Source organism: Rhodobacter aestuarii (assembly GCF_900156655.1).
In the GTDB taxonomy this organism is placed as follows: domain Bacteria; phylum Pseudomonadota; class Alphaproteobacteria; order Rhodobacterales; family Rhodobacteraceae; genus Rhodobacter; species Rhodobacter aestuarii.
Genome location: NZ_FTOG01000001.1, coordinates 620,381 through 676,991 on the forward strand (window position 1 = coordinate 620,381; position 56,611 = coordinate 676,991).

Annotated in this window: 52 protein-coding genes; 19 read left to right on the forward strand and 33 right to left on the reverse strand. The window is 60.0% G+C overall.

Annotated elements, in window-relative coordinates; translation table 11 throughout:
* Positions 1 to 26: 26 nt before the first annotated feature.
* The 12 genes from BW967_RS02880 to BW967_RS02935 form a co-directional block, all read right to left on the reverse strand.
* Positions 27 to 776, reverse strand: coding sequence for a LuxR family transcriptional regulator (locus BW967_RS02880; RefSeq protein WP_076483493.1), 750 nt, complete (start codon positions 774 to 776; stop codon positions 27 to 29).
* Between the two features lie 180 nt (positions 777 to 956).
* A complete protein-coding gene (locus BW967_RS02885; protein WP_076483494.1) occupies positions 957 to 1,397 on the reverse strand; it encodes a TIGR01244 family sulfur transferase in 441 nt (146 codons plus the stop codon).
* Positions 1,398 to 1,458: 61 nt separating this feature from the next.
* A complete protein-coding gene (locus tag BW967_RS02890) occupies positions 1,459 to 2,142 on the reverse strand; it encodes an HAD family hydrolase (RefSeq protein WP_076483495.1) in 684 nt (227 codons plus the stop codon).
* Positions 2,133 to 2,792 carry a phosphoglycolate phosphatase gene (gene gph, locus BW967_RS02895; RefSeq protein WP_076483496.1) on the reverse strand — a complete coding sequence of 220 codons (660 nt, stop codon included), beginning with the start codon at positions 2,790 to 2,792 and terminating at the stop codon, positions 2,133 to 2,135. The genes BW967_RS02890 and gph overlap by 10 nt, the downstream gene beginning before the upstream one ends.
* Positions 2,792 to 3,343, reverse strand: a complete 552-nt coding sequence (locus tag BW967_RS02900) for a thioredoxin family protein (protein ID WP_076483497.1) — start codon at positions 3,341 to 3,343, stop codon at positions 2,792 to 2,794. Before BW967_RS02900 ends, gph begins: the two co-directional genes overlap by 1 nt.
* Before the next feature lie 15 nt (positions 3,344 to 3,358).
* Positions 3,359 to 4,045, reverse strand: a complete 687-nt coding sequence (rpe, locus tag BW967_RS02905) for a ribulose-phosphate 3-epimerase (protein ID WP_076483498.1) — start codon at positions 4,043 to 4,045, stop codon at positions 3,359 to 3,361.
* A 57-nt stretch (positions 4,046 to 4,102) separates the two neighbouring features.
* Positions 4,103 to 5,479: a ribulose-bisphosphate carboxylase gene (locus BW967_RS02910; RefSeq protein WP_076483499.1), complete on the reverse strand. Its 1,377-nt coding sequence runs from the start codon at positions 5,477 to 5,479 to the stop codon at positions 4,103 to 4,105.
* A gap of 17 nt (positions 5,480 to 5,496) precedes the next feature.
* Positions 5,497 to 6,561, reverse strand: coding sequence for a class II fructose-bisphosphate aldolase (fba, locus tag BW967_RS02915; RefSeq protein WP_076483500.1), 1,065 nt, complete (start codon positions 6,559 to 6,561; stop codon positions 5,497 to 5,499).
* An 81-nt stretch (positions 6,562 to 6,642) separates the two neighbouring features.
* Positions 6,643 to 7,644: a type I glyceraldehyde-3-phosphate dehydrogenase gene (gene gap, locus BW967_RS02920; RefSeq protein ID WP_076483501.1), complete on the reverse strand. Its 1,002-nt coding sequence runs from the start codon at positions 7,642 to 7,644 to the stop codon at positions 6,643 to 6,645.
* A gap of 9 nt (positions 7,645 to 7,653) precedes the next feature.
* The gene (tkt, locus tag BW967_RS02925) at positions 7,654 to 9,627 is read right to left on the reverse strand and encodes a transketolase (protein WP_076483502.1); all 1,974 of its coding nucleotides are present in this window, start codon (positions 9,625 to 9,627) and stop codon (positions 7,654 to 7,656) included.
* 82 nt (positions 9,628 to 9,709) lie between these two features.
* Positions 9,710 to 10,588: a phosphoribulokinase gene (locus BW967_RS02930; protein ID WP_076483503.1), complete on the reverse strand. Its 879-nt coding sequence runs from the start codon at positions 10,586 to 10,588 to the stop codon at positions 9,710 to 9,712.
* 5 nt (positions 10,589 to 10,593) lie between these two features.
* Positions 10,594 to 11,589 (reverse strand): class 1 fructose-bisphosphatase, encoded by a 996-nt coding sequence (locus BW967_RS02935; protein WP_076483504.1) that lies wholly within the window; start codon positions 11,587 to 11,589, stop codon positions 10,594 to 10,596.
* A gap of 93 nt (positions 11,590 to 11,682) precedes the next feature.
* Here BW967_RS02935 and cbbR point away from each other — a divergent pair, with 93 nt between their 5' ends.
* The 3 genes from cbbR to BW967_RS02950 are packed head-to-tail and all read left to right on the forward strand — an operon-like array spanning position 11,683 to position 14,037.
* Entirely contained in the window at positions 11,683 to 12,615 is a 933-nt protein-coding gene (gene cbbR / locus BW967_RS02940; RefSeq protein ID WP_076483505.1) for a LysR family regulator CbbR, read from the forward strand.
* A 45-nt stretch (positions 12,616 to 12,660) separates the two neighbouring features.
* A complete protein-coding gene (locus BW967_RS02945; RefSeq protein ID WP_076483506.1) occupies positions 12,661 to 13,065 on the forward strand; it encodes a carboxymuconolactone decarboxylase family protein in 405 nt (134 codons plus the stop codon).
* Entirely contained in the window at positions 13,066 to 14,037 is a 972-nt protein-coding gene (locus BW967_RS02950; RefSeq protein WP_076483507.1) for a quinone oxidoreductase family protein, read from the forward strand.
* Positions 14,038 to 14,337: 300 nt separating this feature from the next.
* Here the strand turns inward: BW967_RS02950 and BW967_RS02955 are convergent, their stop codons facing one another.
* Genes BW967_RS02955 through BW967_RS02980 form a run of 6 tightly spaced genes read right to left on the reverse strand, consistent with a single transcriptional unit; the run spans position 14,338 to position 25,303 of the window.
* Complete coding sequence (locus tag BW967_RS02955) at positions 14,338 to 15,963, reverse strand: alpha-D-glucose phosphate-specific phosphoglucomutase (RefSeq protein ID WP_076483508.1); 1,626 nt, start codon at positions 15,961 to 15,963, stop codon at positions 14,338 to 14,340.
* Positions 15,964 to 15,973: 10 nt separating this feature from the next.
* Positions 15,974 to 17,983, reverse strand: a complete 2,010-nt coding sequence (glgX, locus tag BW967_RS02960; protein WP_076483509.1) for a glycogen debranching protein GlgX — start codon at positions 17,981 to 17,983, stop codon at positions 15,974 to 15,976.
* Complete coding sequence (glgA, locus tag BW967_RS02965) at positions 17,980 to 19,413, reverse strand: glycogen synthase GlgA (RefSeq protein WP_076483510.1); 1,434 nt, start codon at positions 19,411 to 19,413, stop codon at positions 17,980 to 17,982. The genes glgX and glgA overlap by 4 nt, the downstream gene beginning before the upstream one ends.
* 22 nt (positions 19,414 to 19,435) lie before the next feature.
* Positions 19,436 to 20,707, reverse strand: a complete 1,272-nt coding sequence (gene glgC, locus BW967_RS02970) for a glucose-1-phosphate adenylyltransferase (RefSeq protein WP_076483511.1) — start codon at positions 20,705 to 20,707, stop codon at positions 19,436 to 19,438.
* A 10-nt stretch (positions 20,708 to 20,717) separates the two neighbouring features.
* On the reverse strand, positions 20,718 to 22,898 hold the full coding sequence (glgB, locus tag BW967_RS02975; protein ID WP_076483512.1) for a 1,4-alpha-glucan branching protein GlgB: 2,181 nt from the start codon (positions 22,896 to 22,898) through the stop codon (positions 20,718 to 20,720).
* Positions 22,899 to 22,906: 8 nt separating this feature from the next.
* Positions 22,907 to 25,303, reverse strand: a complete 2,397-nt coding sequence (locus BW967_RS02980) for a glycogen/starch/alpha-glucan phosphorylase (protein WP_373455180.1) — start codon at positions 25,301 to 25,303, stop codon at positions 22,907 to 22,909.
* Positions 25,304 to 25,450: 147 nt separating this feature from the next.
* On the opposite strand from BW967_RS02980, the gene BW967_RS02985 reads away from it, so the two are divergent.
* Positions 25,451 to 27,037 carry an alpha-amylase family glycosyl hydrolase gene (locus BW967_RS02985; RefSeq protein ID WP_076483611.1) on the forward strand — a complete coding sequence of 529 codons (1,587 nt, stop codon included), beginning with the start codon at positions 25,451 to 25,453 and terminating at the stop codon, positions 27,035 to 27,037.
* A gap of 77 nt (positions 27,038 to 27,114) precedes the next feature.
* On the opposite strand, the gene BW967_RS02990 is transcribed toward BW967_RS02985, so the two are convergent.
* On the reverse strand, positions 27,115 to 28,161 hold the full coding sequence (locus BW967_RS02990; protein WP_076483513.1) for a sensor histidine kinase: 1,047 nt from the start codon (positions 28,159 to 28,161) through the stop codon (positions 27,115 to 27,117).
* A 166-nt stretch (positions 28,162 to 28,327) separates the two neighbouring features.
* On the opposite strand from BW967_RS02990, the gene BW967_RS02995 reads away from it, so the two are divergent.
* Positions 28,328 to 28,723, forward strand: a complete 396-nt coding sequence (locus BW967_RS02995) for a hypothetical protein (RefSeq protein WP_076483514.1) — start codon at positions 28,328 to 28,330, stop codon at positions 28,721 to 28,723.
* On the opposite strand, the gene BW967_RS03000 is transcribed toward BW967_RS02995, so the two are convergent.
* From BW967_RS03000 to BW967_RS03010, 3 genes are read right to left on the reverse strand one after another with little or no spacing between them, the layout of a single operon-like run.
* The gene (locus BW967_RS03000) at positions 28,724 to 29,245 is read right to left on the reverse strand and encodes a gamma carbonic anhydrase family protein (RefSeq protein ID WP_076483515.1); all 522 of its coding nucleotides are present in this window, start codon (positions 29,243 to 29,245) and stop codon (positions 28,724 to 28,726) included.
* The gene (gmk, locus tag BW967_RS03005; RefSeq protein WP_076483612.1) at positions 29,242 to 29,877 is read right to left on the reverse strand and encodes a guanylate kinase; all 636 of its coding nucleotides are present in this window, start codon (positions 29,875 to 29,877) and stop codon (positions 29,242 to 29,244) included. The genes BW967_RS03000 and gmk overlap by 4 nt, the downstream gene beginning before the upstream one ends.
* Before the next feature lie 12 nt (positions 29,878 to 29,889).
* Entirely contained in the window at positions 29,890 to 30,768 is an 879-nt protein-coding gene (locus BW967_RS03010) for a YicC/YloC family endoribonuclease (protein ID WP_076483516.1), read from the reverse strand.
* Positions 30,769 to 30,921: 153 nt separating this feature from the next.
* On the opposite strand from BW967_RS03010, the gene BW967_RS03015 reads away from it, so the two are divergent.
* A complete protein-coding gene (locus tag BW967_RS03015; protein ID WP_245826411.1) occupies positions 30,922 to 31,728 on the forward strand; it encodes a PAS domain-containing protein in 807 nt (268 codons plus the stop codon).
* Positions 31,729 to 31,812: 84 nt separating this feature from the next.
* On the opposite strand, the gene BW967_RS03020 is transcribed toward BW967_RS03015, so the two are convergent.
* Complete coding sequence (locus tag BW967_RS03020; protein WP_076483517.1) at positions 31,813 to 33,189, reverse strand: class II 3-deoxy-7-phosphoheptulonate synthase; 1,377 nt, start codon at positions 33,187 to 33,189, stop codon at positions 31,813 to 31,815.
* Between the two features lie 203 nt (positions 33,190 to 33,392).
* Between BW967_RS03020 and BW967_RS03025 the strand changes: the two genes are divergently transcribed.
* The 7 genes from BW967_RS03025 (at position 33,393) to BW967_RS03055 (ending at position 40,276) form a co-directional block, all read left to right on the forward strand.
* Complete coding sequence (locus tag BW967_RS03025) at positions 33,393 to 34,499, forward strand: GlxA family transcriptional regulator (RefSeq protein WP_076483518.1); 1,107 nt, start codon at positions 33,393 to 33,395, stop codon at positions 34,497 to 34,499.
* 156 nt (positions 34,500 to 34,655) lie between these two features.
* On the forward strand, positions 34,656 to 35,840 hold the full coding sequence (locus BW967_RS03030) for an ABC transporter substrate-binding protein (RefSeq protein WP_076483614.1): 1,185 nt from the start codon (positions 34,656 to 34,658) through the stop codon (positions 35,838 to 35,840).
* 105 nt (positions 35,841 to 35,945) lie between these two features.
* Positions 35,946 to 36,734: an ABC transporter ATP-binding protein gene (locus tag BW967_RS03035; protein ID WP_076483519.1), complete on the forward strand. Its 789-nt coding sequence runs from the start codon at positions 35,946 to 35,948 to the stop codon at positions 36,732 to 36,734.
* A 52-nt stretch (positions 36,735 to 36,786) separates the two neighbouring features.
* Positions 36,787 to 37,491 carry an ABC transporter ATP-binding protein gene (locus BW967_RS03040; protein WP_076483520.1) on the forward strand — a complete coding sequence of 235 codons (705 nt, stop codon included), beginning with the start codon at positions 36,787 to 36,789 and terminating at the stop codon, positions 37,489 to 37,491.
* Positions 37,492 to 37,494: 3 nt separating this feature from the next.
* Positions 37,495 to 37,923: a hypothetical protein gene (locus BW967_RS03045; protein WP_076483521.1), complete on the forward strand. Its 429-nt coding sequence runs from the start codon at positions 37,495 to 37,497 to the stop codon at positions 37,921 to 37,923.
* Entirely contained in the window at positions 37,923 to 38,930 is a 1,008-nt protein-coding gene (locus BW967_RS03050; protein ID WP_076483522.1) for a branched-chain amino acid ABC transporter permease, read from the forward strand. Before BW967_RS03045 ends, BW967_RS03050 begins: the two co-directional genes overlap by 1 nt.
* On the forward strand, positions 38,927 to 40,276 hold the full coding sequence (locus BW967_RS03055) for a branched-chain amino acid ABC transporter permease (protein WP_076483523.1): 1,350 nt from the start codon (positions 38,927 to 38,929) through the stop codon (positions 40,274 to 40,276). The genes BW967_RS03050 and BW967_RS03055 overlap by 4 nt, the downstream gene beginning before the upstream one ends.
* Before the next feature lie 102 nt (positions 40,277 to 40,378).
* Here BW967_RS03055 and BW967_RS18470 read toward each other — a convergent pair whose 3' ends face one another.
* The gene (locus BW967_RS18470) at positions 40,379 to 40,633 is read right to left on the reverse strand and encodes a hypothetical protein (RefSeq protein WP_139327782.1); all 255 of its coding nucleotides are present in this window, start codon (positions 40,631 to 40,633) and stop codon (positions 40,379 to 40,381) included.
* 183 nt (positions 40,634 to 40,816) lie between these two features.
* On the opposite strand from BW967_RS18470, the gene guaA reads away from it, so the two are divergent.
* The 3 genes from guaA (at position 40,817) to BW967_RS03070 (ending at position 44,343) form a co-directional block, all read left to right on the forward strand.
* Positions 40,817 to 42,373, forward strand: coding sequence for a glutamine-hydrolyzing GMP synthase (gene guaA, locus BW967_RS03060; RefSeq protein WP_076483524.1), 1,557 nt, complete (start codon positions 40,817 to 40,819; stop codon positions 42,371 to 42,373).
* A gap of 299 nt (positions 42,374 to 42,672) precedes the next feature.
* Entirely contained in the window at positions 42,673 to 43,455 is a 783-nt protein-coding gene (locus BW967_RS03065) for a sulfotransferase family 2 domain-containing protein (protein ID WP_076483525.1), read from the forward strand.
* 123 nt (positions 43,456 to 43,578) lie between these two features.
* Positions 43,579 to 44,343 carry a GNAT family N-acetyltransferase gene (locus BW967_RS03070; protein ID WP_108188547.1) on the forward strand — a complete coding sequence of 255 codons (765 nt, stop codon included), beginning with the start codon at positions 43,579 to 43,581 and terminating at the stop codon, positions 44,341 to 44,343.
* Between the two features lie 13 nt (positions 44,344 to 44,356).
* On the opposite strand, the gene BW967_RS03075 is transcribed toward BW967_RS03070, so the two are convergent.
* From BW967_RS03075 to BW967_RS03090, 4 genes are all read right to left on the reverse strand, one after another.
* Complete coding sequence (locus BW967_RS03075) at positions 44,357 to 45,376, reverse strand: NAD-dependent epimerase/dehydratase family protein (RefSeq protein WP_076483526.1); 1,020 nt, start codon at positions 45,374 to 45,376, stop codon at positions 44,357 to 44,359.
* Positions 45,373 to 46,326, reverse strand: a complete 954-nt coding sequence (gene lipA / locus BW967_RS03080) for a lipoyl synthase (RefSeq protein ID WP_076483527.1) — start codon at positions 46,324 to 46,326, stop codon at positions 45,373 to 45,375. The genes BW967_RS03075 and lipA overlap by 4 nt, the downstream gene beginning before the upstream one ends.
* 81 nt (positions 46,327 to 46,407) lie before the next feature.
* Positions 46,408 to 47,034 carry a hypothetical protein gene (locus BW967_RS03085; RefSeq protein WP_076483528.1) on the reverse strand — a complete coding sequence of 209 codons (627 nt, stop codon included), beginning with the start codon at positions 47,032 to 47,034 and terminating at the stop codon, positions 46,408 to 46,410.
* A gap of 86 nt (positions 47,035 to 47,120) precedes the next feature.
* Positions 47,121 to 48,236, reverse strand: coding sequence for a DUF6456 domain-containing protein (locus BW967_RS03090; protein ID WP_076483529.1), 1,116 nt, complete (start codon positions 48,234 to 48,236; stop codon positions 47,121 to 47,123).
* A 211-nt stretch (positions 48,237 to 48,447) separates the two neighbouring features.
* Between BW967_RS03090 and BW967_RS03095 the strand changes: the two genes are divergently transcribed.
* Complete coding sequence (locus tag BW967_RS03095) at positions 48,448 to 48,756, forward strand: DUF6477 family protein (RefSeq protein WP_076483530.1); 309 nt, start codon at positions 48,448 to 48,450, stop codon at positions 48,754 to 48,756.
* On the opposite strand, the gene BW967_RS03100 is transcribed toward BW967_RS03095, so the two are convergent.
* Positions 48,743 to 50,320, reverse strand: coding sequence for a helicase HerA-like domain-containing protein (locus tag BW967_RS03100; protein ID WP_076483531.1), 1,578 nt, complete (start codon positions 50,318 to 50,320; stop codon positions 48,743 to 48,745). The genes BW967_RS03095 and BW967_RS03100 overlap by 14 nt on opposite strands.
* Positions 50,321 to 50,756: 436 nt before the next feature.
* On the opposite strand from BW967_RS03100, the gene BW967_RS03105 reads away from it, so the two are divergent.
* The gene (locus BW967_RS03105) at positions 50,757 to 51,353 is read left to right on the forward strand and encodes an invasion associated locus B family protein (protein WP_076483532.1); all 597 of its coding nucleotides are present in this window, start codon (positions 50,757 to 50,759) and stop codon (positions 51,351 to 51,353) included.
* Positions 51,354 to 51,402: 49 nt separating this feature from the next.
* Here BW967_RS03105 and BW967_RS03110 read toward each other — a convergent pair whose 3' ends face one another.
* The 4 genes from BW967_RS03110 to BW967_RS03125 are packed head-to-tail and all read right to left on the reverse strand — an operon-like array spanning position 51,403 to position 55,677.
* Positions 51,403 to 52,611 carry a beta-ketoacyl-[acyl-carrier-protein] synthase family protein gene (locus BW967_RS03110; protein ID WP_076483533.1) on the reverse strand — a complete coding sequence of 403 codons (1,209 nt, stop codon included), beginning with the start codon at positions 52,609 to 52,611 and terminating at the stop codon, positions 51,403 to 51,405.
* A gap of 3 nt (positions 52,612 to 52,614) precedes the next feature.
* Positions 52,615 to 52,890, reverse strand: coding sequence for an acyl carrier protein (locus BW967_RS03115; protein WP_076483534.1), 276 nt, complete (start codon positions 52,888 to 52,890; stop codon positions 52,615 to 52,617).
* Between the two features lie 6 nt (positions 52,891 to 52,896).
* Positions 52,897 to 53,997, reverse strand: coding sequence for a UDP-3-O-(3-hydroxymyristoyl)glucosamine N-acyltransferase (gene lpxD, locus BW967_RS03120; protein WP_076483535.1), 1,101 nt, complete (start codon positions 53,995 to 53,997; stop codon positions 52,897 to 52,899).
* Positions 53,998 to 54,045: 48 nt separating this feature from the next.
* The gene (locus BW967_RS03125; protein ID WP_245826412.1) at positions 54,046 to 55,677 is read right to left on the reverse strand and encodes a L,D-transpeptidase family protein; all 1,632 of its coding nucleotides are present in this window, start codon (positions 55,675 to 55,677) and stop codon (positions 54,046 to 54,048) included.
* 297 nt (positions 55,678 to 55,974) lie between these two features.
* Here BW967_RS03125 and BW967_RS03130 point away from each other — a divergent pair, with 297 nt between their 5' ends.
* Positions 55,975 to 56,535 carry a peptidoglycan L,D-endopeptidase MepK gene (locus BW967_RS03130; protein ID WP_076483537.1) on the forward strand — a complete coding sequence of 187 codons (561 nt, stop codon included), beginning with the start codon at positions 55,975 to 55,977 and terminating at the stop codon, positions 56,533 to 56,535.
* Positions 56,536 to 56,611 lie beyond the last annotated feature (76 nt).

The following is a 56,611-nucleotide window of genomic DNA, read 5'->3' on the forward strand; positions in this document are numbered from 1 at the left end:
GTAAACCTGCCGTGAATGGCTAAGTCTCAGTATTTTGTGAGAAAAAGTTGCTTTTGTAGCGCGGCTTTCAGTACCGCTTGCGCCGTAGTTTCGACCTCCAGCGTCTCGCGCGCGAGCCGCAAGTGCTTTTCGACGGTGGCCTGAGTCACCCCCATGATCTGCGCAATATCGGCTGTTGTCTTGCCGTCGCTCACCCATTCGAGCACTTCGCGCTGGCGCGCAGTGAGGGGGCGTCGCTGCGCCGGGAAAGGCAGGGAACTGATCTTGAGATGCAGCACCGAATTGAGCACCCACAGTTCGCGACCATGTTCATTCCAGATCGCATCGACCTCGTCTTGGCTTAGCCCTGGGCGAGCGCATAGCCCAATCGCGCCTTTCGCCCGTGTCGAAGTGTCTGGAAAACCAATGGAATAGCCCGCCAGCACCTCAAAGCGCTGGTTTAGTGCAATCACCTTTTTCTCTTCGTCGCTGAGCAGGCCAGCGCTTGCGCGTTCGGCCACCAGCCGCCACGATTGGGCGCCGTTTGATTCCGCTGCCCATTTGACCATCGGGGCCTGCGAGAACAGCTTATCGCCCAAAAAGGCCTTGAGATATTCTGGGTCGTGATTGGAGAGAACGAGGGTGTCATCAAGGTTGCCCTCGATGTGCGGCGTCCGAAACCGGGTGAAGCCGTAGATGAGGCGGTCGAAGCCAAAGCTAGCCATCCGATCGCAGTGGAGCGACCAGAGCCCGGCGATATCTTCCACCGCAAGCAGGTTTTCTAGGTGCCCAAGCATTGCGTGATTTAGTCTGTAGAGTGGTTGGTAACAGGACTGTGACACGCACCTGACATGTCGGCAAGAAAAAGCGGTGCTAAACCGCCTCGTCCGGTCACTTAGTCGCACAAACCTATAAGTTTAGTGTATCTTATTTTTCGGTTGAAGTTCGTGCAAAAACAAAGTCTTGCACGATGATCTTTACGTAAACTTCGCGCGGGACGCGGCTTTCCCACGCAGCAGCGGCAGCAGCGCAGAATGGTCATAACCGGCCTGTGCGGCAGCCTGCAGAATCTCTTCGGTAGGGCGCAAACCCGCTTGCGACAGCGCCCAAAGATGTGATGACCGCGTGCCAGAGCGGCACCACGCCAGAACGGGCATCTCGGCCCCCTCTAGCGCGCTTTCAAACCCGTCCACCAAATCTTGGGTCAAAAGACCCGGCTCATAGGGCAAAAAGACATAGCGCAGGCCAGCCGCTTCTGCCGCAGCTTGAAATGCCTCATGCTGTAGGGCGTCGGGCACTTCATCATCGGGTCGATTGTTGATCAGCGTGCGAAAGCCCAGTTCTGCGGCTTTTGCCACATCTTCAAGCTCGATTTGGGGGGCCACCGCGAAATCGGGCGCCAGATACCGTAGATCCATCACCATCCTGCCTCGTTATCGCGTCAAAATGGCGCAGAGGGGCCGCAGATGCAAGGGCGGCTCAGGGCAGATCGGGGATGTCTTGGAGTGACGCTTGCGTGAGGTCCGCGCGCAACCAATCGGCGGCGGCAAAATCATCGCCCGTGGTATAGGCCGAGGGGGTGAGCACCACGCGCAAGCCTGCCGCTTTCGCCGAAGCCAGACCGGCGCGGCTGTCTTCAAAGGCAATGCACGCTTCGGGCGGCAGGCCCAACAGATCAAGCGCGCGCAGGTAAACATCGGGCGCGGGTTTCTTTTGCGCCACCTCATCGCCTGCGGCCACCACTTCAAAGACCGCTGTCGTCGGTTTGCCAAAGGTCGCATGGATCAGCGCATCGACATTGGCGCGGGTGGTGGTGGTGGCAATCGCAACGCGCAGCCCCGCCGCATGGGCGCGGGCGATCAAATCTTGCACGCCGGGCAAAAGCGGCACCGCGCCAGAGGCGATGATCTCCACATAGCGCGCGGTTTTGGCTTTGTGCAGATCGGCAATTTCGGCGTCAGACGGGCCGCGGCCAACGCTGGCGCGATGCTTGGCCATCCGTTCTTTGCCGCCCGTGGTGCGCAGAAGTTCGCGGTAATCTTCTTGGCTCCAATGCCAGTCGAGCCCATGCGCGGCGAAGGTCTCGTTAAAGGCTTGGCGGTGCACCTCTTCGGTTTCCGCCAAAGTGCCATCCACATCAAAGATAAGCGCTTTCAGGGGCATGAGAGTTTCTCAATTATGCCGTGGAGCATTTTGAAATCATTGAAGCTTACGGTGTGCGGCATGTCGTGCACCGGGGTTTTGCGATAGCCCTCGGTGTAAAGCACAAAGGGCAGAGCCGCGTTTTGCGCGGTCTCGGCATCGACTTCGCTATCGCCCAGATAGACGGCCTTTTCCGCCCCCAAACGGCGCTGCGCTTCGTGCACCATTTCCGGGTCTGGCTTGCGGGTGGGCAGGCTATCGCCGCCCAGCACAAGATCGAACATGTCCTCCAAGCCCACATGCGCAATCGCGGCGAGCGCGGGGGCGAGCGGCTTGTTGGTGGTGACGGCCATTTTGTAGCCCTCTGCCTTGAGCGTTTCGAGCGCCTCGCGCACCCCGGGGTAAAGTGTGTTGCCCTCCACCTCGGTCTCATAGCGTTTTACCAGCTCGGCATAAATCTCATCAAAAAGCGGCCCGTCCGGGTCTTGTCCCGCGCTTTGCAACAGGCAGCGCACCAGATGCGGCGCGCCTTTGCCGACATACCCGCGCACTTCATCTACGCTGAGCGCGGGGTAGCCGCGTTCCACCAGAACCGCGTTCGAGACGCTATGGATCGCGGGAACAGAGTCGATCAGCGTGCCATCAAGGTCAAAAATCAGGGCTGGGCGCATCAGCTTTTCCATTTGATCGAGCAGCCCATGGCGGGCACTTGTTCGCGCGGGCCTTGGCCTGTCGCGGCGACCATTTGCATCGCCTCATAAAGCTCGCGTTTCGCATCTGCCGGCGCCGGGTTTCGGCCAGAGGCATCCAGTCGCCCGCGGTATTGAAGCTCATAATCGGCGTTGAAGCCAAAGAAATCCGGTGTGCAGATCGCGTCGTAAGCCTTTGCGACGGCTTGGCTTTCATCATGCAGATAGGGGAATTTGAAGCCGCGGGCTTGCGCCATTTCCACCATTTTGTCGAACCCATCCTCGGGATAGGTTTCCGCGTCGTTTGAACAGATGGCCGCCACGCCGATCCCTTGCTCCATCAGCGCCTCGGCCTCGGGTTGAAGCCGGTCCAGCACCGCCAGAACATAGGGGCAGTGGTTGCAGATAAACATGATCAGCGTGCCTTTCGGCCCGCCGATCTCGTCGAGTGTCCAAAGCTTGCCATTGGTATCGGGCAGGGTGAAGCGCGGGGCTTTCCAACCGAAATCGCAGATGGGGGCGTGGACGGCCATGCTGTTCTCCTTGGCTTAGAGCGCGGCAGTCGCGGCCGCGCGGATCGCGGCGATGTTGGCACCATAAACCTCGGGCGTCGAGACCGAGCCGCCTTTGAAAACGGCAGAGCCCGCCACAAAGACATCGGCCCCGGCAGCCGCCATCAACGGCGCGGTTTTCGGGTCCATGCCGCCGTCAATCTCAATATGCACCGGACGATCGCCAATCATCGCGCGCAGCTTGCGCACCTTGGCGGTCATATCGATGTATTTTTGCCCACCAAAACCGGGGTTCACGGTCATGATGCAAACAAGGTCGGTGATGTCGAGAATATGCTCGATCGCCTCAATCGGGGTGCCGGGGTTCACCGCGACGCCCGACTTCATGCCAGCGGCACGAATGGCCTGCATGGTGCGGTGAATATGCGGACCCGCTTCGACATGGGCGGTCAGCACATCGGCGCCGGCCTGAGCATAGGCGTCGATATAGCTATCGACGGGCGAAATCATCAGGTGCACATCCATCACGGTTTTGACGTGCTTGCGGAAGGCGGCCACGGCAGGCGGGCCAAAGGTGAGGTTCGGCACGAAATGGCCGTCCATCACATCCACATGCACCCAATCGGCGCCTTGCGCCTCAATCGCCTGAATTTCACGGCCAAAATCGGCGAAATCAGCCGAGAGGATCGACGGCGCGATCTTGATGGAACGGTCGAAGGTCATGTCGGTTCTCCAAAAGGGATGGGGCGGGGGCTTCCCCCCGCCCGGATGGTGCGCTGCTTATGCCACGCCCAGCGCGTCGCGCCAGCCCGGATAAAGCTTGTCAGAGTCATGCGCAAAGCTTTCAAAGGCGCGCGCCAGTTCCTTATGCTCTTTGGCATAGGTGACCAGATCGACCCCAGCTTTCCACGCATCATGCGCTTGGCGCAGCGAGATCGCGCCCGCGGTGCCGCCATCAAGGTGCCCAAAGGCGCCGCCGCCCGAGGTTTGGATCACGTTCGAGTGGCCAAGGTTGTCAAAGAAGCCCGGCAGACGCAGCGCGTTCATACCGCCCGAGATGATCGGGGTGGTCGCTTTCATCCCCAGCCAATCTTGGTGGTAATAGGGGCCCATCGCGGCCTCATCGGTCAGCATGAAGGCCATGATCTTGTCGGCCGCTTCGCCTTCCATTTTGCCGTAGCCCATCGTCCCGGTATGGATGCCCGAGGCGCCTTGCAGACGCGACATTTTCGAAAGCACGAAGGCGGTGTAGCCGCGCATCGACTGCGGCGAGGTCACCGCGCCGTGGCCCGCCCGGTGATAGTGCAGGAACTGACGCGGGAAGGAGCGACGCGCGGTGGTGATCGCGGCCGGGCCGGTCACATAGCCATCGACCAAGAAGGCAACGTGGTCGGCGTTTTCGCCAAAGGTTTCAAGGATATATTCGCCGCGGGCCACCATTTCATAATGGTCATCGGCGGTGATATTGGCCGAGAAAAGCTTGGCTTCGCCGGTTTCATCTTGCGCGCGTTTCATCGCATCCGCCACCAGACGGATGGTTTCTTTCAACGGCGCAAAGGTTTGGTTGCCTTGCGGTTCGTCGTTTTTGATGAAATCGCCACCCAGCCAGAACTCATAGCAAGCGTCGGCAAAGGGCTGCGGGCGCAGGCCAAGTTTCGGCTTGATGATCGTGCCAACGACCATGCCGCCGTCATTCACGTCGCGGCCCAGAACACGCCACATATCGGCAATGTTCATCGAGGGGCCATCGAACAGGCGCAGATAGGCGGGCGGCACGTAGAAGTCGTGCATCTTGGCGTATTCCACATCGCCCATGCCTTGGTTGTTGCCGATCGTCAGCGTCAGGAACGAGCACAGCATCGCGCGCCCGTCGATGATGTTGCGGTCAAAAAGCTCGACCGGATAAGCGATTTTCATCAGCTCTTTATCGGGGTCGATCTCATAGACGAGCGCGTCAACGCCACGGGTGAAATCGTCGGTGGTGGACACTTCGACGTTGGTGCCGGTGGAGCTTTCGGCGGCGAAATGGGCGGCCGTTTCAAGATAGCCGTAGCCCGCCTTGGGCTTCATGATATAGGCGCACAGAACGTGGCGCCCGCCAGCAATCAGATCGGCTTCGTTCAGGTCAAGCCGGGCATAACGGTTGGACTGATCCATGATGAGGGTCCTTTCGATCAGTTGGTTTTGGGCGCAAGCGAACCGTCAGCATAACGCTTCGCCATGTCATCCATCGGGATGACTTTGATTTTCGAGGCATGGCCCGCCGTGCCAAAGGCTTCAAAGCGGTCACGGCAGAGATCGCGCATCGCATCCATCGCGGGTTTGAGGAATTTGCGCGGGTCAAACTCGGTTTTGTTTTGTTCGGCAATGCGGCGGAACTGGCCGGTCATCGCCATCCGGCAATCGGTGTCGATGTTGACTTTGCGCACGCCCATTTTGATGCCGCGCACAATCTCTTCGACCGGCACACCAAAGGTTTGCGGCATCGCACCACCGAATTCATTGATGATGTCTTGCAGCTCTTGCGGCACCGAAGAGGAGCCGTGCATCACAAGGTGGGTGTCGGGCAGTTTTTTGTGGATCGCTTCAATCACCGACATGGCCAGAATTTCGCCATCGGGTTTGCGCGAGAATTTGTAAGCACCATGTGAGGTGCCGCAGGCAATGGCCAGCGCATCCACTTGGGTTTTCTTCACAAAATCAACCGCCTGATCGGGGTCGGTCAGGAGCTGGCTGTGGTCGAGCTTGCCCACCGCGCCGTGGCCATCTTCGGCCTCGCCTTCACCGGTTTCCAAGCTGCCCAGAACGCCCAATTCACCTTCGACCGAAGCGCCCACCCAATGCGCCATGCTGGCCACGCGTTCGGTGATGTCGACGTTATATTCGTAGCTGGCCGGGGTTTTGGCGTCGCCTTCAAGCGAGCCATCCATCATCACCGAGGTGAAGCCGTGGCGGATCGCGGTCATGCAGGTTGCTTCGTTATTGCCGTGGTCTTGGTGCATACACAGCGGAATATCGGGGTAGATCGCGGCGAGCGCCTCGATCATTTTCGCCAGCATGATATCGTTGGCGTAGTTGCGTGCCCCGCGCGAGGCTTGGATGATCACGGGCGCATCGACGGCTTTGGCCGCCTCCATGATCGCAAGGCCTTGTTCCATGTTGTTGATGTTGAACGCCGGCACGCCGTAGGAATTTTCTGCAGCGTGGTCAAGCAGTTGGCGAAGAGTGATCAGTGCCATGTGGTGTTCCTTAGCTTACGGAGCCGTTTTCATCTTGCTCCAAATATCCCGGGGGTCCGGGGGCAGAGCCCCCGGCTTGGTTCAGATCAGCTTGCCCATCGCGACGGCGGTGTCCGCCATACGGTTGGAGAAGCCCCATTCGTTGTCATACCAGCTCAGAATGCGGACCATTTTGCCGTCCATGACCTTGGTCTGGTCCATGTGGAAGACCGAGGAATGCGGGTCGTGGTTGAAGTCCGACGACACATTCGGCAGGTCGGTGTAACCGAGCACGCCTTTGAGCGGGCCATCGGCCGCAGCGCGCACGGCGGCGTTGACTTCCTCAACCGTGGTGGCGCGTTTCGCTTCAAACACCAGATCCACAACCGAGACGTTGGGCGTGGGCACGCGGATCGCAACGCCATCGAGTTTGCCTTTGAGTTCGGGCAACACCAGACCCACGGCTTTGGCAGCCCCGGTCGAGGTCGGGATCATGCTCAGCGCGGCGGCGCGGGCGCGATACAGGTCTTTGTGCATCGTGTCGAGCGTCGGTTGGTCGCCCGTGTAGCTGTGGATCGTCGTCATGAAGCCCTTTTCGATGCCAATCGCGTCGTTGAGCGCTTTGGCGACCGGGGAAAGGCAGTTCGTGGTGCACGACGCATTCGAGACAACCATATCATCGGCGGTCAGTGTGCTGTCGTTCACGCCAAAGACGATGGTTTTATCCGCGCCGTCGCAAGGCGCCGAGACCAGCACCCGTTTCGAGCCGTTTTGCAGATGCGCGGAGGCTTTTTCTTTGGTGGTGAAAATGCCGGTGCATTCCATCGCAATATCGACATCGCCCCAGGGCAGTTCGGCGGGGTTGCGGATGGCGGTGACTTTGATTTTGCCACGGCCCACATCAATCCAGTCTTCGCCCGTCGTCACGGTTGCGGGGAAGCGGCCATGCACGCTGTCGAAGCGCAGAAGATGCGCGTTGGTTTCCACCGGGCCAAGGTCGTTGATCGCGACCACTTCAATATCGGTGCGGCCCGATTCAATGATCCCGCGCAGCACGTTGCGGCCAATGCGGCCAAATCCGTTGATAGCAACTTTAACAGTCATTCTCTTTCCTCAGATCATATTCTTGGCTTCAGCAACAATGGCTTCAGCGGTGATGTTGAAGTGTTCATAAAGCGCGGGCGCGGGCGCAGAGGCGCCAAAACCCGTCATGCCGACAAAGGCATCTTGGGGGCCAAGGAACAGATCCCAGCCCATGCGCAGCGCGGCCTCACAGCCCACACGCGGCGCGGTGCCCAGCACTTTGGTCACATATTCGCGCGACTGTTGGGCAAAGAGCTCAAAGCAGGGGGCAGAGACCACCGCGGCGCGAATGCCCTCGGCCTCCAATTGATCCGCCGCCGCAAGCGCGATTTCGACCTCAGAGCCCGTAGCGATCAGCGTGACCTGACGGTTTTCCGGGTCGCGCAGCAGGTAGGCGCCGCGCGCGGTCAGGTTTTCGCCGGTGTGCTCGGTGCGCACCGTGGGCAGGTTTTGCCGCGAAAGCACCAACAGGTTGGGCGTGCCTTTCGCGGTCATGGCGATTTCCCAAGCCTCAGCGGTTTCCACGGCATCTGCCGGGCGGAGGACGTTGAGGTTCGGGATCGCGCGCAGCGAGGCGAGATGTTCCACCGGCTGGTGGGTCGGCCCGTCTTCGCCCAGACCAATCGAGTCATGGGTCATGACGTAAGTCACCGGCACGCCCATCAACGCCGAAAGCCGGATCGAGGGGCGGCAGTAATCGGCGAAGGCCATGAAGGTGCCGCCATAGGGGCGCAGGCCGCCGTGCAGCGCGATGCCGTTCATCGCCGCCGCCATACCATGTTCACGGATGCCGTAGTGGATATAGTCGCCGCCAAACGCGCCCGGCTTGACCGAGGTCATGCCCTTGGAACGGGTCAGGTTCGAGCCCGTCAAGTCCGCGGAGCCGCCAACCGAGAAGGGCAGGGTGGTGTTGACCACCTCAAGCGCCATTTCGGAGGCTTTGCGGGTCGCGACCTTGGGTTTGTCGGCGCTCAGCTTTGCCTTATAGGCGGCAATCGCGGCGGGCAGGGCGCTGGTGTCGCCTGCTTCCGCTTTAGAAAAGTCGGCGCGGGCCGCGTGGCCGGCAAGCCGCGCCTCCCAATCTGCCCGCGCCGAAGCCCCCCGTTTCGCAACCCGGCCCCAGGCTGCATAGACGTCGGAAGGGATCTCGAAAGGTTCGTAGGACCAGTTCAGCACTTTGCGCGCAGCGGCGATTTCCTCGGCGCCCAGCGGTGCGCCGTGCACATCATGCCCGCCTTGTTTGTTGGGCGCGCCAAAGCCGATGATCGTGCGGCAGGCAATCAAAGAGGGGCGCGGGTCGTTGCGCGCTTCTTCGATGGCGGCGGCAATGTCATTGGGCGCATGGCCATCGCAGGCCACCACATGCCAGCCAGAAGCGGCGAACCGCGCCATCTGATCGGTCGAGGTGGAAATGTCGGTATCGCCATCAATGGTGATCTTGTTGTCGTCCCACATGACGATCAAACGGCCAAGGCCAAGGTGCCCCGCCATATCAATCGCCTCGTGGCTGATGCCTTCCATCAGGCACCCATCACCCGCAATCACATAGGTGAAATGATCAACCAGATCATCGCCATAGCGCGCATTCTTCATGCGTTCTGCCAGCGCCATACCAACCGAGGTAGCAATCCCTTGGCCGAGCGGCCCGGTCGTCACCTCGATGCCATCGGCATGGCCATATTCGGGGTGGCCTGCGGTGCGCGCACCGAGCTGGCGGAAATTCTTAAGCTGCTCGATATCCATATCGTCATAGCCAAGCAGATGGTGGATTGCGTAAAGCAGCATCGAGCCGTGACCGGCAGACAGCACGAACCGATCCCGGTCGGGCCATTTCGGTGCTTTGGGGTCAATGGTCATGAAGCGGTTGAACAAAACGGCGGCCACATCGGCCATGCCCATCGGCATGCCCGGATGCCCCGATTTGGCTTTTTCGACCGCATCCATCGCCAGCGCACGCAGCGCATTTGCCATTTTGACTTCCTGCGAAAGCTCAAAATCTTTCATGGCACTCCTCCCTGATATGCCATTCGTCACGGGCGGGCCCAAAGGCCCTGCCCAAAAATCGTTGTTGGTTCCGTGTCTTGCCTTAGGCGCGGGCGCGCCGCCCCTCGGCCACCAAGCGCTCGATGAGCGGGGTCAAGATCAGCTGCATCGCCAGATCTTGCTTGTTGCCCGGAATGACGATCGAGTTTGCCCGACTCATCCACGAGCCATTGATCATCGAGGTCAGATAGGGGAAATCGATCCCACGCGGGTTGCGGAAGCGGATCACGATCAGGCTTTCATCCGGCGTCGGAATCCAGCGGGTGATGAACGGGTTCGAGGTATCAACGACCGGCACACGCTGGAAGTTGATGTCGGTTTGCGAGAATTGCGGCACGATGCAATGCACATAGTCATGCATACGGCGCAAGATCACATCGGTCACCGCCTCGGTCGTGTAGCCGCGGCTGGCACGGTCGCGGTGGATTTTTTGGATCCATTCGAGGTTGATCACCGGCACGACGCCAATTTTCAGATCGGCATGTTTGGCGATATCGACCTCGTCATTGGTCACGCAGCCATGCAGGCCTTCGTAAAAGAGCAGATCGGAATCTTCCTCAAACGGGGCCCATTCGGTGAAATGGCCCGGTTCCACGCCATATTTGGCCGATTCATTGGCATCGTGCACATAGTGGCGCGAGCGGCCCTTGCCGGTTTCGCCATATTCGCGGAACACACGCTCCAACTCATCCAGCGCATTCGCCTCATAGGAGAAATGCGAGAAGGTCGCATCGCCCTCGGCGTAGCGGCGCTCCAGCTCGGCCTTCATATCGGCGCGGTTGTAGCGGTGAAAGGAATCCCCCTCGATTGAGATGGCATTGACGCCTTCGCGGCGGAAGATTTGATCGAAGGTCGCTTTGACGGTCGAGGTGCCAGCGCCCGACGAGCCGACGACGGAAATGATAGGATATTTTTTCGACATGGAACTTAGCTCCGGAAAAGACCACGGGTGTTGAAGAGCGCAGAGGTCTCTTCCCCGGGCAGGTCGTGATAAGCAGCGACGCGGGCAACTTTGGCGCCACAGCCGAAGACGAAAGGCGTGCGCGCATGCAGCCGGTCGGGCAGGGCGGTCAGCACCTCTTCACAGCCATCGGTGGCCCCGCCCCCCGCTTGCGTGATCAAAAACGCAATCGGCGCGCATTCATACACATGGCGCAGACGGCCGCGTTCATAGCCCTTGCGGTCATCGCCCGGATAAAGAAACACGCCGCCGCGCATCAAAATGCGGTGGGTTTCCGCGACAAGCGACGCGATCCAGCGCATGTTGAAGTTTTTGCCGCGCGGCCCTTCGGCCCCGGCCACCAGGTCATCGATAAAGGCGCGGATCGGCGCGGGCCAGTGGCGGTAGTTCGAAGCGTTGATCGCATATTCTGTGGTGTCTTGCGGCAACGGCTTGATATCGGCCACGCGACGGAAGCTGTTGGTGTCGAGGTCCAGCACCCAATGCTTCACGCCATCGCCAAAGGTGCACACCAGCGCGCATTGCGGCCCATAGATGATGTAACCGCCTGCCAGCTGTTCATGGCCTTGGCGCAAGAACGTCGCGTCGCCATCTTCTTTCGCCGGGAAGATCGAGAAGATCGTGCCAATCGAGACGTTCACATCAATGTTGGACGAGCCATCGAGCGGGTCAATGGCCAGACCCAAGCTGCCTTCGCCAAGGCTCACGACCTCATCTTGTTCTTCAGAGGCATACCACGCAACGGCGGTTTCGCTCAGCGCTTCGCGGAACAAATCATCGGCAATCACGTCGAGCGCTTTTTGCCCGTCGCCGCCAGCGTTGGTGCCCACACCTGCGGCGAGATCGGTTTCGACGCCATTGCGGGAAATGATGCGGGCGACCTGAGCCCCCACCGTGGCGAGGCGTGTCATCACCTCTGCCATTTCCGGGGTTAACCCGAGGTCTTCTAATTCGATCGCCATGGCCCCTCCTGCCAGTTGGATGCCGGGACGTTGCGCCGGAAGCGGCTTTATGCAAATTTGAAATTCAGCAAGCGGCTTTCAGGAAATTTTAAAATGATCCGTCTCGACAGCATAACGCTTAAGCAATTGCGCGCCCTACAAGCCGTAGAAAAAGGCGGTTCGTTAACCGCTGCGGGCCATGCTTTGGGGCTTACAACGCCTGCAATTCACACGCAAATCAAGGGCTTGGAGGATGCGGTTCAAGTAAAGATTTTGCAGCGCGCGGCCGATGGCGGCGGATCGGAGTTAACAGAGGCCGGACTGACGCTTTTGGAGACCGCGCGCCGGATTGAAGACGCTTTGTCACAGGGGGGCGCCAATCTGGCAGCGCTATCACGGGGCAAAGCGGGGCGTGTGACGCTTGGTGTTGTCTCTACCGCCAAATATTTTGCGCCGCGACTCGTGAAGGCGCTCAGCCTTTCGAACCCCGATATTGAGGTCGCTTTGCGGGTCGGCAACCGCGCCACGACGATTGAAGGGTTGGAGCGCGGTGCCTTTGATATCGCCATTATGGGGCGCCCGCCGCGCCGCCCGCCGGTGACGGCGGAGCCGCTGGGGGTGCACCCGCATGGATTGGTTGCGCCGCCGGATCATCCGCTGGCGGGGCAGGGGCTTTGGCTCGATGCGCTTTTTGAAGAGGTGTTCTTGGCGCGCGAAAAGGGCTCTGGCACGCGGATTTTGATGAACCGTTGGCTGGATCGCGTGGGCGAAGGCCGTGCTTATGAAACGCTGGAGATGGACAGCAATGAAACCATCAAACAGGCGGTGATGGCGGGGCTTGGGATTGCATTTTTATCGCTTCATACGGTGACGGAAGAATTGGCCTCGGGGCGGCTGGTGGAATTGCCTGCGCCCGCGCTGCCGATTGTGCGCCACTGGTTCATGGTGCGGCGCGAAGATGAGGTGCCGCGCCCGGTGGCGGTTCAGCTTTGGAATGCGATTGGCGCGTTAAAAGGCAATTATCTGCCCATCGTTCCGGGGAATTGACGGGCTGGTAAGCAGGCGGCATGCTGGGCAGTGAAGGGGAAGATCATGGCCACAGTTACTGCTCCGCAAGATCCGGAAGCCGATCCGCGTGTGAAAGCCGTTTTTGACGACATTCGCGCCACCCGCGGTACCGATTTCATCAACAACATCTGGCGCTATCTAGCCTTTGATCCGGGGTTGCTAGAGGCGACTTGGGCCGATGTGAAAGCGGTGATGGCCACACCTTCGGCGCTCGATCCAAAGGTGAAAGAACTGATCTATGCAGCGGTTTCGGTCGCCAATGCGTGTGATTACTGCACCCATTCGCATCTGGCCGCGGCGCGAGCCAAAGGCGCGAGCGAGGCGGAAATTGCGGATTTCTTTCGCGTTGTCGCCTCGGCGGGCAAGACCAATCACCTGTTGAACGCGCTGCGCGTTCCCGTTGACGAAGCCTTTCGCAAGGAGGTTTGAATGAGCTATGCGATGGTCGTTTCTGCACCCGGTGGTGTAGAGAATTTTCGCCGTGTGACGCGCGAGATCCCGAAGCCTGGGCAGGGTGAGGTTACATTACGACAGACGGCTATTGGCTTGAACTATATAGATGTTTACTTCCGCTCTGGGCTTTACCCTTGGCCTGTGCCGGCCGATTTGATCACCGGTTCTGAAGGTGCTGGCGTGGTGGAATTGGTCGGTGATGGCGTTGATCTCAAGCCCGGCATGCGCGTTGCTTATACGCTGCCGAACGGCGCTTATGCCAGCCATCGGGTGATTGCGGCGGATCAATTGGTGCCCATTCCCGATGACATCAGCGATGAGGTCGCGGCGGCTGTGATGCTCAAGGGGCTGACGGTGCACTACCTGATCCAGCACTCGTTTCCGGCGCTTGAGGGCGATACGGTTCTTTTCCATGCCGCCGCCGGTGGCGTTGGGCTATTGGCGGGCCAATGGCTGAAAGCGCGCGGTGTGCGGGTGATTGGCACCGCCGGTGGGCCAGAGAAATGCGCGCTCGCGAAGGCGCATGGCTATGCCCATGTAATCGACTACCGCAAACAAGATTTTGTGGCCGAGGTGATGCGCATCACCGAGGGAAAGGGTGTGCAGGCGGTTTATGACTCGGTTGGCGATGTCACGCTGATGAAATCGCTCGACGTGTTGGAGCGGTTTGGCACGCTGGTGAGCTTTGGTCAAAGTTCTGGGCCCGCGCTTGATTTCCGCGTGAATGATTTGGCGCGTGGTTCGCTGCGTCTGACGCGGCCGACCTTGTTCCATCACACCGCGCGGCCCGGTTGGCTGAAATCGGCGAGTGCTGATCTTTTTGCCATGCTGCGCTCGGGTGCGGTAAAGGTGGAGATTGGGCAACGCTTTGCCTTGGCTGATGTTGCAAAAGCGCACGTTGCGCTCGAGGCACGTCAAACCACGGGCAGCACGGTGCTAAACCCATAATCTGCTTGCAATCCCGTGACCACAGCGATCCCTGATGTTATAAATAATTTACATAATACTGATTATGGGGCTTTTGCGTACGCGAAAACTGAGGAAAATAAAGCCAGTGAGGTCTTGCGCCTCTTGGTTATTGGCGTGCGATAATGTCATCGGGCGCCTGTGAGCACGCTCTTTTTCCTGTCACGGGCCACGAAGTCTTGACCGTTCGCATTTGGAGGAATGTTGCAAATGGTCAAGACGAGGAGTTGTCATCTATGGCGACGGTGTTCCCGCCGCCTTTGTCGCTCCGGTCAAAGTCAATCAGGTGATGACATCGGGACCTTTGCGGCCTGTGCGGGCCCGAATACCGACAATCTCTTCGGTCGCGGCGATGATTGGCGCCAAGGCCTCTTGCGGATCGGCGGCCAAACCCTCGGGGCCCGGTTCATAGCGCTCAAGATAGACGCGCAGCGTTGCCCCCTCGGTGCCCGTGCCTGAAAGGCGCAGCACAACGCGCGATCCGCCCTCGAACAAAATCCGGAATCCTTGGCCCTCGGATACCGATCCATCGACCGGGTCAGTGTAGCTGAATTCGTCTGCACTTTCGACTGTAAGACCTTGGGACTGTGTTCCTTTCAGACTTTCAAGCCGGTCACGCAAATCCCCCAGCATGGCATTGGCCACATCGGTTGGAAGAACCTCATAATCATGACGCGAATAGTAATTGCGCCCGTATTCTTCCCAATGGTCGGCCATGATTTCGGCGACACCCATACCCCGCGCCGCGATGATATTGAGCCACATCAGCACCGCCCAAAGGCCATCTTTCTCGCGCACATGGTCCGAGCCCGTGCCAAAGCTCTCTTCACCGCAAAGGCTCACACGGCCCGCATCCATCAGGTTGCCGAAAAACTTCCAGCCCGTCGGAGTCTCATAGCAATCGACGCCTAGCGCGACCGCCACCCGGTCCACCGCCGCAGAAGTCGGCATAGACCGCGCCACCCCCTTCAGCCCCGTGGCATAGCCTGGCACCAGATGAGCATTCGCCGCAATTACGGCGAGGCTATCGGAGGGTGAGACATAGACCCCACGACCGACGATCATATTACGGTCCCCGTCCCCATCCGAGGCCGCGCCGAAATCAGGCGCCTCGGGCCCCATCATCTCGGCCATCAACTCATGCGCCCAAGTCGGGTTCGGGTCGGGGTGCATACCGCCAAAATCGGGCAGCGGTTGTTCGTGCACCACTGTGCCCTTGGGCGCGCCAAGCCGGTTTTCAAAAATCTCGACCGCATAGGGCCCGGTGATGGCACACATACTGTCCATCCGCATCGTGAAGCCTTCATGAAAAAGACCGCGCAATGCTTTGAAATCGAATATTTCTTCCATCATGTCAGCATAAGCCGCGACCGGGTCTACAACCTCTACGACCATTTGGGCGAGATGGCTTTCTCCGACCATATCGAGTTTCACATCCGGGGCCGTGATTTTCTTATAAGATGTGATTTCTTGCGTGCGTGCGAAGATCGCAGCGGTTACCGCCTCCGGCGCCGGGCCACCATTCGCCATGTTATACTTGACCCCGAAGTCCTCGTTCGGGCCGCCTGGGTTATGGCTGGCCGACAAAATCAGCCCACCGTCGGCGCCGCGCTGGCGGATCAAGTTAGAGGCCGCAGGCGTCGAGAGCCAAGCGCCCTGCCCCACAATGACCCGCGCGGCACCATTGGCCGCAGCCATCTTCAGGATGCATTGCGCCGCTTCCGCCCCGAAATAGCGCCCGTCGCCGCCCAAAACGAGGGTTTTCCCCACGACGCCGTCGATGGCGTCAAAGGTGCTTTGCACAAAGTTCTCCAAATAGCCCGGCTGCATAAAGATCGGGGTCTTTTTGCGCAGGCCAGAGGTGCCGGGTTTTTGGCCCTCGAAGGGCTGCGTTGCATGGGCAGTCATAGGCGGACTCCTATCGGGCTGTCGATCGGATAAACAGTTGAACAGATTGTGCGAAAACACAAGTGACGGGGTCTGAATGCGGGCTTTCTGGGGCCTTGGGTTGGGCCGTGTCGAGCATTTTACGCCAGTGCCCCTCGGGCAAGGTCACGTCGATCTGCGGCCCCGCATTGAAGACGATGAAAAAGGCCTCATGCGCGACCTGCCCCGCCGGCCCCTCGGCCGCGCCGCGGACCTCTGCACATAGGCAATGCGCCTTGGCATCATGCCAATCTTGCGGCGTTGGCTCGCCGCCAGAGGGCATGCGCCAGATCAGATCACGGATGCCATCTTGCTCGCGCACTTTCGCATGTAAAAAACGGGATTGGCGCAGCACCGGATGGTCGTGCCGCAGCTTCGCAAGCCGCGCGACAAAGTCGACAAGATCGGTATCTGTGCTGCTCCAGTCGATCCAGCCAATCGGGTTGTCTTGCGCATAAGCGTTGTTATTGCCTAGTTGCGAATTGCCAATTTCATCGCCTCCCAAGAGCATCGGCACCCCTTGAGATAGCATTAAGGTGGCGAGCAGTGCGCGCTTACGGTTGCCGCGTTCTTCTGCGCTGGCTAAGGCTTGGGAATAGTTCGCATTATGCCCGTCACGGTTGTTTTCACCATTTGCTTCGTTTCTCTTTTCATTAAAGGAAACAAGGTCTTGTAGCGTGAAGCCGTCATGGGCGGTAAGGAAATTAAGCGAGCTGGTGGCTGCCCTTCCACGGTGATCGAAGATCTCTGCCGACCCTGCAACGCGGCGCGCAAGTTCGGGGATTTGGCCCGCATCGACGCGCCAGAATTGGCGCAGGCCATCGCGATAACGGTCGTTCCATTCGATGAACGGATAGGGGAAATCACCAAGCCTATAACCACCGGGGCCAATGTCCCAAGGTTCGGCAATCAGCTTCACCGCGCCGAGCACCGGATCTTGGCGAATGGCGCTTAGAAGCGGGGCCCAAGACTTGAACCGGCCAGAGGCGCCCCGCCCCAAATTGGCGGCCAGGTCAAAGCGGAACCCGTCCACCCCCATCTCCTCCACCCAGTGACGCAAGGAGTCCGTGACCATGCGCAACACCATGGGATGGGCAAGGTTCAGCGTGTTGCCGGTGCCAGTGTCGTTGACATAGGTGCGCCCACCCTCGGCCAAGCGATAATAGGCGCCGTTATCAAGGCCTCGCAGGCTCAGCGTTGGCCCCGCACCATCCCCCTCGCCCGAATGGTTGAAAACGACATCCAAGATCACCTCGATCCCGGCGGCATGGAGTGCGCGGACCATGTTGCGGAACCCCTCGCGCGTGCCGTAGCGCGGCTCGGGCGCGAAGAAGGAAATCGGCTGGTAGCCCCAGTAATTGCGCAGCCCTTTCTCAACCAAAAAGCGGTCATCAATGAAGGGCATGACGGGCAAAAATTCGACCGCCGTCACACCGAGTTTTTTCAGATGCGCAATGATCGGCGGGCAGGCAAAGCCTTCATAGGTGCCCCGCAGATGCTCGGGCACTTCGGGGTGTTGCATCGTCATGCCGCGCAGGTGGCACTCATAGATAAATGTATGAGACCATGACCTTGCGGGGCGTTCCCAATGTGGCTTGAAGATCTCGCAGACCACGCTTTTGGGCGTGACGGTTCCAGAATCGCGCCGATCGGGGCGGGTCGTCCCCACCCCGCCTTGCATCAAAGGATGCCAGATTATCGGAGCGTTGAGCGCCCTGGCATAGGGGTCGATCAAGAGCTTTGACGGGTTGAATCGATGGCCAATTTCGGGGGCCCACGGGCCATGCACGCGGTAGCCGTATTTCGTGCCCGGCCCTACGCCGCGCACGAAGCCATGCCAAATATCTCCGGCGCGCTCGGGCAAGGTCAGACGGCGTTCCTTGCCGTCTTCAAACAGGCACAGTTCCACCTTTTCGGCATGGGTGGAAAAGACGGCAAAATTCGTGCCGCCCCCCGAAGGAACGGCCCCCAGAACCTCGGCCCTGCCCGGATGGATCGTCATTGCGCCAAGAGCCGCTCGTAAAGCGCGGCATAGCGCGCGGCCGAGGCGCCCCAGCCAAGATCGGTTTTCATGCCGCGTTTGACCATTGCGGCCCAGCCTTTGCGGTCTGCGTAGAGCGCGCAAAGTTGGCGCGTGGCTTGGCGCAGCGCCAAATCATCGACCGGATGGAACACCACACCCGTCGCAGCCTTTGCAGCAAGGCTGGCCGGGGTCGCGCCCACGACCGTATCGGCCAAACCGCCCACTGCCGCCACCAGCGGTACGCAACCATAGCGTAGCCCGTAAAGCTGCGTCAGCCCGCAAGGTTCAAACCGCGAGGGCACCAGCACCGCATCGCCCCCCGCAAACATCCGGTGGCTGAGGTTTTCATTATAGCCGATATGCACGCCAACCCGGCCCGGATAGCGCAGCGCCAAATCGCGCACCATATTTTCGGCCCAGTGATCGCCCGAGCCCAAAAGCGCCAAGCCCCCGCCCGCAGCCACCAACTCCTCCACCGCGGCGGGCAATAGGTCGATGCCTTTTTGTGCGGTCAGCCGGGAAACAAGAATGGCGAGCGGCCCAGAAAGTTTCTTTTCCAGTTGAAACTCGGCCTGCAAGGCTTTGCGCGCATGGGATTTTCCGGCAAGCTTGTTGGCGGAGAACGGTTTGCAATCGGGGTCGTTTTCCGGGTCCCATACGGTTTCGTCGATACCGTTGAGTATTCCCATAACCACGCCAGACCGGGCCGCAATCACGCCTTCCAAGCCCTGACCATATTCGCCGCGCATCAGTTCTTCGGCGTAGCGCGGGCTCACTGTGGTGATCGCATCGGCCGTGGTAAGGCCCGCTTTGAGGGTAGAAATATCGCCCCAAAACTCAAAGCCATCGCGGTGAAACGCTTCGGGAGGAAGCCGCAACGCACCCATTTTCGTGGCGCCAACGCGACCTTGAAACGCCATATTGTGGATTGTGATCACAGTGGGCACGCTTGCCCCGGCGTAGCGCAAATAAGCGGGCGCCAAGGCCCCTTGCCAATCATGCGCATGCAGCACATCGGGGCGCCAATCGCCCGCGCCTTCACGGGCCACCATGGCCGCCGCCCAGCACAGCGCGGCAAACCGCTCGGCATTATCCCAATAATCGCCATGTGGGCCCGAATAGGGGCCGCCGTCGCGGTCATAAAGGTGAGGTGCCTCCAGCGCCATCACCTCCATCTCGCCAAACTTGCCCAAATGCAACCTTCCGGGCCCGCCAAACAGATAGTCATCGGCCCAGACGATCTTGGTTTTCCCAAGCTTTTCAAGCAATCCGCGATAGGCGGGCAGCATGACGCGCATCTGCCAGCCCTGCCCCGCCAATGCCTCGGGCAATGCGCCGACCACATCGGCAAGCCCACCGGTTTTGATCAAGGGCACCGCCTCGGATGCCACCGACAGAACGCGTTTCATGACGCCCCCTTTTCGAGCCGTTTTAGCCCAGTATCGCCGCGCGCCGATCCAGCATCGGCTGGGTAATCAACACGATACCACCCTCGGTGCGGCGGAACCACTTCGCATCTTCTTCCGGGTCTTCGCCAACAACGAGCCCCTCGGGAATGATCACGCCGCGGTCGATCACACAGCGCGTAAGCTGCGCTTTGCGGCCAATTTCGACGTAAGGCAGCGAGACCACATGATCGAGCATCGAATAGGAATGCGAGCGCCCGCCGGTGAACATCAGCGAATTGCGCACTTCCGAGCCCGAAACGATGCAATCGCCCGAAATCAGCGAACTGACCGCCGAACCGCGCCGATTGTCTTCATCATGGATGAATTTCGCGGGCGGCACGATCTCGGCATAGGTCCAGATCGGCCAAGCATTGTCATAAAGGTCAAGCTTGGGGGTGAAATCGGTCAGGTCGATATTGGCCTGCCAAAACGCATCAATCGTCCCGACGTCGCGCCAATAGGGTTCCGTTTCCAGCCCCGAGGTGACGCAGCTTTCCGAAAACCGATGTGCCATCGCCTTGCCGTTTTTCACAATCGACGGGATCAGGTCATGGCCGAAATCATGGCTCGAATGCGGGTCTTCGGCATCCTTGATCAGCAACTCGCGCAAGAGCTTCCAATCAAAGACATAAATCCCCATCGACACGAGCGTATGATCGGGATCTTCGGGCAGGCCCGGCGGGTCGGCGGGCTTTTCAATGAAGCCATTGATGCGCCCGGTCTTGTCCACCGCCATGCAGCCAAAGGCCGTGGCTTCCTCACGCGGGACAGTCAGGCAGCCAATCGTGACATCGGCTTTGCTTTCCACATGCTGGCGCAGCATCACCTCGTAATCCATCTTGTAGATGTGATCGCCAGCCAGAATGATGACGTATTTCACGTCATAATCTTCAATAATATCAATATTTTGCGCGACAGCGTCTGCGGTGCCCAAATACCATTTGCTCTCATCAATCCGTTGCGAGGCGGGCAAAATATCCAAATATTCGTTGCGCTCTGCGCGGAAGAAGTTCCAGCCGCGCTGCATGTGCCGAATAAGGCTATGCGCTTTATATTGCGTGGCAATTGCCATTTTCCGAATGCCGGAATTCAGCGCGTTCGACAAAGCAAAGTCGATAATCCGCGTCTTACCGCCGAAATAGACCGCGGGCTTCGCGCGCCGATCGGTCAGTTCTTTCAGGCGGCTCCCACGGCCCCCCGCCAGAACGAACGCCATCGCTTGCGACGAGAGCCTTTGGTTCGGTTGCGGTTTCATAGTCACTCCCCTATTGCTTTGCCTCCAGCGGCATGAACATCACCACCGCAAGGGGTGGCAGGTATACCTCGGCGCTGACCCGACGTCGTGCCGTGGCAATTTCTTCGGCTTCAATGGCGCCCAGGTTGCCCCAGTTCGCCCCACCATAATAGCCGCTGTCAGAATTGAAGATTTCGCACCACGTCCCGTCTTGCGGCAGGCCCATCCGATAGGTGCGATCAATGGGTGTCAGGTTGGCCGCCACGACGACGGGCGCAGCCCCCGGCGCGCGGCGTTCAAACACAAAGACTGAGGCTTCGGCATCATCGGCTTCGATCCAGTCAAACCCTTGCGGGTCACAATCGCCCCAATGCAGAGCGGGCGTTTCGCGGTAAAGCTTGTTCAGATCGCGGATCATCGCCTGCATCCCCGCATGCAGCGGGTCCTCAAGCAATTGCCATTCCAGCGCGCCCGCATGCGCCCATTCTTTGCCTTGGGCAAATTCTTGGCCCATGAACAAAAGCTTCTTGCCCGGATGCGCCCATTGGAACGCATAGAAAGCGCGCAGGTTGGCAAACTTCTGCAACCCGTCACCGGGCATCTTGCCCAGCATCGAGCCCTTGCCATGCACCACCTCATCATGGCTGATCGGCAAGATAAAGTTTTCGCTGTAAGTATATGAAGAGGCGAAAGTAAGTTCGTTATGATGCCAGCGGCGATGGATCGGGTCGCGTTGGAAATAGCGCAGGCTGTCGTTCATCCAGCCCATGTTCCATTTGAACCCAAAGCCCAAGCCATCCATATGCACGGGCCGCGTCACACCGGGGAAAGCGGTGCTTTCTTCGGCCACGGTCATAATGCCCGGCGCGCCGCCATAAGCCTCGGCATTGACCGATTTCAGGAAGTCGATCGCCTCAAGGTTTTCGCGCCCGCCATATTGGTTGGGCACCCATTCCCCCTCTTTGCGCGAGTAGTCGCGGTAGAGCATCGAGGCCACCGCATCCACCCGCAGCCCATCAAGGTGGTATTCCTCCAGCCAGAACAGCGCATTGGCGAGCAGGTAGTTTTTCACCTCGCGCCGCCCGTAGTTGTAAATCAGCGTGTTCCAGTCTTGGTGAAAGCCCTCTTTCGGGTCCGCATGTTCGTAAAGTGCTGTTCCGTCGAAATGGCGCAGCCCGTGGTCATCGGTCGGGAAATGCCCCGGCACCCAGTCCAAAATCACGCCAATACCGCGTTGATGCGCGGCATCGACAAAGGCAGCGAACTCTTCGGGCCGTCCGTGGCGGATCGTGGGCGCATAAAGCCCCACCGGTTGATAGCCCCAAGAGCCGTCAAACGGGTGTTCGGTGATCGGCAGAAGTTCGATATGTGTAAATCCCATATCGACGACATAGTCGATCAGTTGGCCCGCAAGCTCATAGTAGCTGAGCGGTCGCCCGCCCTCGTCCCAGACGCGCCGCCACGAGCCCAAATGCACCTCATAGATGCTGACCGGCGCGTGGATGTTGTTCGCTTCATGCCGGGTTTCGCACCAACGACCATCACCCCAAAGATGCAGCCCCAATTCGCGCACCTGCGAGGCGGTTTGCGGTGGGTGTTCCGCGCCAAAACCCACCGGGTCCGCCTTGAGCGGCTGGATCACGCCATCGGCACCCAAAATCTCGTATTTGTAGACCTCGCCCGCCATCAACCCGGGAATAAAAATCTCCCACACCCCGGTCGCACCGCGCTTGCGCATTTGATGGCGCCGCCCGTCCCAAGTGTTGAAATTCCCCACCACGGAAACGCGCTTTGCTGCGGGTGCCCAAACGGCAAAATGCACGCCACGCAGCCCCTCATGGGTGATCACATGCGCGCCGAGCACTTTCCACAAATGCCGATGCGTGCCCTCGCCAATCAGGTATTCGTCGATCTCGCCAAGCACCGGGCCAAAGCTGTAGGCATCATCAAAATCCCACGTCGCCTGGGCATTGCGCGCGCGCAGGCGATACTTGCCCTTGCTCCATTTTCCCACAAAAAGCCCGTGGGTTACGTGGTCAAGTTGAACCTCTGTTTTACCATCTGGGGTAATTGCAGACAGCGTATCCGCGCCGGGGACAAGCGCTGCAATCCGCCCGCCCTCGCCCGTATCATGCCACCCCAGCACGGCAAACGGATCCTCATGCCGGCCCTCGGCCAGCGCCATCGCCACGTCCAACTCGATCATCGGCATGCGTCCCCTCACAGCGCGGAATCGGTTCCCCAGATATCCGCCATGTAACCACGGATCGCGCGGTCCGACGAGAAGAAGCCCATCCGTGCAGTGTTCAGCACGGCCATGCGCCACCAGCGTTCCGGGTCGGCAAAGGCTTGATCCACCTCCGTCTGCGCATCACGGTAGGCTTCAAAATCGGACGCCACAAGGAAGTAATCGCTGTGCCACATATTGTGGACCAGCCCGTGGTAGCGGGTCGGTTCCTCGGGGCTAAAGCGCCCTTCGGCGATCATTTGCAGCACGTCTTGCAAAGGCTGGCTTTGCAAGATCGCATGACGGGCATGTTCGGGGTCTTTGCGCCGCTCCATCACCTGCTCGGCGGTCAGACCAAACAGGAAGAAGTTATCCGCGCCGACCTCTTCGCGAATTTCGACATTCGCGCCATCCAGCGTGCCAATCGTTAGCGCGCCGTTGAGCGCAAATTTCATATTCCCGGTGCCAGAGGCTTCCTTGCCCGCGGTCGAGATTTGCTCGCTCAGATCTGCCGCCGGAATAAGCCGCTCAGCCATCGAGACATTGTAGTTCGCCGGATAAATGATCTTCAGCCGGTCGCCGACATAGGGGTCATTGTTCACCACCTTGGCGACATCATTGATTAGGCGAATGATCTCTTTCGCGGTCTGGTAGCCGGGCGCCGCCTTGCCGCCAAAAATCTTCACCCGCGGCACGACATCGGCGGTCGGGTTCGAACGGATCGCATGCCATTCGGCGATGGTTTGCAAGATATTCAACAGTTGGCGCTTGTATTCATGGATGCGCTTCACCTGCACATCAAACAGCGCATCGGGGTTCACCTGCACGCCCTGCGTTTCAAAGATCCACTCCGCCAGCGCGACTTTATTCACCCGTTTGGCGCGCGCGAATTCATTTCGGAAGGCTTTGTCTTCGCTGAATTTTTCAAGCTTTTTGAGCCGGTCCAGATCGGCTTCCCAACCATCGCCAATGGTTTGCGTGATCAGCTTGGAAAGCGCCGGGTTCGCCATCCGCATCCAGCGCCGCGGGGTCACCCCATTGGTCTGGTTGATGATCCGGTCGGGGTGCAATTTGTGCAATTCCGGGAACAGGTTCTTTTTGATCAGTTCCGTGTGCAGCGCAGACACACCATTGACCTTATGTGCGGTAATGAAGGCCAATTCGCCCATCCGCACCTCATGATGTTTTACAATTCCAACATAATGCGGGCGCGAGGGGTTGTTGCGCAGGTGCCAAGCGTCAATGGCTTCGATGATCTGCATATGCCGCGGCAGCACAGAGCCCATGAGGTAAGTGGCCCAGCGTTCCAGCGCCTCCGGCAAAAGCGTGTGGTTCGTGTAGCCAAGGCATTGAATTGCAATATCAATCGCCTCTTCAAATTCGATCCCATGCACATCGCTCAACAGCCGGATCAGCTCCGGCCCGGCAATCGCGGGGTGCGTGTCGTTCATCTGAATCGCCACATGGTCGGGCAGATCGGTGAGCGCAAAGCCCGCCCCCAGATGACGGCGCAGAATGTCTTGCAGCGCCGCAGAGGTCAGGAAGTATTCCTGCTTGAGCCGCAATTCCTTGCCTTGGAAGGTCGTATCATCAGGGTAAAGCACGCGGCTGAGCGTGCGCGCCAAAGCCTCGGGCTCGGCGGCGGCGGCGTAATCCCCGTGGTTGAAGCGGGCAAGGTCAAACATCGTCGTCGGTTTGGCCGACCACAGCCGCAACGTATTGCCCCAACGGCCATGCCAGCCGATCACCGGCATATCAAACGCCTCGGCAAGCACTGTTTCTGCGGGGGTCCAGACGGCCTTGCCATCGGTGATTTCAACCGTGCCTTTGAAGCCGATTTCATAGCTCACCTCGGGGCGTTCAAACTCCCACGGATGGCGCTGTTTGAGCCAATCTTCCGGCGCCTCAACCTGACGCCCCCCCTCAAACCGTTGTTTAAAAAGGCCATGTTCGTAGCGGATGCCATAGCCATAGCCCGCACAACCAAGCGTCGCCATGCTTTCCATGTAGCAGGCGGCCAACCGCCCAAGCCCGCCATTGCCAAGCGCCGCGTCGGGTTCATCTTCGACGACATCGTGCCAGTCTTGGCCAAGCCCCTCGATCGCCTCACGCGCCACGGCCCGCATGCCAAGGTTGATCGCGGCATCTTCCAAGATCCGCCCAATCAGGAATTCCATCGACAGATAGTAGACCCGCTTGCGCCCCTGTTCATAGGTTTGCCGCGTCGCATCGAACCACGGCTCCACAATATGGTCGCGCAGCGCGAGGCTGAGCGCCATGCGCCAATCGTAAAGTGAGGCATGACCGGGATCCTTGCCCATCGAATAGGTCAGATGTCGCAGAATTTCTGCCCGGAAGGCCTCTACACTGGGGGCGTTCACATCTTTCACGTTTCTTATTCCTCGGCCAATCCCTTTCCCCTTTGATGGGGCGCGCACCCGCTGCCGTCAAGCTGAACCCGCGTCTAACCCCCTCGGGTCATTGCCGCGGCGCGGAATAACCCTATGCTTGCCTCATATCTTTGCAGGGAGATGACGATGGGCAGCAATTGGTGGCGTGGTGCGGTGATCTACCAGATTTATCCGCGTTCTTTTCAAGATAGCACCGGAAATGGCATCGGCGATCTCAAAGGCATCACCGCGCGGCTTGATCATGTGGCGCGTTTGGGTGCCGATTCGATCTGGCTCAGCCCAATTTTCACCTCGCCCATGGCCGATATGGGCTATGACGTGGCCGATTATCGCGACATTGACCCGGTTTTTGGCACTTTGGCCGATTTCGATGCTTTGGTGGCGCGCGCCCATGAACTGGGCCTCAAGGTGATCATTGATCAGGTGCTCAGCCATTCCTCCGACCGGCATCCGTGGTTTGCCGACAGCAAAAAAGGCGGCGCGAAGAAGGATTGGTATGTTTGGGCCGACCCAAAGCCAGATGGTTCACCCCCAAACAATTGGCAATCGGTGTTTGGCGGCTCGTCTTGGGAATGGGCGCCGGAACGCGGACAATATTACTTACACAACTTCCTGATCTCTCAGCCCGATCTCAATTTGCGCAATCCCGAGGTGCAAGATGAGATGCTGGATGTGCTGCGGTTCTGGCTCGAACGCGGCGTCGATGGCTTCCGGCTCGATACCGTCAATTATTATATGCATGACGATCAGCTGCGCGATAACCCCGCCATGACGCCCGATCCGGTGCGTTGGCCCCCCGTTTCCACCTATGATATGCAAGACCATGAGTTCGACAAGAACCGCCCTGAAAACCTTGATTTCCTTGCACGAATGCGGTCCCTGCTAGATGAGTTCGACGACCGCTGCTTGGTCGGAGAAGTGGGCGAGGTGCCGCATCGCGCGCTTGAGATTATGAGCGCCTATACGGCGGGCGATGCGCATTTGCACATGGCCTATAGTTTCGACATGCTCGGGCCGAAATTCAGCCCCGATCACTTCAAAAACATGATTATGGGCTTCTTTAACGCTGCGCCCGATGGTTGGCCATCTTGGTCCTTTTCGAACCATGACGTGCAGCGCCATGTGACGCGATGGGCAAAATTCGGCGCGCCTGAGGCGGTTGCGAAACTCGCGATTTCGATGCTCGCCTCGTTCGAGGGAACGATCGGCATCTATCAAGGCGAAGAATTGGGCCAAAGTGAAACCGATCTTCTTTACGAAGAGCTGACCGACCCGCCCGGCCTGCGGTTCTGGCCCGAGAACAAGGGCCGCGATGGCTGCCGCACGCCGATGGTCTGGGATGGCAGTGAAAATGCGGGCTTCAGCAGCGGCAAACCTTGGCTTCCGGTGAAGCCGCCGCAAGCCGCGCGCAATGTGGCCGCGCAGGAAAATGATCCCACCTCGGTACTGTCCCATTATCGCGACATGCTCGCCTTCCGTCGCGCGTCCGAGGCGCTGCGGGCCGGGCGCTCGACCTTCCTTGATCTGCCAGAGCCCGTGCTGGGCTTCACGCGCGAAGTGGCTGGGGAAACGCTTACCTGCCTCTTCAACCTTGGCTCCGAGCCGGTGGAGTTGCCCGGGATCACCGGTACGCCCACCGGCCCGGTGCTGGCGGCTGAAGTGACGAAAACAGGTGTGAAACTTGGGCCCAACGGCGCGATCTGGCTGCGCTAAAGCCCCACAAAAGCGTTACGCGGCGTATTCAACTGCGCCGCGTAACACCTTAAGAGTTCATGGTTTTGATCGACACCTTACTCCAATGGCAAGATCACGATAAAGCGGCTGCCCTGCCCTTTTTCGCTTTCCACGCGCATCCGCCCGCGGTGGCGCGAAATGATGTGTTTCACAATCGCCAGCCCCAGCCCGGTGCCGCCTTGTTCGCGCGAGCGGTGCGTGTCGATGCGGTAAAACCGTTCGGTGAGCCGTGGCAGGTGGATCGCCTCGATCCCCTCGCCCTTATCGGCCACGGTGACTTGCAGCGCCGGGCCGCGCAGCACTGGCTCATAGTCCAGCCGTGCCACATTCAACCGAACCTCGCCGCCCGCGCCGCCATATTTGATCGCATTCTCGATCAGATTGGTGAAGACCTGCGTCAACTGATCTGGGTCGCCGGGGATCTTGAGATCCGCGGTCAGCCCCTCGCGCAGCAGTGCCACCTGCCGCGCCTCGGCCACAGGGGCCAAGGCTTGCATCGCGCCGCGCAGCACCGTGCCCAGATCCACCTGCGCGGTCGGGCGGCGCCGTTCTTCGGATTCAACGCGGGAGAGCGACAGCAGATCGCCCACCAAACGGTTCATCCGCCCCGCCTCGCGCTCCATAATCGCCAAGAAACGGTCCCGTGCGACCGGGTCATCTTTGGCGGCGCCGCGCAATGTCTCCACGAAGCCCATCAGCGCGGTGAGCGGCGTGCGCAACTCGTGGCTGACATTGGCCACGAAATCGCGCCGCATCGCCTCGGCATTCTCAACCGCGGTGATATCTTCGAAAGCGAGCAGCAAGGCCCCCTCGTCTTCGCCGCTGGGCTTGAGCGGGGCCACCGTGACCTGCACCAGACCCTCGCGCCCTGCCGGACCCAGCCGCAAGCGCACCTGTTGGCGCGCGCCGCCGCCCAACACGGTTTCCACCGCATCGACGAGCGCGGGTTGTCGCAAAACGGTCACCAATGCCCGATCCCTAAGCCCTTCGCCCAAAAGCGCCTCGGCCCCCGCATTGGCGTGCACCACACGCTGGGCGCGAGAAATGATCAATATTGGAAACGGAAGCACTTCCGCGAATGTGATTGTTGACGAATCCGGCAAATTCCGTTCCTTTTCTACCCACCCGACGCTTGACCCGCGTCAACTTCGGGGAAACCATAGACGCATTCAAGACTGTCTGCATCGGTAAGGGGGCTAAACCGATGCATCAAAGGCAGCAGAGGCTTAAAATAGGTGGAAGAATCCACCCCCGAAAACGGATGGAGCAATGCCCCCGCCTGTCGATGATTCGAACCGTAAGCCGCAACCGTTGGTTGCCGCGATGTCGCTGACAGGCCGCCGCATTTTGGTGGTGGACCCGTCACAGGCATTGCCGCGCGCTTTGCGCGGGGTCCAAGGGGCCTCAATTACCATTGCGCGGATGACGATGCTCTCGGAAGAGCTGATCTTGCGGGTCAGCCCCGACGTGGTCTTGGCGCCGCTCTTTAGCCCCGATCATGACATTCTGGATCTCGCCCGCACGCTGGACCGGGTGGGCTACAAAGGGCCGCTGCGTGCCTATTCGCAACCGCTGCCCAACACCGCGATTGTGCGCGCCGAGGTTCAGCAGATTTGGGGGGATCGGGATTTTGAAATCCTGGAAATCCCCGCCAAGCCGCATTGATTAGGTAACGGGCACCAGCCCTTTGGCAAAGCGTGCCGCATTTTCCCGGTAATGCGCTGCTGACTCGCGCAGCCGCGCTTGCGCGGCCTCATCAAGCTGCCGCACAATCTTGCCCGGCGCGCCCATCACCAAGCTGCCATCGGGGATTTCCTTCCCCTCGGTGATCAGCGCACCCGCGCCGATCAAACAGCCGCGTCCAATTTTGGCACCATTGAGCACAATCGCGCCCATGCCAATCAGCGAGCCTTCGCCAATAATGCAGCCATGCAGCATCGCCTTATGGCCAATCGTGCAATTCGCCCCAATCACCATCGGAAAGCCCATATCCGTATGGCAGATCACGTTTTCTTGCACGTTGGCGCCCGCACCCACGCGAATTTCTTCATTGTCGCCGCGAAGCGTGCAGCCAAACCAGACCGAGGCGTTATCTTCCAAGACCACTTTGCCAATCAGATTCGCATCGGGGGCCACCCAAGCCCCCTGCCCCAAAATCGGCGCCACGCCATCAAGCGCATAGATCATCGTGCCTCAAACTCCCCGTTCAAGCCGCGCACAAAATCGGTCAGCCCCGGTTGGCGCACGGCGCGCGCGCGTTCGGCGCGCAAGATGGTGGTAATCTCTTCTTCGGCGACATCGACATCGCGGTTGATCACCACATAATCATATTCGCCCCAATGGCTAATCTCGTCACGGCTTTTTGCCATCCGGCCCGCGATCACCTCATCACTGTCTTGGGCGCGGCCGCGCAGCCGGCTTTCAAGGTCCGCAATCGAGGGCGGGAGAATAAACACGCTCACCACATCTTGCGCCAAAACCGAGCGGCGCACCTGTTGGCCGCCTTGCCAGTCGATATCCAAGATCACGTCTCGGCCCTCGGCCAAGCGCGCCTCCACCGGGCCGCGCGGCGTGCCGTAAAGATTGCCGAACACCTCGGCATGTTCGAGCATCTCGCCCGCGGCCACCATCGCCTCAAACTCTGGGCGCGTCTTGAAGAAGTAGTCGCGCCCATCCACCTCGCCGGGGCGCGGCGCGCGGGTGGTGGCCGAAACGGAAAAGCTCATCGAGCCATCCCAAGCCATCAGCCGTTTGGCCAAGGTCGATTTGCCCGCGCCCGAGGGCGAGGAAAGAATGATCAAAAGGCCCCGGCGGCGCATCTCGGCCATGACTTACTCCACGTTTTGGATCTGCTCGCGCATCTGGTCGATGACATGTTTGAGGTCAAGGCCAATGGCCGTGAGCGCGGTCGAGCCCGACTTGGAACACAAAGTATTCGCTTCCCGCACGAATTCCTGTGTCAAGAAATCGAACTTGCGCCCCACGGGGCCATTTTCCTCCAACAGTCCCCGTGCAGCAGCCACATGCGCCCGCAAACGGTCAATCTCTTCGGTCACATCGGCCTTAACAGCGAGTAAAGCGAGTTCTTGTGCCACGCGCTGTGGGTCGGCGCCGGGGGCATCTTCCATCACACGGGCGAGCGCGGCGTGCAGATTTGTGGCCATTTCTGGGCGTCTGGCCTCCGCAACCTCTGCCGCCGAGTCGGTCAATTGGGCGATTCTGTCGAGTTGTGCCACAATTACGCCACAAAGCTGGCCGCCTTCCGCCGCGCGCATCGCGACAAAACTATCCAAAAGAGAGTCCAAATCAGCCAAGAGCAGTGTGCGCAAAGCCGCCGGATCGACCACTTCCGCCCCCCCTTGTTCGACCACGCCGCGCAGGCTCAGAAGGTCGCTAGCGCGGGTCGGGGCAAGGGTCACGCCATGGTTTGAAGCCGCCTCTTCCACCTGCCGTAATGCGGTCAGGGCAGCGCTTAAGGCGGGGTCTGACAGGCGCAGTTTTTCACTTCCACTTGTTGGCGTAAGCTTCAGATTTAGCTGAACATTCCCTCGCGTGGCCGCGCGCGACACGGCCGCGCGCACCTGCGCTTCCAATCCTTCCACCTCGGGCATGCGCAGCCGCAGATCGAGCCCTTTGCCATTCACCGAGCGGATTTCCCAACTCCAATCATAGCCCAGTCCAGAGCCGCTCAAGGAGGCGAATCCGGTCATCGAAAGGGGGCCGTTTTGCATGCGGGGGGAAGCGCTTGATTTAACCATTTAACGGTTTAGTTCTCCATAAGGCGGAAAAAAGGCGTATTAAGAGTTCAGTAAGGATTTCGCTCCCGGGGTCAACAGAAAGACCCGATTTGGCCGAAGGCAGGAGTGTTCAAGACGCGAAGGACCCCGGATGGTGACGGGGCACAGACCGGGGTGGATACGATGGACCGCGACTTCGACATTCAAGATAAAGTGGCCCGGCTTGGCGATACGGGTGTGAGCCGTCGTGTGGTGGCGCAGATGCGCGCCTACTGGGAAGGCCTGCGCAAGGGCCGTGATGTGCCCGCCCGCGCCGAAATCGACCCCCGTGGTTTGGAAAGCGCGCTGGAATATGCGTTCATCCTTGAGCGTGTGGCGCCCGGCATGGGCCGCTTCCGTCTCGCGGGGATGCATCTCAATGATCTGATGGGCATGGAAGTGCGCGGCATGCCGCTCACCGCCCTCTTCACGCCGGAAGGCCGCAAGCGCGTTGCCGATGCGACCGAGGCCGTTTTCTCGGGCCCGTCGGTGGCCGAACTCGTGCTGACCGCCGAAGCCGGGATCGGCAAACCTGCGATGACCGCGCGTTTGATCTTGCTGCCGATGAAATCGGACATGGGCGATGTGACCCGCATCCTTGGCTGCCTCGTGGCCGAAGGGGCTGGCATTGGCCGCACGCCGCGCCGCTTTGTGGTGGATGCGGTGCATGTTGAGCCGGTCAAACAAGGCCAGCCGACGCCCGCGAAAATGCCCTCGCCGGTGCGCCCGGAGGCCTTTGGCCTTGCTGCTCGCTTGCCGAAATTTGGCGCCGATGCGCCCAAGCCGGCCACCGCGCCGCAACCCTTCACCGCCGTGAAACCGGCGCGTCCGGCCTTTGCCGCCCGCACGCCCGAAGAGCGCCGCGCGATGTTCCGGGTTGTCACGAACGACTAAGATTTCCGCCTGGGTGGGGGAAATGAAAGAGCCCGGGCAATTGCCCGGGCTTTTTGTTGTTCTGCAATAAGTTGCAGGGCGGTGTTAAACCGCTGCCGCAGCCGCTTTCTTCATCGCGCGACGGTCTTGCAGCTCTTCGGCCACCAAGAAAGCCAGTTCCAGCGATTGGCTGGCGTTCAGGCGCGGGTCGCATGCGGTGTGATAGCGGCTCGACAGATCTTCATCCGAGACAGCGCGCACGCCGCCGGTGCATTCAGTCACGTCTTTGCCGGTCATCTCGAAATGCACACCACCCGGGATCGTGCCCTCGGCTTTATGCACCGCGAAGAACTCGCGCACTTCGCGCAGCACGCTTTCAAACGGGCGGGTTTTGAAACCGCTGGCCGATTTGATCGTGTTGCCATGCATCGGGTCGCAAGACCAAACCACTTCCGCGCCCTCGGCCTCTACCGTGCGGATCAGGCGCGGCAGATGGTCTTCCACCTTGCCCGCGCCAAAGCGCGCGATCAGCGTCAGCCGCCCGGCTTCGTTTTCCGGGTTCAGCTTCGCCATCAAGACCTTAAGGTCTTCCTCGGTGGTCGAGGGGCCGCATTTCAGGCCGATCGGGTTTTGCACGCCGCGGCAGAATTCGACATGCGCGCCATCCACTTGACGGGTGCGGTCACCGATCCAAAGCATGTGGCCCGAGCCCGCCACCGGCAGCCCGGTGGTGCTGTCGATCCGGCACATCGCTTCTTCATATTCCAACAGCAGCGCTTCGTGGCTGGTGTAAAAATCGACCGCCGCCAGTTCATGTGCGGTTTCCGAGGTCACGCCCGCAGCGGCCATGAATTCCATCGCATCGGAAATGCGCTCAGCAACTTCGCGGTAGCGCGCGGCTTCATCTTCATCGGTGAAGCCGGCGATCCAGCTTTGCACGCGGTGAATATCGGCAAAGCCCCCGGTCGAGAAGGCGCGCAACAGGTTCAGCGAGGCTGCCGCTTGCGTGTAAGCGGTCAGCATCCGCGTCGGGTCGGGCGTGCGGGCGGCCTCCGTCGCTTCAAAACCGTTGATGATGTCACCGCGGTAGCTCGGGTATTCCACGCCGCCAATCATTTCGGTCGGCGCCGAACGCGGCTTGGCAAATTGCCCGGCCATCCGGCCCACCTTGATCACCGGCACTTTCGCGCCCCAAGTGAGCACGATGGCCATTTGCAGCATCACTTTGAACGTGTCGCGCAGGTTATCAGCCGAAAATTCGGTGAAGCTTTCGGCACAATCGCCGCCTTGCAGCAAGAAGGCCTCGCCCTTGGCGGCTTTGGCAAGGTCAGCCTTCAGCCGACGCGCTTCGCCCGCAAAGACCAAAGGCGGCAGATGCCCGAGTTGCGCCTCGACCGCAGAGACCGCCGCTTGATCCGGATAATCGGGCATCTGCACCCGCGGTTTCGCGCGCCAGTCCGATTTCATCCATGCCTTGGCCATGTCCCTCTCCCCTTCGAGGCTATCAGTCGGACGGCTTATAAAGCCCATAACCGCTAAGGCAAACTGCTTTTTGGGCCCTCTGCCGCCTTATTTTTAAGCAAAAAGCTGGCGCGGGGATAGAATTTCATCTAAGCTTCACACAGCGCTTGCGCGGCCCTCAATAGGTTGTATGGGTGCGCCAAACGACAAAAAGAGGTCGTAAAATGCGTCTTCCCTCAGCCGCGCCCCGTACCCACACCCGTCCTGCACCCTCGCAAGGCACCGTGCGCGTTGAAGCGCCCGAACGAAAACGGCGGTTTATCTTTCTTTTGCTTGATCGGTTCACGCTGATGGCTTTTGCCAGCGCGATCGAACCTTTGCGGCTGGCCAATCAGGTTTCGGGCCACAAGCTTTACGATTGGAAGCTGGCCTCCGAAGATGGGAAAGAGGTCAATTGCTCAAACGGCACGTCGGTGCGCGTCGATATGGGCCTTGATGAGGTCACGCGCGACGATACGGTTTTGGTTTGTGGTGGCATTGATGTGGCCGAGGCCACCTCGAAGCCGATCCTGAACTGGCTGCGGCGCGAGGCGCGGCGCGGGGCCACGATGGGCGGGCTGTGCACCGGCACTTGGGCGGTGGCAAAAGCGGGCCTACTCGAAGGCAAACGCGCCACCATCCACTGGGAAAACCAAGACAGCTTCTTTGAAGATTTCGAAGGCGTTGACCTTTCAAAAGCGGTGTTCGTGATTGATGGCAACCGGCTAACTTCGGCGGGCGGGATCGCCTCAATCGACCTGATGCTTAAGCTGATCGCGCGCGACCATGGCGAAGCGCTCGCCAATACGGTTGCCGATCAGCTCATTTATAACGCGATCCGCACCGACCAAGACAGCCAGCGGCTGTCGATCCCAACGCGGATCGGGGTGCGCCATCCCAAGCTTTCGCAAGTGATTGGTCGGATGGAGGCCAATATCGAAGAGCCGATCAGCCCGTCGAAGCTTGCCGAAGAGGTTGGCATGTCGACGCGGCAGCTGGAACGGTTGTTCCGGCGCTATCTCAACCGTTCGCCAAAGCGCTATTATATGGAAATCCGCCTGCAAAAGGCGCGTAACCTTTTGATGCAAACGGAAATGAGCGTGATCAACGTGGCGTTGGCCTGTGGCTTTGCCTCGCCCTCGCACTTCTCCAAATGCTATCGCGCGCATTATCGCACCACGCCCTATCGCGAGCGTGGCACCTCTGGGGCCGGTGCGCCCGAGGGCGAAGCCTTCGTGGATGGGCTGGAGATGGATCTGGGCGAGGACTTCTCGGACGATCTGCTGGACTAAGGCGCATATTGGCTGACGTGGCGAAAACGCGCGTCTTTGAGGCGGTTTCAGGCGGAAACTTGACCAACTGGCCTATTTTCTTTTCCAGTTTCTGGTCCTAACCTGCGCCCCCAGAACATTCACCCAATAACGATGTTCCAATATGGGAGTGAACATATGAAGAAGCTTCTGATGGCCAGCGCCGCCCTCGCCCTGACGGCTGGCGGTGCTTTTGCCGAAGACATCAAACTTGGTATCTCGCTTGGCTTCACCGGCCCGCTGGAATCGATGTCGCCGGCAATGGCCGATGGCGCGGAACTGGCGATGGCGGAAGTCACCGCCTCGGGCAAATTCATGGGCGGCGCTTCTGTCACCCCGGTGCGCGGCGACAGCACCTGCATCGACTCGGCCGCCGCTTCGGCCACCGTTGAAAAACTGATCACGGCCGATGGCGTCAAAGGCATCGTTGGCGGCATGTGCTCGGGCGAAACCACGGCGTCTTTGCAAAACGTGGCCATGCCCAAAGGCATGGTGATGATCTCGCCCTCGGCCACCTCGCCCGCGCTGTCGACGTTGGATGACAACGGCCTCTTCTTCCGCACCTCGCCGTCTGATGCGCGTCAGTCGGAAGTGATGACCGATATCATCATGGAACACGGCATCAATTCGGTCGCCGTGACCTACACCAACAACGACTATGGCAAAGGCCTGGCTGACAGCTTCCAAGCGGCGTTTGAAGCCAAAGGCGGCACTGTCACCATCAACACCGCGCATGACGACGGCAAACCGGATTATTCGGCGGAAGTTGCGGCGCTTGCTTCGGCGGGTGGCGATGCGCTGGTGATCGCGGGCTATGTCGACCAAGGCGGCTCGGGCATCCTGCGCGGTGCGCTTGACACCGGTGCCTTTGAAACCTTCGTCTTCCCTGATGGGATGGTCGGCGGCGCGCTCGAAGAAAACTTCGGCCCGGAAGTGAACGGCTCGTTTGGCCAAATGCCCTCTTCGGAAGGCGAAGGCAAAGAGAAGTTCTTGGCTGCGGCTGAAGCCGCTGGCTTTGATGGCACCGGCGTCTATTCGGCGGAAGCCTATGACGCGGCGGCGCTGATCATGCTGGCGATGGCGGCTTCCAACAGCACCGACCCGAATGTTTACAAAGAGAAGGTGATGGATGTGGCGAACGCGCCGGGCACCCCGATCCTTCCGGGTGAACTGGGCAAAGCGCTGGATCTGATCGCGGCTGGCGAAGAGATCGACTACCAAGGCGCGACCTCGGTTGAGCTGATCGGCGCGGGCGAATCCGCTGGCACCTTCCGCGAAATCGAAGTCAAAGACGACAAAATCGAAACCGTCCGCTACCGCTAAGCGCGACAGCAAGACCGAAGCAGCCCGGAGCATTCCGGGCTGTTTCCTTTGAAAACAAGCCGAAAATGGCGCAAAGGGGCGGGCCACCGCCCACCAAGGGGAAACATGATCCGGGTCGAGAACCTGCACAAGCACTTCGGCGGCTTTCATGCTGTCGATGGTGCCTCGCTAGAGATCGCCACCGGCTCGATCACCGGGTTGATCGGGCCGAATGGCGCGGGAAAATCCACGCTGTTCAACGTTATCGCAGGGGTGCACACACCCACCTCTGGCCGTGTGACGATGGATGGCGAGGACATCACAGGGCTAAAGCCGCACGAGTTGTTTCATAAGGGGCTGTTGCGCACGTTCCAGATTGCGCATGAATTCCCCACAATGACGGTGCGTGAAAACCTGATGATGGTGCCGGGGGGCCAATCGGGCGAGCATTTGTGGAAGGCATGGTTTGGCCGGGGCCGGATCGCCGAAGAAGAAGCGGCGCTTCTAAAGAAAGCCGATGAAGTTCTTGATTTCTTAACGATTTCTCACCTCAAGAATGAGCGTGCGGGCAACCTTTCGGGCGGGCAGAAAAAGCTGTTGGAGCTGGGCCGCACGATGATGGTGGAAGCCAAGATCGTGTTTCTGGATGAAGTCGGCGCGGGGGTGAACCGCACCCTTCTCAACACGATTGGCGATGCGATTGTGCGGCTCAACAAAGAGCGCGGCTATACCTTCTGCGTGATCGAACACGACATGGATTTCATCGGTCGGCTGTGCGACCCGGTCATTGTGATGGCCGAGGGCAAGGTGCTCGCCCAAGGCAGCCCCGATACGATCATGCAAAACGAAGCGGTGATCGAGGCCTATTTGGGCCGGGGCCTGAAGAACAAGATCAAGGCGGGGGCATCGGCATGAGCGGCTTTTTCATGATCAAGCAAGGTGTCATGGGCTGTCGGGGGGCGGTGCAATGAGCTTTCTGGACGCTTCTGAAATGACGGGCGGCTATGGTGCCGCCGATATTTTGCACGGTTGCACGCTCAAGGTCGAAAAGGGCCAGATCGCGGTGATCGTCGGCCCCAATGGCGCGGGCAAATCCACCGCGATGAAAGCGGTCTTTGGCATGCTGAAGCTGCGCGGCGGCCATGTGAAACTGGATGGCGAAGAGATTACCGGCCTGTCCCCACAAGAGCGGGTGAAAAAAGGCATGGGCTTCGTGCCGCAGGTGAACAACGTCTTCCCGACCATGTCGGTCGAAGAAAACCTCGAAATGGGCGCCTTCATCCGCACCGATGATTTTCGCGACACGATGGAACAGGTCTATGAGCTGTTCCCGATCCTGCGCGAAAAACGCCACCAAAACGCGGGCGAGTTGTCCGGCGGGCAGCGCCAGCAGGTGGCCGTGGGCCGCGCGCTGATGACCAAGCCCAAACTCCTGATGCTGGATGAGCCGACTGCGGGTGTGTCTCCCATCGTGATGGACGAGCTTTTCGACCGCATCATCGAAGTGGCGCGGACCGGGATTTCGATTCTGATGGTGGAACAAAACGCCCGCCAAGCGCTGGAGATCGCCGATCAAGGCTATGTGCTGGTGCAAGGCGCGAACAAATACACCGATACTGGCGCGGCGCTGATGGCCGACCCAGAGGTGCGCCGCACCTTCTTGGGGGGCTAAGGCATGAAACAGCTTCTCGCCGCCCTGCCCTTGCTCTTGCCACTGCAAGCGCAAGCCGCGCCGCAGGTGCAAGAACTCAGCTGCGCCTTCACGCAAGAATGCATTGATCTGCAAGCCTGCCACGACACCGGCGCTGTGATCCAACTGATCTATAACCCTGGCACCGATACTGCGATGATCCCGGCGGACCCAACCATGGTGCCGCCCGACCCGTTCACCGTGGCGGTGCAAGAGGAAACCGATAGCTTCAACGCGGTGCCGCTCACGGGTGGCAAGCTGCGCGGGCCGATGCAGGGCTTCATCGCCTTCAACAACGACGCGGTGCAGCGCTTGCTGACCATCGCGCCCGATGGCACGGCGCGCTACTCGGTGCATAAGCCGCTTGAGGCGATTGCATTTTATTACCAAGGCACCTGCGAAGAGGTGAAATGATGGACCTTCTCAACGCTTTCATCGCGGTGCTGAATTACGTCATCGTTCCGGCCACCGCTTATGGCGCGCAGCTCGCGCTGGGCGCGCTGGGCGTGACGCTGATCTATGGCATCTTGCGGTTTTCGAACTTCGCCCATGGCGACACAATGGCCTTTGGCACCGGGCTGACGATCTTGGTCACTTGGGGTTTGCAGGCGATGGGCATCAGCTTTGGCCCGCTGCCCACCGCGCTTTTGGCCCTGCCCTTTGGCATCGCGCTCACCGCGCTGTTTGTTCTGGGCACCGACCGGGTGGTTTACCGCTACTATCGCAAGGTGCGCGCCGCGCCGGTTTACATCACCATGGTCTCGGTCGGCGTGATGTTCGTGATGAACGGCCTCACCCGCGTGCTGATTGGCGTGGATGAAATCCGCTTTGCCGATGGCGAGCGCTTCTTGATTTCCGCGCGCGAGTTCAAAACCATCACCGGGCTGGCCGAGCCGCTCGCCATCCGCTCGACCCAAGCGATCACGCTGGTCACGGCGGGGCTGGTGGTTTGGGCGCTGTTTTGGTTCTTGGCCAAGACCCGCACCGGCAAATCCATGCGCGCCTATTCGGATAACGAAGATCTGGCGCTTTTGTCGGGCATCGACCCGAACAAAGTAGTGATGGTCACATGGATCATTGCAGCGGCGCTCGCCACAATCGCGGGCACGCTCTACGGCCTTGATAAATCCTTCAAGGCTTTCAACTACTTCCAGCTCCTTCTTCCGATCTTTGCAGCCGCCATCGTGGGCGGTCTGGGCAACCCTTTGGGCGCCATCGCAGGCGGCTTCGTGATTGCCTATTCGGAAGTGGCCGTCACCTATGCATGGAAGAAAGTGGCGATGTATCTGGTGCCCGGCTGGGAGCCCGAGGGGCTGCTGCAGCTTTTGTCCACCGAATACAAATTTGCCGTCAGCTTTGCGATCTTGATCATCGTGTTGCTGTTTAAGCCCACCGGGCTCTTCAAGGGGAAATCGGTATGAGCACGCATCAACCGGGGGCCGCGAAAGGCGGCAAATGGCGCGCGCCCGCCCTTTTTGGCGCATTGGCCGTTTTGTTCATTCTTGAGGGCACGGTGTCAAATGCCATGTTCTCGGGCCATTGGGACAACGCTTTGGGTATCCTGCGTGTTGGGCTGATTTCGGCCATCCTCGCGCTGGGGATCAACATCCAATGGGGTTATGCGGGGCTTTTCAACGCTGGCGTCGTGGGCTTTTTGGCGCTTGGGGGGCTCGCCCCGGTGCTGGTGGCGATGCCGCCAACCGAAGGCGCGTTTGAAGCGGGCGGCTGGAGCATTTTGTTTGCCTTTGCCGTGGCGATTGTCACGCTGGTGATCGCGGTCGCGCTGCATCAAAAAATGACCGGCAAGGCCCGTGGCTGGGTTGTGGCGGCGGTTCTGGTCTTGGGCTTCTTCAGCTATCGCGCCCTCTTTGATCCGGCGGTTGAGGCCATTCAGGCGATCAACCCGGCCGCCACGGGCTACCTCGGTGGGCTGTCGCTGCCGACGCTGATTTCTTGGCCCGTGGGTATGGTGCTCGCGGCGGGCGCGGCTTGGATCGTGGGCAAAACCGCTTTGGGGCTGCGCTCTGATTACCTCTCCATTGCCACGCTCGGCATTGGCGAGATCATCGTCGCAATCTTGAAGAACGAAGAATGGCTCGCGCGCGGCGTGCTGAACGTCAACGGCATTCCCCGCCCGTGGCCGGTGCCCTATGAGACCGATCTGCAGCAAGATCCCGCCTTCATGGAGCGGATGGCGAACCTTGGCACCGACCCGATGGTGGGTTCGACAGTTCTGGTGAAGCTGCTTTACGTGGCGCTTTTCGTCGGCGTGCTGGCAATGCTGATGTGGGCGGCACAGCTTGCGCTCAACTCGCCGTGGGGCCGGATGATGCGCGCGATCCGCGACAACGAAGTCGCCGCCAGCGCGATGGGCAAAAACGTCACCGGGCGGCATTTGCAGATCTTCATTCTCGGCTGTTCGGTGCTCGGCCTTGCGGGGGCGATGATGATCTCGCTCGATGGCCAGATGACGCCCTCCAGCTACAACCCGCTGCGCTACACCTTCCTGATCTGGGTGATGGTGATCGTGGGCGGCTCTGGCAACAACTGGGGCGCGGTTCTGGGCGGATTGCTGATCTGGTTCGTCTGGATCAAAGCGGGCGAATGGGGCCCGCTGATGATGGACCTCCTCGCCACGGGCCTTGGCGATGGCGCGGTGAAAGAGCACCTTCTAGACGCCGCCCCGCATATGCGGCTGGTGATCATGGGGGTGATCTTGCTTCTGGTGCTGCGCTTCAGCCCAAGGGGCCTGCTGCCGGAACGGTAAGGACGAGGGCGCTGCCCTCGCCCCTCGGGATATTTCCACAAAGTCGAAAACCCAAAAGGGCGCCGCGCGGGCGCCCTTTTTCATGTCTTCTGGTCCTGCGGGTTACCCATCACAGGCGCAGCCCGGTCCTTTGTGGCAAGTGTAGGAACGGCTGATGCAGCTATTTCCGCAGGCTTTGCCCTTGTGGCAATGTTTGCAGCAATAGGCCGAGACGGTGGGCGCGCCTTCGCGCTGCAAGACCCTAAGCGCGTGTTCTGCTTCGCTTTGCGGCGCATCGACCACGGGGCTTTCTTGTGCCGTGATCGGGCTGGCCAGAACGAGGCTTGCGGCCAGTATGAAAACGGAAAAGCGCTGCAAATCAGGCTCCTAAATCGAGATGCAAAACAGAACGATCCGGTTCAGCTACACCTCGCTTTCGCGCGCAGCAACCCACCCCTCAGGTGTAGCCCTGCGGCGCTTCGCCCCGAGAACCCGCGCGCAAGCTGCCTGCACCGGCGCCCGCCTCTTGCTTTCGCGCCCAAGCCCGGCTATCGGGCGTGCATGACCCAGCATCAGCGCCTTCTCATCATCGACTTCGGCTCTCAGGTGACGCAGCTCATCGCGCGGCGTCTGCGCGAGTTGAATGTCTATTGCGAAATCCACCCCTATCAGAACGTCACCGATGCGTTCTTGGCCGATTTCGCGCCTCAAGCCATCATCTTCTCGGGCGGCCCGGATTCGGTTACTCGGGAAGGCTCGCCCCGTCCCCCCGCATCCGCCTTCACCCTTGGCGTGCCGATCCTTGGCATCTGCTACGGCCAGCAGGTGATGATGCAAGAGCTGGGCGGCTTGGTTGAAAGCGGCCACGGCACCGCCGAATTTGGCCGCGCTTTTGTGACCCCTTCGGACAAGAAGCTGCCGCTTCTGGAGGGCTGGTTCTCTGAGGGCACCGAGCAAGTCTGGATGAGCCACGGCGACCATGTGAGCAAAATCGCCCCCGGCTTTGAGGTCTATGGCACCTCGCCCGGCGCGCCCTTTGCGATCACCGCCGATGTGAGCCGCAATTTCTATGCTGTGCAGTTCCACCCCGAGGTGCATCACACCCCGCGCGGCGCGAAACTCTACGAGAACTTCGTGCGCCTCGCGGGCTTTACGGGTGACTGGACGATGGCGGGCTACCGCCAGCAAGCGATCGCGCAAATCCGCGCGCAAGTGGGCGACGCCCATGTGATCTGCGGGCTTTCGGGCGGGGTGGATAGCTCTGTCACCGCGATCTTGCTGCATGAAGCGATTGGCGAGCAACTCACCTGCGTGTTTGTCGACCACGGGCTTTTGCGCTTGGGCGAGGCCGAGCAGGTCGTCTCGATGTTCCGCGACAATTACAACATCAAGCTGATTGCCGCGGATGAGAGCGATCTTTTCCTTGGCGCGCTTGAGGGCGTGTCGGACCCCGAGGTCAAGCGCAAGACGATTGGCAAGCTCTTCATCGACGTGTTCCAGAAATACGCCAATGAGATTGAGAATGCCGAGTTCTTGGCCCAAGGCACGCTCTACCCCGACGTCATTGAATCAGTCTCGTTCTCGGGCGGTCCTTCGGTGACGATCAAATCGCACCACAATGTGGGCGGTCTGCCGGAAAAAATGGGCCTCAAGCTGGTTGAGCCGCTGCGCGAGCTTTTCAAAGATGAAGTCCGCGCGCTTGGCCGCGAATTGGGCCTGCCCGACAGCTTCATTGGGCGCCACCCCTTCCCGGGGCCGGGCCTTGCGATCCGCTGCCCGGGCGAGATCACCCGCGAGAAGCTGGAAATCCTGCGCAAGGCCGATGCGGTTTATATCGACCAAATCCGCAAACACGGGCTTTATGACGAAATCTGGCAAGCCTTCGTGGCGATCTTGCCGGTGCGCACCGTGGGGGTGATGGGCGATGGCCGCACCTATGATTACGCCTGCGCGCTTCGGGCGGTGACCTCGGTCGATGGCATGACGGCGGATTACTATCCGTTCAGCCATGAATTCTTGGGCGAGACCGCGACGCGGATCATCAACGAGGTGAAGGGCATCAACCGGGTGACCTACGACATCACCTCGAAACCGCCCGGCACGATCGAATGGGAATAAGCGCGAGTTGTGCCCCAAAGGGCAATAATCCTCTTTGGTGCACACTTTGACCCGAAGGGTCTGTTTCGAATTGCTTTGCGTTGAGGCCCGAGTGATTGGGCCTCTTGCCGCTTTTCGCTAAACCTATGGATTAAATCGCGGCAATCCGGCGGTATGCGCGCAGGCTCAGCCTATGAGCGGCGCTTTTCGCACCCTAACTTTTTCATCGTAAACGGTTCTCTCACGGTTCTCGTTTTATGACGGAAGCGATCTCCTTGACGCGAGTTGCAAGGCGCGCTTCGGAAAGTAAGGAATGCACAATGCCCGTTTCTCGCCGTCATCAAGCGATCTTCGTTCACATTCCTAAGAATGCAGGGGAATCCGTTGAGCGCACGCTTGGGATCTACGGCGGAAACCCTGCGGAAACGGCGTGGGGGATCATCGGCAACAATGTGGTGCTACAGCACTATACCGCTTTGGAATTGCGCGATAATTTCTGCACGGCCGAGGTCTGGGATCGCTATTTCAAATTTGCAATCGTCCGCAACCCGTGGTCGAAAGCCGTTTCAGAATACAATTGGTATCTCAAATACGGGCCTTCGGTGTCATTTTCCGAATGGGCGCAGTCTTTGCCGCATCGTTTGAAGATCAATCGCACGATCCATATTTTTGAGGTCGGCCACAACGTCGAGCAATATAAATATATCTGCGATGCGGAGGGGGCGCTCCTTGTCGATCATCTGCTGCGGTTTGAAGATTTGCGTAACGCGTTCGCGGAATTATCTACCGCGCGCCATTGGCACGTGAAGCTGGAACATGCCCCGACGACCAGTTCGCCCAACCAGATCAGCTTCAAAGACTATTACGACGTTGAAACCGCCAAGCTGATCGGCGCGATTTATGCGCGCGATGTTCAGCTTTTTGGCTACAGCTACGAAGAAACCTTTGCCGGGACTACGCTGAGCGAGACGCCTGTGGCCATAGATGCGTTCTTCGATCCCGATCTCTATCTGAAATACAATAAGGATGTGAAAGCCGCCGGGGTCGATCCGCGTCAGCATTATCTGGATCATGGCATCAAGGAAGGTCGCCGGATCAGGTAACCTCAGCCCCTTAGGGGTGCGGATTGGCATGAGACTTGCATCCAAAGTGCGGGGCGCGCAAAACGGGGAAATCTGGTACTTCGGCTGCGAAAGCCGATTTGACCCGTGTGAAAAGAGGGCGACGTGGCGCTGATCCATCTTCAAGGGCAGGTAACCTGTCGCACGCCGCAAGAGCGGCGCGATGTCTTGGCGCTTTTGCCGATGCATTTGCGTCAAAGCCTGCGCGACCCGGGCTGTTTGTTCTTTGACCTCAAGCAGGCAGATGACCCGATGCATTGGCAAATCGACGCCGGGTTTGCCTCGCGCGCGGCCCATGCGGATTATGAGGCGCGCACGGCAAAATCGACTTGGGGGCAGGTCACCTTGCGGCTACACCAAAGCGCAGAGATCCGAGAGGTCCAGCCACAGATCACGCCGGAAACCCCTGCCGATCAGCGCGCGCTTTACCTTTTGAACCGCGCGGCTTTTGGCGGCACCGGAGAGGCAGAATTGGTCGATGCTTTGCGCGCGTCGGGCGATTTGGCGCTCTCGCTCGTGGCGCGGTTTGGCCGGGCCTATCTTGGCCATATCGCCTTTTCACCGATTGCCGCCCCCTTCCCCGCTTGGGCCTTGGCACCTGTCGCGGTGCGCGATGCGGTGCGCCAGCAAGGTCTTGCTGCGGCGCTTGTCCGGGCGGGGCTGGCGCAGGCGCGCGCGCGTGGGATCGAGGCGGTCTTTGTGCTTGGCGACCCGGCCTATTATGGCCGGTTTGGTTTTTCGGTTGGTGCCGCGCAGGGCTATGAGTGCCCCTATGCGGGCCCCTATTTCCAGATGCTCGCGTTAAATGACGCCGCGCTGCCCAAGGGGGCCTTGCGTTACGCGGCCCCCTTTGACGCATTAGAGGATTGATTTCTGGCGCTTATTAGACGGCGTAATAGCCGCGATACCACTCCACAAAAGCTTTCACGCCTTCGGGCACGCGGGTTTGCGGCGCATAACCGGTGAGCCGTTGGAGCAGTTCCGCATCGGCCCAAGTGGCGGGCACGTCACCGGGCTGCATATCCATCAGATTGCGCGTTGCCACCTGCCCCGTGGCCTCCTCAATCGCGGCAATGAAATCAGTGAGCTGCACGGGTTCGGAATTGCCAATGTTCACGACGCGGAAGGGCGCGACAGGCGACAGGCTATCGCCCTCTTCCACCACCCCATCTGCGGGACGCACGGGCACCGCATCAATCAAGAGCCGGATCGCGGCGACCAAATCGGTGACATAAGTGAAGTCGCGCTTCATATCGCCGTGATTATAAACGTCGATCGGTTCGCCCGCCAAAATCGCCTTGGTGAACTTGAAAAGCGCCATATCGGGCCGCCCCCACGGGCCATAGACCGTGAAAAAGCGGAACATTGTCACCGGCAGGCCAAACAGATGCGCGTAGCTATGCGCCATCGATTCCGTGGCCTTTTTGGTGGCAGCATAGAAGCTCATCTGATGGTCGGCCTTCGCCACCTCGGCATAGGGCATCACGGTGTTCGCACCATAGGCCGACGAGGTCGAGGCCAAGAGCATATGCGCGGGCGGAAAGACGCGCGCAGCTTCCAAAATCTCAAACGTGCCGGTGATGTTGCTTTCCAGATAAGAGCGTGGGTTTTCAATCGAGTAGCGCACGCCTGCTTGCGCCGCGAGATGGATCACCACATCCGGGCGATGGTCTTCAAACAGCCCCATCATCACGCCGGGCGTTTGGATGCTGTCGTTCACAATCGCAAAGCCGGGGTTTTGGCAAAGCATCGCCTGACGGCGCTCTTTCAGCTTTACGTCATAATAGTCCGACAGGTTGTCGATCCCGATCACCCGCCAGCCTTCATCCAAAAGCTTCTGACACAGGTGGTAGCCAATGAAGCCCGAAGCCCCGGTGACAAGGGCGGTGCGTTGTGCGCTCATTGAGTTTGCCCCAGTTTTTTCAGCCGCGCTGCGCGCAATTGCGCGAAATCATCCCCCGCATGATAGCTGGAACGCGTGAGCGGTGTCGCCGAAACCATGCCAAAGCCTTTGCCATAGGCCGATTTTTCATAATCTGCGAATTCTTCGGGCGTCACAAACCGGTCCACCGCATGGTGTTTGGGCGTGGGCTGCAAATATTGGCCGATGGTCAAAAAGTCGATATCGGCGGAGCGCATATCATCCATCACCTGCAGCACTTCTTGGCGGTTTTCGCCAAGGCCGACCATGATGCCCGATTTGGTGAACATGCTCGGGTCGAGTTCTTTCACCCGTTGCAACAGGCGTAAGCTGTGAAAATAGCGCGCGCCGGGGCGCACTGTCGGGTAAAGGCCCGGCACGGTTTCAAGGTTGTGGTTGAACACGTCGGGCTTCGCTTCCACAACAATTTCAAGGGCTTTCGCGTCACACTTGAGAAAGTCGGGGGTCAAGACCTCAATCGTCGTTTCGGGCGCGCGGTGGCGCACGGCGCGGATCGTTTGCGCGAAATGCTCGGCCCCGCCATCGTCCAGATCATCGCGGTCGACCGAGGTGATGACGACGTGCTTGAGCCCCAGCGTTTCCACCGCATGGGCGACGCGACCCGGCTCAAACGCATCCAAAGCGCTCGGCTTGCCCGTCGCAACGTTGCAAAAGCTGCAACCACGGGTGCAAATCTCGCCCATGATCATCATCGTGGCGTGGCCGTGGCTCCAGCATTCGCCCACATTCGGGCAGCCGGCTTCTTCACAGACCGTCACAAGCTTGTTCGTTTTCAAGATCTCGCGCGTGTCTTTATACCCTTGCGAGGTGGGCGCCTTGACCCGGATCCAGTTCGGTTTTTTAGGCTGCGCATTGTCGGGGCGATGCGCTTTTTCGGGGTGACGCTGGCCGGGAAGTTTCAGATCGCGCAAGGAGATGTCCTTTCATCTGGCATAGCGCATAATTAGAGCGAAAGGCCGGGCGATGCAAATATGTCGCGCCGCGCCGCGCGCCTAATTGTGAAGCCAGATCATGAGCACAAGCAGCACTGGTGCGCCGATCAGCATGAGCAGCAATAAATAGAGAGTCGGTTTGCAGGTAAAGTTCAGGCGGCGGCTTTCCTGCTCTTGCGTGATTGGCGCTTGGTCACCCGCCGCGCGTCGGACTTGCGCCAGCACAGCCTCCGCCAAGCGTTTGTTGGGCGCGAAGGGCTTGATCGACAAGATACGCGGTTTTTGCACCGGATCGTGGGGCGCAAAGTGAAGTTCCGGCGCATAGCCGCCGCGCAAACGCCGATGCACCAGCTCCGCTGGCGCATCGCCGCTCAACACCACCTCCGTGCTACGGTTCCAAAACCCCGAAAACACCACCCGCCCCGGCGCAATCGTCAATTTGGGGCGCCCAAAGGCGCGCCCAACCAGACCCGCGCCCACCATGGCAACAAGAAGGAGGCCGCACAGCGCTGCGAAAACGGCATCGGCACGGTTGCCACGCGCCCATTCCTCTGGCGCAGTCTCAAAAGCCAGAAAACCGCCAAGGAGAAGCATGAGCCCCATGGCCGCCCAAGTGCCAAAACTCCAGCGCGGCTTGAGGGTCACGGGCAGCGGGTTCTGGGTCGAAAAATCGGTTCGGTCTTGCATATCATATCTGAAAAAGCTCTGCGCAATTGTGCGGGCAACGCGAGGCAGAGGCAAGATTTTCTCGCCCTGCCCGCACGGATCGCGCCTCACCCAATCAAGGGCGCGGCCCCGCCATAGGTCTCGTCATAATGGCGCTTGAGCCGCATCAGCGCGATGCGCAGGACAATCTTGCCCGAGCGCGCCGACCAACCCATGCGTTTTTCCGCTGCTTCCAGACCTTCCAGAAAACAGCAGCACCGCAGCACCATATCGCCCAAACCGGGGCCAAGGTCGGACAGCGCCGCGGCCACGCGTTCGCGCGCGCGGTCTGACCCGCCAGGGCCGCCGGTGCCCAAATCGGGTCGGTAGTCGCCACGCGCGCCGCCGGTCATGAACCGTTCCCAGTTTTGCGCAACGCGCGGGCCCATCTGCGCCAGTTCAAAATCTTCGCGCAGCCGTTCGCCCGCCGCCACCAAGTCCGGTGCCAAGAAGGGTTTGCCATCGGCATCGCGGCGCCGCGCCAAAACACCGAGCGGGCTTTCGGCCAAATTCATCCGCAGGCGCGGTCCTCGCCCGGTGGCGCGGTCCACCTCGTCTCGGTGCTGCGCGCCATGTGGATTTTGTGTCGCGTCCGGTGCAAGCCCAGCTGCAGCTTGTTCTTCCGCCAGCAGTCGCTTAAGCGCGGCGCGCCCGGTGCTGGTGATCTGGTAGCTTGTCACCCGCCCGCTATGGGCGACGCTGATCCAGTCTTTCAGCGCGAACCCCTGCGCAACCTCACGGCTTATCACCGCCGTGCGCACAGTGCCGCGCAGCACCACGGCCTTCTCCATATCTGTCGAGACGACCAAAACCGCGCCAGGTTCGGCAAGCCGTCGCAACACGCGTTGCGCCTCGCGGGCCAGCAGATCATCTTCCAGCGTGGCTTTCACAGAGCGGATCGGGGCTGTCATCGGGTCTGGTTCCCTCATCGGCACGCTGGCACATGCGGTTTGGGCCAGCGATGCCCCGGTGCGGCCAAGGCGGGTAAGCGCCTCATCCACCAAAGGGTCATCGCGGCGCGCCTCGATCCGGCGCACGCGGCGCAAGATCGTTGAGGCGGCACAGCCCTCGGCGCGGGCCAATTGGCGGATCGGGACACCCTCCTCGACATGGCGCAAATAGGTGCGCGCACAATCGGGCAACCAGTCGGGCAGCCCCTCCCAGGCTGTCGTGGTCTTGATCATGTGTTCTTTCCCGTTCGCGCCGCGTGGGACGGCGCCGAATGCACTTCCAAGCGTGGGTTGGTTTGGTTACCCGTTCATTAACAAACGGGCTGATACCGAAAATTCTTCAAAAATTCTAAAGACCTGTAAATACATCGCACGGTGGAATCGCGCACCACGCAACACCCGCTTAGGTTGTGTTTGATTTGGGACGTTCTTGCGGGAGGGTCCCATGTCCGAACTTTTAGAGCAGATGGCGCGGTTGCGCCGCCCCAAGCTTTTGATCCGTGCGGCGCGGTTTGGCCAAAGCGATTACAACCGCCGACGGGATCTGAAACGGCTTTTGGCGCAGTCAGAGCTGCCACCGCCCGCATCTGCCCTGCGCACCCTTTTGGAGATCGAAGCGGCACTGGAAGAGGCGCGCCTGAACGGAACCGCCGCCTATAGCTTCTTGCGCCATATCGAAGTGCTGATTGCGGTGATGGCGGAGGCGCGGTTGCTCGCGCCCTGCCCCAATCCGCCCGCCGCTAACGCGACTTGAAAAGCGAACCAAGCACCCCGCGCACCAGTTCCTTGCCCGCTTTGGAGCCCAATTGCCGGGCGAGCGATTTGCCAAAGACCTCGGCAATGCTGTCAGAGCGGAAACTGCGCCGTGTGCTGGTAGATCGAGGGGCTTTTTCCACCTTCGCGCTCTTGATCGGCGTGAAGCGCCGCGCGCGGTTGAACTCCAGCTTCGCGGAAGCGGGTTCCGCAGTGTCTTCGGGCTCCGCCGCCTCCGCTTCTGCCGCCGCTTTTTGCGCGCGGGCCGCCAGAATTTCCGCGGCAGAATGCCGGTCGATCATCTGGTCGTATTTCAACCCATAGGGCGACGCCTTCACAATGATCTGCCTTTCCTCGGGCGTGATCGGCCCAAGCCGCGACTGCGGCGGACGCACCAACGTGCGCTCAACAACGCCCGGTACGCCTTTGTTTTGCAAGAAAGAAGTCACCGCCTCGCCAGTGCCCACTTCTTTGATGGCGGTTTCGGTTTCAAACCTTGGGTTCGGGCGATAGTTTTCCGCCGCGCGGCGCAGGTCTTTTTGGTCTTTGGCGGTAAAGGCGCGCAAGGCATGTTGCACCCGGTTGCCCAATTGGCCCAAAATATCCTCGGGTACATCGGCGGGGTTTTGCGTGATGAAATAGATGCCGACCCCTTTCGAGCGAATGAGCCGCGCGACCTGTTCGACCTTATCGACCAGCGCTTTGGGCGCATCGTCAAACAGCAAATGCGCTTCATCGAAAAAGAAGACAAACTTGGGTTTGTCGGGGTCGCCCACCTCGGGCAGTTCTTCGAAAAGCTCAGACAGCAGCCACAAAAGGAAGGTCGCGTAAAGCCGCGGCGAGGACATAAGTTTATCCGCCGCCAAAATGTTGATCTGGCCGCGCCCATCCGGCGCAAGGCGCATCATATCGGCCAGATCAAGCGCGGGTTCGCCAAAGAACTGCGCCGCGCCTTGGTTTTCCAGCACCAGCAAGCGACGCTGGATTGCGCCCACCGATTGCACCGCCACATTGCCATAGCGCAGCGAAAGCTCATCGGCCTTTTCGCCAACGTAAACCAGCATTGCCCGCAGATCATCCAGATCCAGCAGCGCCATCCCCTCGCTATCGGCCAGATGGAAGGCGATATTGAGGACACCCTCTTGTGCCTCGCTCAGATCCAAAAGCCGGGCCAGCAACAACGGCCCCATTTCGGAAATCGTCGTGCGCACAGGATGCCCCTGTTCGCCAAACATATCCCAAAAGGTCACCGGATAGTCACGGTAGGTGAGATCGAAGCCGATGGTTTGTGCCCGCGCCATGAACGGTTCGTGCAGTTTGCCATTGGCCGAACCAGGGAGCGCGATGCCCCCCAAATCGCCCTTCACATCGGCCATAAAAACCGGCACGCCCGCCGCCGAGAACCCCTCGGCCAAAATTTGCAAGGTGACGGTTTTGCCGGTGCCGGTGGCCCCCGCCACAAGCCCATGCCGGTTGCCGTATTTGAGAAGCAATTCCTGCGGCAGCCCATAGCCCTCGCCACCACCGCCCACGAAAATACCAGTCTCGGTCAAAACCCCGGTCATGCTGCCCCTCCCTTGGTTAAGGGCCACAATACTTCCTTAACCCTTTTGCGCCATAGTGGAATTGTCCCGCCTGTGCCTTTGGCCGTGGGACACTTCCTCCCTGTCGACTGGCCGCGCCCTTGGGCGCGGCTTTTTTCTTTGCGAAAGATTTTTCTTTTCACGAACAAAGCCTTGGCAATTTTATATTTGCCTGTTGACCTGAGCCCTTATCCACTCTAGCGTTCATCTCAATGACATAGTCGGCTGGTCCGACAGGGGGAAGGAAGGGCTTCGGAAACGGGGCCCTTCACCCATTTCTGGACCCCGCGTTCCGGGCGTGGTTTTTCACGGAACTGTCAGCTTTTGCGGTAAGATCGTGTCTGCAAATCGCCGATTTCCGCGGGACAGCCCCGGTTTGGCATGCTAAGCCCTCTGCACCCCCTTTGGAGGAAACCGGATGATGAAAAAAAACAAATCCCTTGCTCTTCTGATTGCCATGGGTCTCGCTGCGCCGATGGCGTGGGCGCAAGACACCGCCGCGCCCGAAGCCCCCGCTGCCGCGACCGAGGCGACCCCGCCCGCCGCCGCCGTGGAAGGCCCCGGCTCGACCTATGTGAAAGAGACTTTTGACGACTGGCAGGTGCAATGCCTGCGCACCGAAACCGGCAATGATCCGTGCGAGATGTTCCAACTTCTCAAAGACGGTGATGGCAACGGCACGGCGGCGATCTCGATCATGGCGCTGCCGGAAGGCGAAGAGGCCGTTGCCGGCGCGACGATCACCACCCCGCTTGAGACCCTGCTCACCCAAGGCGTGAAGCTGAAGATCGATGCGCAAAACCCGATCCAGCTGCCGTTCAATGTGTGCTCGCAAGGCGGCTGCTTCTCGAACGTGTTCTTGAAAGCGCAAGACATTGATCTGTTCAAGAAGGGCAACAAGATCGCGATGACGATCATCCCTGCCGCCGCGCCCGATAAGCCGGTGGAACTGACGATCTCGCTCAAAGGCTTCACCGCTGCCTTTGACGGGCTGCCGAAACCGGCCAAGCCGTAACCGAAGATCGCATTGCAAAGCCTTGATAACGCCGTCCTTTGGGGCGGCGTTATGCTTTGGAGAGCAGCAAGACCGCGTTCAAGCCGCCAAAGGCAAAGGCGTTCGACATCACAGTTTTTGCTTTTGCCTCGCGCGCGGTGTTGGGCACCACATCCAGCGGGCAGTCCGGGTCGGGGGTGTCGTGGTTCACGGTGGGGGCAATTACGCCTTCGTTCAGCGCCATCAAACAGGCGAGCATCTCCACCGCGCCGGTCGCGCCAATGCAATGGCCGTGCATCGCCTTGGTGGAGGACACAGGCACCACCTTGCCGCGGTCACCAAACACTTCCAAAATCGCCGCCGCTTCGGTGCGGTCATTGGCGTTCGTGCCGGTGCCGTGGGCGTTGATGTAATACACCTGATCGGCGGAAATGCCTGCATCCGCCAACGCGCCGCGCATCGCCCGTGCCGCCCCATCGCGCGAAGGCATAACGATATCGCCCGCATCCGAGCACATGGCAAAGCCGGTGATTTCGGCCAAGATCGTCGCGCCACGCGCCTGCGCGCTGTCGTAGCTTTCGAGCACAAAGACGCCCGCGCCCTCGCCTTGCACCATCCCGTTGCGGTTGGCGGCAAAGGGGCGGCAGCCATCGGGCGACATCACCCGCAGCCCTTCCCAAGCCTTCAGCCCGCCGAAATTCAGCATCGATTCCGCGCCGCCCGCCAACATGCCATCGGCCATGCCCGAGCGGATCATTTGATAGGCCAAGCCAATCGCATGGTTCGAACTCGCGCAGGCCGTCGCCACGGCGAAACTCGGCCCCATCAGCCCCCAATCCATCGAGATATGGGAGGCGGCCGCATTGCTCATCAGCTTCGGCACGGTGAAGGGATGCACGCGGTTTTTGTTTTCGGCATAAACGGCGCGATAGGCTTCGTTCACCGTAGCATTGCCGCCGCCCGCGGTGCCAATGATCGCGCCCCAGCGCGTTGGATCGCCGGGCACTTCGGTCAAACCCGCCTGCCCCATCGCCTCGCGCGCGGCCAAAAGGCCAAACTGCGTGAAACGGTCGTAAAACGAGAGCTTGCTCTTTTCAAACAACGCTTCGGGCGCGAAGTCTTTGACCTGCGCGCCTATGCGGATTGTGAGCCGTTCCACATCGGCAAACTCAAGGGCGCCGATGCCACAGCGCCCTTCCTTCATCGCGGCAAGCGTGCCGACAACATCCGGGGCCAAAGCATTGACCGTCCCGGCCCCGGTAACGACGACACGCCTCATGCGTTAGGCCATTTCCGGTTGCGGCGAGGAAATCAGGCGTTCCACTGCGCGCACAATCGCACCGACCGAGGAAATGTCGAAATCGCTCTGGCTCGGCTCGTTGGCGTTGAACGGCACCGAAACGCCGAAGGTCTCTTCGATCGAGAAGATCATCTCGACCAGACCAAGGCTGTCGAGGCCAAGGTCCTCAAGCGTCATATCCGGGCGCACTTCGTTCGGTTCCATCGCCGCTTCACGCGCGATGATCGAAAGAATCTGGTCTTGCATATCGGGCCTCATCTGGCGTTACTCCGTGCCCTTCTTTTGCGAGAGATTTGTAACAGTTTCTCGAAGTTCCGCCATTTGCGCAAAGAGTCGCGGCAAACGGCGGATGTTTTTCCAGGCTTCAACATGGGTTTCCATTTTGACGGCGGGGTAACCGAGCAAAACCCGACCTGCGGGCGCATTGGTGAAGATCTTGGTGGCGCCGCCCGCGATCACGTCATCGCCGACAAAGATATTGTCGTTCACGCCGCATTGGCCGCCCATCACCACCCGGTCGCCAATGCGCGACGAGCCCGCAATGCCGACCTGCCCGCACAAAAGACAATCGCGCCCAACTTGGACGTTGTGACCAATATGGACGAGGTTATCGAGCTTGGTGCCCGAGCCAATCGAGGTGGCGCGCACGGTACCACGGTCAATCGCGACATTGGCGCCCAGTTCGACATCGTCGCCAATTTCCACGGTACCAAGGCTGTGAATCCGGGTCCAGCTTTGTTCCTTGATGCCTTCGCGCTGGCCCAAGGTTTCGCGGATTTCCTCAACACCCGATTTTTCCGGCGTAACGAAAGAAAACCCATCCGAGCCCACAACCCCACCGGGTTGCGCGATGAAGTTGTCACCAATGCTGACCCGCGCGCCGATCTTGACGCCGTGCAGGATCAGCGCGTTTTCGCCAATTTGCGAAGCTTCGGAAATGCAGACATGGGCGGCGATCCGGGCATGCGCGCCAATCGTCACGTCCCGCCCAATCACCACAAAGGGGCCAATGGCTGCGCCATCGCCAATCACCGCGCTAGGGTCAATCACTGCTGTGGGGTGGATGCCCGGCGCAATCTCTGGCCCCGGATCAAAGGCTTTGGAAAGCCCCGCCATCGCCAGCCGTGGCCGCGCAACGAAGATGGCCGCTTTCAGCCCCAAAGCCTGCCAATCGGTGCCTTCGGGCACAATCGCCGCCAAAGCCTGCCCGGCCGCCAAGCCGGGGATATATTTCTCGCTCATCGCCAAGGCGATTTGGCGCGGCCCGGCCGATTGTGGCTCCGAGGCGCTGTCGATCGGCAGGGTCAGGTCTCCCTCCGCCCGCGCCGCGAGTGCCGTTGCGATGGTTTCGACCGTCTGCGCCATGTCTTGCCTCTTCGTGACCCGCGCGCCAAGCGCGCTTCACGAGAAGATTTAGTTCGTCAGCGGCGCCAATGCCACCCCTGCCTTTTCAAGCGCACTGTAAAGTGCACCGTCGCGGCCATAGACATCGTGGCGGTATTCGATCCGGCCCTGCGCATTCGGCCAAGCGGTGAAATAGACCAAATGCACCGGCACCGGCTTATCGAGCGGCACACGGGTTTCCGCCCCGGTGCGCAGGATCGATTGGAAGTAATCTTCCGGATTGTCGACCTGTTTGGCGAGCAGCGCATAGGCAAGGTCAAACGGACGCCCGACCCGGATGCAACCGTGGCTGAACGCGCGCACATCGCGCTGGAACAGCGATTTCGACGGCGTGTCGTGCAGGTAGATGTTGTATTTGTTCGGGAACAGGAACTTCACCAGCCCCAGAGCATTGCCGCTGGAGGGCGGTTGACGCATCGCAAAGGGGAAGTTGCGCGCGTTATACGCCGAAAAATCCACAGAGCCGCGCGAAACGGTGCGGCCCCGGCTATCGACCAGTTGGATATGCCCCGCCGCGCCCGGATTGCGCTGCATCATCGGCAGATATTCTTTCACGGTGATCGAGCGCGGCACGGACCAGCTCGGGTTGATCACCATCAGCTCCATCTCGTCGGAAAATTCCGGCGTGCGGCGGTCTGAACGGTTTTGGCCAACCACAGTGACCGATTCAAAGGTCATCTTGCCGTCGTCAAAAATCCGGGCCGTGAAATCGGTGATATTCACCCAGATATGGCGTTGCCCAAGGTCGCGGCCATTGAGCCAGCGCGCCCGTTCAAGCGCCACCAACACCGATTTCAGACGCTCTTCGGGGGCGGTGTTGATCTCGGCCATCGTCGCTTCGCCCGCAACGCCATCGGCTTTCATGCCCAGATCGAATTGATAGCTTTGCACCGCCTTTTGCAGCGCCGCATCATAGCTGCCCGAGATCGAGCGGCCCATATAGCCCATCGCCATCATCCGGTCGCGCAGTGCCACCACTGCAGCACCGGTATCGCCCGGGCCAAGACGTTTGGCGGGCACCGGCGCGCCCCAGCCGCCATCGGCGATTTGTTCAGCCAAATGCAAGCGCGCGCGCAGAAGGTTGGCATATTGGGGGGTATGGGGCGCAAGGCCGCGCAGATAATGCGCGGGAACCGGGGCGTTCAACAGCCCATTGAGCAGGGCGACGGGGTCGGGGCGGATGATCTCGCGCACGATGCCCGCATCAATCTTTTGCGGCTCCAGCGCACCGGAGGAAATATCGCGCGCCCAAGCAAGGTAAGCGAGAGAGACTGCCGCTTCCAACTGGCCGCGCTCGCGCTCGGTCTCAATCGTCGCAAAGCGGTTGCGCAGATCCTCGGCACCGTAACGCGCCACCGGCAGCCCATGCGCGCCCGCTTGGTCGAGCGCCGCAAAGAAAGCGGCGCGACGCGGTGCGGCCTCTGCCGTGGTCCAGATCGGTTGATAACTCCGCTCAGCGTAAAACGCGCCAAGCGCGGGGTTGGCCGCGGCAGTTTCCGCCACCGCTTGGGCGAAGCCCGAGATTTCTTGTGCCTGCACGACACTCGGTGTTGCCCCCACCAGCGGCAAAGCCGCCGTTCCTGCCAGAAGGCATGCCACAACAAATTTGCGGCCAAAATCCCGCATGTCCCGTCCAATCATATGCTTTCACCCCTGAAAGTCCCCGCCCGCACCCTGTTGGAAAAACCGCCAACTGTCCAGACGATGCAGAAAAACAAGGGCTTTTTGCCGTCACGATGCCCCGTGAAGCGATGCAAGCGGGCCACAGCGCGCCCCCTTTGAGCAGAAAATTGCCGAAAGGTATGGAAATCCCCACCCTTAGATAAATGAAAATTTGAATCACTCACGGGCCTGTGCCATAACTTTGCCACGGAATACGGTTAGAAAGTGGTTAAAGCCGCTCCATAGGCGGCAAAAAACCGAGGGACAGGCAAACCGATGAGCATGATCACGACATCCCGTCGCGGGCTTCTTGCGGCCTTTGCTTCCACGATGGTGGTTGCGGCGCCCACGATGAGCAACGCTTTTGGCATTCTGCGCGGGGCCGGTGACATTCGACGTATCCGTATGTACTCCGGCCGTACCGGCGAAAGCATCGACACGATCTACTGGATCGAAGGCAACTACATCCCCGAGGCGCTGAAAGAGATCAATCTGTTCATGCGCGACTGGCGCACCGATCAGGTGAAAAAGATCGACGCCCGGACGATTGACATCGCGGCTGCCTCGCACCGCTTGATGGATACGAACGAGCCTTACATGATGCTCTCGGGCTACCGTTCGCCCGCCACCAATGCGATGCTGCGCTCGCGTTCGCGCGGTGTGGCGAAGAACTCACTCCACATGCAAGGGATGGCGGCGGACCTGCGCCTCAAATCCCGCTCGGTGCCGCAAATCTATGCCGCCGCAACGGCTTGCCATGCGGGCGGCGTGGGCCGCTACATGCGCTCCAACTTCGTGCATATGGATTGCGGCCAAGTCCGCACCTGGAACGGCTGAGCCTTTCGACGAGCATTTGCAAAAGGGCGCTGCATCTGCGGCGCCTTTTGTTTTTGGGGCCTGAGTATCTCTTAAG

Excerpts from the sequence above, each read along its gene's own strand:
- BW967_RS02885 (WP_076483494.1), bottom strand. The coding sequence starts at position 1,397 with ATGGATCTACGGTATCTGGCGCCCGATTTCGCGGTGGCCCCCCAAATC.
- rpe (WP_076483498.1), bottom strand. The coding sequence starts at position 4,045 with ATGACCTTCGACCGTTCCATCAAGATCGCGCCGTCGATCCTCTCGGCT.
- BW967_RS02995 (WP_076483514.1), top strand. The coding sequence starts at position 28,328 with ATGCCCCCGCCTGTCGATGATTCGAACCGTAAGCCGCAACCGTTGGTT.
- BW967_RS02945 (WP_076483506.1), top strand. The coding sequence starts at position 12,661 with ATGGCCACAGTTACTGCTCCGCAAGATCCGGAAGCCGATCCGCGTGTG.
- BW967_RS02950 (WP_076483507.1), top strand. The coding sequence starts at position 13,066 with ATGAGCTATGCGATGGTCGTTTCTGCACCCGGTGGTGTAGAGAATTTT.
- gmk (WP_076483612.1), bottom strand. The coding sequence starts at position 29,877 with ATGCGCCGCCGGGGCCTTTTGATCATTCTTTCCTCGCCCTCGGGCGCG.
- BW967_RS02985 (WP_076483611.1), top strand. The coding sequence starts at position 25,451 with ATGGGCAGCAATTGGTGGCGTGGTGCGGTGATCTACCAGATTTATCCG.
- BW967_RS03040 (WP_076483520.1), top strand. The coding sequence starts at position 36,787 with ATGAGCTTTCTGGACGCTTCTGAAATGACGGGCGGCTATGGTGCCGCC.
- glgC (WP_076483511.1), bottom strand. The coding sequence starts at position 20,707 with ATGAAACCGCAACCGAACCAAAGGCTCTCGTCGCAAGCGATGGCGTTC.
- BW967_RS03115 (WP_076483534.1), bottom strand. The coding sequence starts at position 52,890 with ATGAGGCCCGATATGCAAGACCAGATTCTTTCGATCATCGCGCGTGAA.
- guaA (WP_076483524.1), top strand. The coding sequence starts at position 40,817 with ATGACCCAGCATCAGCGCCTTCTCATCATCGACTTCGGCTCTCAGGTG.
- BW967_RS03030 (WP_076483614.1), top strand. The coding sequence starts at position 34,656 with ATGAAGAAGCTTCTGATGGCCAGCGCCGCCCTCGCCCTGACGGCTGGC.
- glgX (WP_076483509.1), bottom strand. The coding sequence starts at position 17,983 with ATGACGATCCATCCGGGCAGGGCCGAGGTTCTGGGGGCCGTTCCTTCG.
- BW967_RS03100 (WP_076483531.1), bottom strand. The coding sequence starts at position 50,320 with ATGACCGGGGTTTTGACCGAGACTGGTATTTTCGTGGGCGGTGGTGGC.
- BW967_RS03085 (WP_076483528.1), bottom strand. The coding sequence starts at position 47,034 with ATGCAAGACCGAACCGATTTTTCGACCCAGAACCCGCTGCCCGTGACC.
- BW967_RS03110 (WP_076483533.1), bottom strand. The coding sequence starts at position 52,611 with ATGAGGCGTGTCGTCGTTACCGGGGCCGGGACGGTCAATGCTTTGGCC.
- cbbR (WP_076483505.1), top strand. The coding sequence starts at position 11,683 with ATGATCCGTCTCGACAGCATAACGCTTAAGCAATTGCGCGCCCTACAA.
- BW967_RS03035 (WP_076483519.1), top strand. The coding sequence starts at position 35,946 with ATGATCCGGGTCGAGAACCTGCACAAGCACTTCGGCGGCTTTCATGCT.
- BW967_RS02930 (WP_076483503.1), bottom strand. The coding sequence starts at position 10,588 with ATGTCGAAAAAATATCCTATCATTTCCGTCGTCGGCTCGTCGGGCGCT.
- glgB (WP_076483512.1), bottom strand. The coding sequence starts at position 22,898 with ATGCCGATGATCGAGTTGGACGTGGCGATGGCGCTGGCCGAGGGCCGG.
- BW967_RS03075 (WP_076483526.1), bottom strand. The coding sequence starts at position 45,376 with ATGAGCGCACAACGCACCGCCCTTGTCACCGGGGCTTCGGGCTTCATT.
- BW967_RS03095 (WP_076483530.1), top strand. The coding sequence starts at position 48,448 with ATGTCCGAACTTTTAGAGCAGATGGCGCGGTTGCGCCGCCCCAAGCTT.
- gph (WP_076483496.1), bottom strand. The coding sequence starts at position 2,792 with ATGCGCCCAGCCCTGATTTTTGACCTTGATGGCACGCTGATCGACTCT.
- BW967_RS02910 (WP_076483499.1), bottom strand. The coding sequence starts at position 5,479 with ATGGATCAGTCCAACCGTTATGCCCGGCTTGACCTGAACGAAGCCGAT.
- BW967_RS03020 (WP_076483517.1), bottom strand. The coding sequence starts at position 33,189 with ATGGCCAAGGCATGGATGAAATCGGACTGGCGCGCGAAACCGCGGGTG.
- BW967_RS03130 (WP_076483537.1), top strand. The coding sequence starts at position 55,975 with ATGAGCATGATCACGACATCCCGTCGCGGGCTTCTTGCGGCCTTTGCT.
- BW967_RS02935 (WP_076483504.1), bottom strand. The coding sequence starts at position 11,589 with ATGGCGATCGAATTAGAAGACCTCGGGTTAACCCCGGAAATGGCAGAG.
- BW967_RS03105 (WP_076483532.1), top strand. The coding sequence starts at position 50,757 with ATGATGAAAAAAAACAAATCCCTTGCTCTTCTGATTGCCATGGGTCTC.
- BW967_RS03055 (WP_076483523.1), top strand. The coding sequence starts at position 38,927 with ATGAGCACGCATCAACCGGGGGCCGCGAAAGGCGGCAAATGGCGCGCG.
- lpxD (WP_076483535.1), bottom strand. The coding sequence starts at position 53,997 with ATGGCGCAGACGGTCGAAACCATCGCAACGGCACTCGCGGCGCGGGCG.
- BW967_RS03125 (WP_245826412.1), bottom strand. The coding sequence starts at position 55,677 with ATGATTGGACGGGACATGCGGGATTTTGGCCGCAAATTTGTTGTGGCA.
- BW967_RS03090 (WP_076483529.1), bottom strand. The coding sequence starts at position 48,236 with ATGATCAAGACCACGACAGCCTGGGAGGGGCTGCCCGACTGGTTGCCC.
- BW967_RS02955 (WP_076483508.1), bottom strand. The coding sequence starts at position 15,963 with ATGACTGCCCATGCAACGCAGCCCTTCGAGGGCCAAAAACCCGGCACC.
- BW967_RS03025 (WP_076483518.1), top strand. The coding sequence starts at position 33,393 with ATGCGTCTTCCCTCAGCCGCGCCCCGTACCCACACCCGTCCTGCACCC.
- BW967_RS03050 (WP_076483522.1), top strand. The coding sequence starts at position 37,923 with ATGGACCTTCTCAACGCTTTCATCGCGGTGCTGAATTACGTCATCGTT.
- BW967_RS03045 (WP_076483521.1), top strand. The coding sequence starts at position 37,495 with ATGAAACAGCTTCTCGCCGCCCTGCCCTTGCTCTTGCCACTGCAAGCG.
- BW967_RS02890 (WP_076483495.1), bottom strand. The coding sequence starts at position 2,142 with ATGCCCCTGAAAGCGCTTATCTTTGATGTGGATGGCACTTTGGCGGAA.
- BW967_RS03065 (WP_076483525.1), top strand. The coding sequence starts at position 42,673 with ATGCCCGTTTCTCGCCGTCATCAAGCGATCTTCGTTCACATTCCTAAG.
- BW967_RS03010 (WP_076483516.1), bottom strand. The coding sequence starts at position 30,768 with ATGACCGGATTCGCCTCCTTGAGCGGCTCTGGACTGGGCTATGATTGG.
- tkt (WP_076483502.1), bottom strand. The coding sequence starts at position 9,627 with ATGAAAGATTTTGAGCTTTCGCAGGAAGTCAAAATGGCAAATGCGCTG.
- fba (WP_076483500.1), bottom strand. The coding sequence starts at position 6,561 with ATGGCACTGATCACTCTTCGCCAACTGCTTGACCACGCTGCAGAAAAT.
- BW967_RS02900 (WP_076483497.1), bottom strand. The coding sequence starts at position 3,343 with ATGGCCGTCCACGCCCCCATCTGCGATTTCGGTTGGAAAGCCCCGCGC.
- gap (WP_076483501.1), bottom strand. The coding sequence starts at position 7,644 with ATGACTGTTAAAGTTGCTATCAACGGATTTGGCCGCATTGGCCGCAAC.
- BW967_RS02880 (WP_076483493.1), bottom strand. The coding sequence starts at position 776 with ATGCTTGGGCACCTAGAAAACCTGCTTGCGGTGGAAGATATCGCCGGG.
- BW967_RS03000 (WP_076483515.1), bottom strand. The coding sequence starts at position 29,245 with ATGATCTATGCGCTTGATGGCGTGGCGCCGATTTTGGGGCAGGGGGCT.
- glgA (WP_076483510.1), bottom strand. The coding sequence starts at position 19,413 with ATGAAACGCGTTCTGTCGGTGGCATCCGAGGCGGTGCCCTTGATCAAA.